The 56,622-nt window shown below is 58.5% G+C and carries 56 protein-coding genes (1 of these 56 only partly in view); 19 read left to right on the top strand and 37 right to left on the bottom strand.

The window, feature by feature from the left end; genetic code table 11:
* On the bottom strand, positions 1 to 280 hold the 5' portion of the coding sequence (locus WX88_RS20320; protein ID WP_052732901.1) for a TonB-dependent receptor. 1,949 nt of this gene lie to the left of the window's left edge; only the first 280 of its 2,229 coding nucleotides appear in the window; the start codon lies at positions 278 to 280; its stop codon lies off the left edge, out of view.
* Positions 281 to 521: 241 nt separating this feature from the next.
* On the opposite strand from WX88_RS20320, the gene WX88_RS20315 reads away from it, so the two are divergent.
* Positions 522 to 1,490, top strand: coding sequence for a quinone oxidoreductase family protein (locus WX88_RS20315; protein WP_046246274.1), 969 nt, complete (start codon positions 522 to 524; stop codon positions 1,488 to 1,490).
* Positions 1,491 to 1,640: 150 nt separating this feature from the next.
* Here WX88_RS20315 and WX88_RS20310 read toward each other — a convergent pair whose 3' ends face one another.
* The 6 genes from WX88_RS20310 to WX88_RS20285 form a co-directional block, all read right to left on the bottom strand.
* Entirely contained in the window at positions 1,641 to 2,408 is a 768-nt protein-coding gene (locus tag WX88_RS20310) for a TatD family hydrolase (RefSeq protein ID WP_046246242.1), read from the bottom strand.
* Positions 2,409 to 2,763: 355 nt separating this feature from the next.
* Positions 2,764 to 3,882, bottom strand: a complete 1,119-nt coding sequence (locus tag WX88_RS20305; protein WP_052732900.1) for a glycosyltransferase — start codon at positions 3,880 to 3,882, stop codon at positions 2,764 to 2,766.
* Entirely contained in the window at positions 3,879 to 4,580 is a 702-nt protein-coding gene (locus tag WX88_RS20300) for a polysaccharide deacetylase family protein (protein ID WP_052732899.1), read from the bottom strand. Before WX88_RS20300 ends, WX88_RS20305 begins: the two co-directional genes overlap by 4 nt.
* Positions 4,581 to 4,585: 5 nt before the next feature.
* Positions 4,586 to 5,131 (bottom strand): hypothetical protein, encoded by a 546-nt coding sequence (locus WX88_RS20295; RefSeq protein WP_046246241.1) that lies wholly within the window; start codon positions 5,129 to 5,131, stop codon positions 4,586 to 4,588.
* A gap of 81 nt (positions 5,132 to 5,212) precedes the next feature.
* Positions 5,213 to 6,355 (bottom strand): glycosyltransferase family 4 protein, encoded by a 1,143-nt coding sequence (locus WX88_RS20290; RefSeq protein ID WP_046246240.1) that lies wholly within the window; start codon positions 6,353 to 6,355, stop codon positions 5,213 to 5,215.
* Positions 6,356 to 6,415: 60 nt separating this feature from the next.
* Positions 6,416 to 7,837, bottom strand: coding sequence for an oligosaccharide flippase family protein (locus WX88_RS20285; RefSeq protein WP_262489853.1), 1,422 nt, complete (start codon positions 7,835 to 7,837; stop codon positions 6,416 to 6,418).
* 785 nt (positions 7,838 to 8,622) lie between these two features.
* Between WX88_RS20285 and WX88_RS20280 the strand changes: the two genes are divergently transcribed.
* Positions 8,623 to 9,690, top strand: coding sequence for a GumC domain-containing protein (locus WX88_RS20280; RefSeq protein ID WP_082116177.1), 1,068 nt, complete (start codon positions 8,623 to 8,625; stop codon positions 9,688 to 9,690).
* Positions 9,691 to 9,698: 8 nt separating this feature from the next.
* Complete coding sequence (locus WX88_RS20275) at positions 9,699 to 11,156, top strand: O-antigen ligase family protein (RefSeq protein WP_156176304.1); 1,458 nt, start codon at positions 9,699 to 9,701, stop codon at positions 11,154 to 11,156.
* A gap of 3 nt (positions 11,157 to 11,159) precedes the next feature.
* Here WX88_RS20275 and WX88_RS20270 read toward each other — a convergent pair whose 3' ends face one another.
* From WX88_RS20270 to WX88_RS20245, 6 genes are all read right to left on the bottom strand, one after another.
* Entirely contained in the window at positions 11,160 to 12,464 is a 1,305-nt protein-coding gene (locus WX88_RS20270; RefSeq protein WP_082116176.1) for a PP2C family protein-serine/threonine phosphatase, read from the bottom strand.
* 48 nt (positions 12,465 to 12,512) lie between these two features.
* The gene (locus tag WX88_RS20265) at positions 12,513 to 13,664 is read right to left on the bottom strand and encodes an ABC transporter permease (RefSeq protein WP_046246236.1); all 1,152 of its coding nucleotides are present in this window, start codon (positions 13,662 to 13,664) and stop codon (positions 12,513 to 12,515) included.
* Positions 13,665 to 13,702: 38 nt separating this feature from the next.
* Positions 13,703 to 13,978 carry a hypothetical protein gene (locus tag WX88_RS20260; RefSeq protein ID WP_052732897.1) on the bottom strand — a complete coding sequence of 92 codons (276 nt, stop codon included), beginning with the start codon at positions 13,976 to 13,978 and terminating at the stop codon, positions 13,703 to 13,705.
* A 43-nt stretch (positions 13,979 to 14,021) separates the two neighbouring features.
* On the bottom strand, positions 14,022 to 14,534 hold the full coding sequence (locus WX88_RS20255; protein WP_046246235.1) for a c-type cytochrome: 513 nt from the start codon (positions 14,532 to 14,534) through the stop codon (positions 14,022 to 14,024).
* Between the two features lie 101 nt (positions 14,535 to 14,635).
* The gene (locus WX88_RS20250; protein WP_052732896.1) at positions 14,636 to 15,664 is read right to left on the bottom strand and encodes a glycosyltransferase; all 1,029 of its coding nucleotides are present in this window, start codon (positions 15,662 to 15,664) and stop codon (positions 14,636 to 14,638) included.
* A gap of 233 nt (positions 15,665 to 15,897) precedes the next feature.
* Positions 15,898 to 16,953 carry a lysylphosphatidylglycerol synthase transmembrane domain-containing protein gene (locus tag WX88_RS20245; protein ID WP_052732895.1) on the bottom strand — a complete coding sequence of 352 codons (1,056 nt, stop codon included), beginning with the start codon at positions 16,951 to 16,953 and terminating at the stop codon, positions 15,898 to 15,900.
* A 126-nt stretch (positions 16,954 to 17,079) separates the two neighbouring features.
* Between WX88_RS20245 and ruvC the strand changes: the two genes are divergently transcribed.
* Positions 17,080 to 17,679: a crossover junction endodeoxyribonuclease RuvC gene (gene ruvC, locus WX88_RS20240; protein WP_046246267.1), complete on the top strand. Its 600-nt coding sequence runs from the start codon at positions 17,080 to 17,082 to the stop codon at positions 17,677 to 17,679.
* A gap of 106 nt (positions 17,680 to 17,785) precedes the next feature.
* Here the strand turns inward: ruvC and WX88_RS20235 are convergent, their stop codons facing one another.
* On the bottom strand, positions 17,786 to 18,583 hold the full coding sequence (locus WX88_RS20235; protein WP_046246234.1) for a PhzF family phenazine biosynthesis protein: 798 nt from the start codon (positions 18,581 to 18,583) through the stop codon (positions 17,786 to 17,788).
* 214 nt (positions 18,584 to 18,797) lie between these two features.
* Between WX88_RS20235 and WX88_RS20230 the strand changes: the two genes are divergently transcribed.
* The gene (locus WX88_RS20230) at positions 18,798 to 19,346 is read left to right on the top strand and encodes an RNA polymerase sigma factor (RefSeq protein ID WP_046246233.1); all 549 of its coding nucleotides are present in this window, start codon (positions 18,798 to 18,800) and stop codon (positions 19,344 to 19,346) included.
* The gene (locus WX88_RS20225) at positions 19,343 to 21,076 is read left to right on the top strand and encodes an outer membrane beta-barrel protein (RefSeq protein ID WP_046246232.1); all 1,734 of its coding nucleotides are present in this window, start codon (positions 19,343 to 19,345) and stop codon (positions 21,074 to 21,076) included. The genes WX88_RS20230 and WX88_RS20225 overlap by 4 nt, the downstream gene beginning before the upstream one ends.
* Before the next feature lie 114 nt (positions 21,077 to 21,190).
* Here the strand turns inward: WX88_RS20225 and WX88_RS20220 are convergent, their stop codons facing one another.
* Positions 21,191 to 22,315, bottom strand: coding sequence for a spore photoproduct lyase family protein (locus WX88_RS20220; RefSeq protein WP_231590755.1), 1,125 nt, complete (start codon positions 22,313 to 22,315; stop codon positions 21,191 to 21,193).
* A 195-nt stretch (positions 22,316 to 22,510) separates the two neighbouring features.
* Between WX88_RS20220 and WX88_RS20215 the strand changes: the two genes are divergently transcribed.
* Positions 22,511 to 23,041 carry a 2'-5' RNA ligase family protein gene (locus WX88_RS20215; RefSeq protein ID WP_046246231.1) on the top strand — a complete coding sequence of 177 codons (531 nt, stop codon included), beginning with the start codon at positions 22,511 to 22,513 and terminating at the stop codon, positions 23,039 to 23,041.
* 45 nt (positions 23,042 to 23,086) lie between these two features.
* Here WX88_RS20215 and WX88_RS20210 read toward each other — a convergent pair whose 3' ends face one another.
* Together WX88_RS20210 and WX88_RS20205 are read right to left on the bottom strand one after the other, a co-directional pair.
* On the bottom strand, positions 23,087 to 23,551 hold the full coding sequence (locus WX88_RS20210) for a BLUF domain-containing protein (protein WP_072053058.1): 465 nt from the start codon (positions 23,549 to 23,551) through the stop codon (positions 23,087 to 23,089).
* A 164-nt stretch (positions 23,552 to 23,715) separates the two neighbouring features.
* Positions 23,716 to 25,266, bottom strand: coding sequence for a glycosyltransferase family 39 protein (locus WX88_RS20205; protein ID WP_046246265.1), 1,551 nt, complete (start codon positions 25,264 to 25,266; stop codon positions 23,716 to 23,718).
* Positions 25,267 to 25,437: 171 nt separating this feature from the next.
* Between WX88_RS20205 and WX88_RS20200 the strand changes: the two genes are divergently transcribed.
* Positions 25,438 to 26,055, top strand: coding sequence for a hypothetical protein (locus WX88_RS20200; protein WP_046246229.1), 618 nt, complete (start codon positions 25,438 to 25,440; stop codon positions 26,053 to 26,055).
* 286 nt (positions 26,056 to 26,341) lie between these two features.
* Here WX88_RS20200 and WX88_RS20195 read toward each other — a convergent pair whose 3' ends face one another.
* Both WX88_RS20195 and WX88_RS20190 read right to left on the bottom strand, forming a co-directional pair.
* Complete coding sequence (locus tag WX88_RS20195) at positions 26,342 to 26,587, bottom strand: hypothetical protein (protein ID WP_046246228.1); 246 nt, start codon at positions 26,585 to 26,587, stop codon at positions 26,342 to 26,344.
* A 177-nt stretch (positions 26,588 to 26,764) separates the two neighbouring features.
* Entirely contained in the window at positions 26,765 to 27,346 is a 582-nt protein-coding gene (locus WX88_RS20190; RefSeq protein WP_046246227.1) for a porin family protein, read from the bottom strand.
* 190 nt (positions 27,347 to 27,536) lie between these two features.
* Between WX88_RS20190 and WX88_RS20185 the strand changes: the two genes are divergently transcribed.
* Positions 27,537 to 28,886 (top strand): YfcC family protein, encoded by a 1,350-nt coding sequence (locus tag WX88_RS20185; RefSeq protein ID WP_046246226.1) that lies wholly within the window; start codon positions 27,537 to 27,539, stop codon positions 28,884 to 28,886.
* Positions 28,887 to 29,213: 327 nt separating this feature from the next.
* On the opposite strand, the gene WX88_RS20180 is transcribed toward WX88_RS20185, so the two are convergent.
* Positions 29,214 to 29,621 carry a DUF6960 family protein gene (locus WX88_RS20180; protein WP_046246225.1) on the bottom strand — a complete coding sequence of 136 codons (408 nt, stop codon included), beginning with the start codon at positions 29,619 to 29,621 and terminating at the stop codon, positions 29,214 to 29,216.
* A gap of 361 nt (positions 29,622 to 29,982) precedes the next feature.
* Here WX88_RS20180 and WX88_RS20175 point away from each other — a divergent pair, with 361 nt between their 5' ends.
* Entirely contained in the window at positions 29,983 to 31,860 is a 1,878-nt protein-coding gene (locus WX88_RS20175) for an alpha-amylase family glycosyl hydrolase (RefSeq protein WP_231590754.1), read from the top strand.
* 126 nt (positions 31,861 to 31,986) lie between these two features.
* On the opposite strand, the gene WX88_RS20170 is transcribed toward WX88_RS20175, so the two are convergent.
* Positions 31,987 to 32,481: a YciE/YciF ferroxidase family protein gene (locus WX88_RS20170; RefSeq protein ID WP_046246224.1), complete on the bottom strand. Its 495-nt coding sequence runs from the start codon at positions 32,479 to 32,481 to the stop codon at positions 31,987 to 31,989.
* 388 nt (positions 32,482 to 32,869) lie between these two features.
* Between WX88_RS20170 and WX88_RS20165 the strand changes: the two genes are divergently transcribed.
* Positions 32,870 to 33,751, top strand: a complete 882-nt coding sequence (locus WX88_RS20165; protein WP_046246223.1) for a YitT family protein — start codon at positions 32,870 to 32,872, stop codon at positions 33,749 to 33,751.
* Between the two features lie 109 nt (positions 33,752 to 33,860).
* Here the strand turns inward: WX88_RS20165 and WX88_RS20160 are convergent, their stop codons facing one another.
* On the bottom strand, positions 33,861 to 34,490 hold the full coding sequence (locus WX88_RS20160; protein WP_046246222.1) for a nitroreductase family protein: 630 nt from the start codon (positions 34,488 to 34,490) through the stop codon (positions 33,861 to 33,863).
* Between the two features lie 186 nt (positions 34,491 to 34,676).
* Between WX88_RS20160 and WX88_RS20155 the strand changes: the two genes are divergently transcribed.
* From WX88_RS20155 to trpS, 7 genes are all read left to right on the top strand, one after another.
* Positions 34,677 to 36,515, top strand: a complete 1,839-nt coding sequence (locus WX88_RS20155) for a glycosyltransferase (RefSeq protein WP_046246221.1) — start codon at positions 34,677 to 34,679, stop codon at positions 36,513 to 36,515.
* 53 nt (positions 36,516 to 36,568) lie between these two features.
* On the top strand, positions 36,569 to 37,444 hold the full coding sequence (locus tag WX88_RS20150) for a DUF4198 domain-containing protein (protein ID WP_052732893.1): 876 nt from the start codon (positions 36,569 to 36,571) through the stop codon (positions 37,442 to 37,444).
* A gap of 70 nt (positions 37,445 to 37,514) precedes the next feature.
* The gene (locus WX88_RS20145; protein ID WP_046246220.1) at positions 37,515 to 37,889 is read left to right on the top strand and encodes an STAS domain-containing protein; all 375 of its coding nucleotides are present in this window, start codon (positions 37,515 to 37,517) and stop codon (positions 37,887 to 37,889) included.
* A 158-nt stretch (positions 37,890 to 38,047) separates the two neighbouring features.
* Positions 38,048 to 38,959: a ribonuclease Z gene (locus tag WX88_RS20140; RefSeq protein ID WP_046246262.1), complete on the top strand. Its 912-nt coding sequence runs from the start codon at positions 38,048 to 38,050 to the stop codon at positions 38,957 to 38,959.
* 125 nt (positions 38,960 to 39,084) lie between these two features.
* Entirely contained in the window at positions 39,085 to 39,831 is a 747-nt protein-coding gene (locus WX88_RS20135) for a queuosine precursor transporter (RefSeq protein ID WP_046246219.1), read from the top strand.
* Positions 39,832 to 39,864: 33 nt separating this feature from the next.
* Positions 39,865 to 40,476 (top strand): hypothetical protein, encoded by a 612-nt coding sequence (locus WX88_RS20130; protein WP_156176302.1) that lies wholly within the window; start codon positions 39,865 to 39,867, stop codon positions 40,474 to 40,476.
* 8 nt (positions 40,477 to 40,484) lie between these two features.
* Positions 40,485 to 41,462, top strand: coding sequence for a tryptophan--tRNA ligase (gene trpS / locus WX88_RS20125; protein WP_046246217.1), 978 nt, complete (start codon positions 40,485 to 40,487; stop codon positions 41,460 to 41,462).
* Positions 41,463 to 41,537: 75 nt separating this feature from the next.
* Here trpS and WX88_RS20120 read toward each other — a convergent pair whose 3' ends face one another.
* From WX88_RS20120 to WX88_RS20100, 5 genes are all read right to left on the bottom strand, one after another.
* A complete protein-coding gene (locus tag WX88_RS20120; protein WP_231590753.1) occupies positions 41,538 to 42,485 on the bottom strand; it encodes a hypothetical protein in 948 nt (315 codons plus the stop codon).
* Positions 42,486 to 42,634: 149 nt separating this feature from the next.
* Complete coding sequence (locus WX88_RS20115; RefSeq protein WP_046246216.1) at positions 42,635 to 43,780, bottom strand: CaiB/BaiF CoA transferase family protein; 1,146 nt, start codon at positions 43,778 to 43,780, stop codon at positions 42,635 to 42,637.
* 63 nt (positions 43,781 to 43,843) lie between these two features.
* Positions 43,844 to 44,512 carry an ATP-binding cassette domain-containing protein gene (locus WX88_RS20110; RefSeq protein WP_197076870.1) on the bottom strand — a complete coding sequence of 223 codons (669 nt, stop codon included), beginning with the start codon at positions 44,510 to 44,512 and terminating at the stop codon, positions 43,844 to 43,846.
* A 20-nt stretch (positions 44,513 to 44,532) separates the two neighbouring features.
* The gene (locus tag WX88_RS20105; protein ID WP_156176301.1) at positions 44,533 to 44,865 is read right to left on the bottom strand and encodes a hypothetical protein; all 333 of its coding nucleotides are present in this window, start codon (positions 44,863 to 44,865) and stop codon (positions 44,533 to 44,535) included.
* Positions 44,866 to 44,908: 43 nt separating this feature from the next.
* Entirely contained in the window at positions 44,909 to 45,649 is a 741-nt protein-coding gene (locus WX88_RS20100; protein WP_046246213.1) for a class I SAM-dependent methyltransferase, read from the bottom strand.
* A 371-nt stretch (positions 45,650 to 46,020) separates the two neighbouring features.
* On the opposite strand from WX88_RS20100, the gene WX88_RS20095 reads away from it, so the two are divergent.
* Positions 46,021 to 47,628, top strand: coding sequence for a DEAD/DEAH box helicase (locus tag WX88_RS20095; protein ID WP_046246260.1), 1,608 nt, complete (start codon positions 46,021 to 46,023; stop codon positions 47,626 to 47,628).
* 155 nt (positions 47,629 to 47,783) lie between these two features.
* On the opposite strand, the gene WX88_RS20090 is transcribed toward WX88_RS20095, so the two are convergent.
* From WX88_RS20090 to WX88_RS28035, 10 genes are all read right to left on the bottom strand, one after another.
* Positions 47,784 to 48,611 carry an SDR family oxidoreductase gene (locus tag WX88_RS20090; protein ID WP_046246212.1) on the bottom strand — a complete coding sequence of 276 codons (828 nt, stop codon included), beginning with the start codon at positions 48,609 to 48,611 and terminating at the stop codon, positions 47,784 to 47,786.
* A 114-nt stretch (positions 48,612 to 48,725) separates the two neighbouring features.
* Entirely contained in the window at positions 48,726 to 49,622 is an 897-nt protein-coding gene (locus WX88_RS20085) for a 1,4-dihydroxy-2-naphthoate polyprenyltransferase (RefSeq protein WP_046246211.1), read from the bottom strand.
* Between the two features lie 161 nt (positions 49,623 to 49,783).
* Positions 49,784 to 50,371, bottom strand: a complete 588-nt coding sequence (locus tag WX88_RS20080; RefSeq protein WP_046246210.1) for a glutathione peroxidase — start codon at positions 50,369 to 50,371, stop codon at positions 49,784 to 49,786.
* Positions 50,372 to 50,531: 160 nt separating this feature from the next.
* Positions 50,532 to 51,113 (bottom strand): LOG family protein, encoded by a 582-nt coding sequence (locus WX88_RS20075; protein ID WP_046246209.1) that lies wholly within the window; start codon positions 51,111 to 51,113, stop codon positions 50,532 to 50,534.
* 152 nt (positions 51,114 to 51,265) lie between these two features.
* Positions 51,266 to 53,059 (bottom strand): arginine--tRNA ligase, encoded by a 1,794-nt coding sequence (gene argS / locus WX88_RS20070; protein WP_046246208.1) that lies wholly within the window; start codon positions 53,057 to 53,059, stop codon positions 51,266 to 51,268.
* Positions 53,060 to 53,228: 169 nt separating this feature from the next.
* Positions 53,229 to 53,426 carry a hypothetical protein gene (locus WX88_RS20065; protein ID WP_046246207.1) on the bottom strand — a complete coding sequence of 66 codons (198 nt, stop codon included), beginning with the start codon at positions 53,424 to 53,426 and terminating at the stop codon, positions 53,229 to 53,231.
* Positions 53,427 to 53,741: 315 nt separating this feature from the next.
* A complete protein-coding gene (locus tag WX88_RS20060; protein ID WP_156176298.1) occupies positions 53,742 to 54,098 on the bottom strand; it encodes a hypothetical protein in 357 nt (118 codons plus the stop codon).
* Positions 54,099 to 54,107: 9 nt separating this feature from the next.
* Entirely contained in the window at positions 54,108 to 54,485 is a 378-nt protein-coding gene (locus WX88_RS20055; RefSeq protein ID WP_156176297.1) for a hypothetical protein, read from the bottom strand.
* Between the two features lie 13 nt (positions 54,486 to 54,498).
* Positions 54,499 to 55,275, bottom strand: coding sequence for a hypothetical protein (locus WX88_RS20050; protein WP_156176296.1), 777 nt, complete (start codon positions 55,273 to 55,275; stop codon positions 54,499 to 54,501).
* Between the two features lie 45 nt (positions 55,276 to 55,320).
* The gene (locus tag WX88_RS28035; RefSeq protein WP_197076869.1) at positions 55,321 to 56,427 is read right to left on the bottom strand and encodes a hypothetical protein; all 1,107 of its coding nucleotides are present in this window, start codon (positions 56,425 to 56,427) and stop codon (positions 55,321 to 55,323) included.
* Positions 56,428 to 56,622 lie beyond the last annotated feature (195 nt).

Below are 56,622 nucleotides of genomic sequence, written 5' to 3'. Positions count from 1 at the left end.
GCACTTCCAGCGGCTCGTAGCCCACGAAGGTGGCCACCAGCGTGAGCGGGCCGGCCGCGTGGTCGGTGCGGAAATCAAACCGGCCCAGCGAGTCGGTGCTGGCCCCGTCGAAAGCCATTTTCAGAAACACATTCACCCCCGGCAGGGGCTGGCCGGCGGCATCGCGCACGGTGCCCGTGAGGCGGGTAGTGGCGGGGGCTGCTTGGGCAGAAGGCGGGGATATTTGAGCAGTAACCGTCAGGGCGGTGAGCAAAAGCAGCAGGAGTAAGAGCAGTTTCATGAGGACCAGCAGTTAAGTACTGGTTCAAAGGTGGCCGCCGGCCCTGCCCATCCTCAATTTTGAGTTGCCGAAGCGTTGAAAGCGGCTGATGAACCACCCAAGTTTCCAGACCTGGCCGGGCGGCGCTGGCGGCCTCAAGCGCTTTGTGCGGCGTAATTCGCCTCACGTTATGCGCTTTCTTACCCCCGTAATTCCCCGGCGCCGACCGAACTTGCGCCGCCTTAACTTCCTCGCCTTATATATGAAAGCGCTTTGTTTTGACTCCTTTGGCGGCCCCGACGTGCTGTACTACGGCGAGGTACCCACCCCAGCCGCTCCGGGCCCGGCCGAGGTGCTGGTGCGTATGCGCGCCATTGGCTTGAATTTCGCCGATGTGTATCGCCGGCAGGGCCACTACCACTTGCTGGGACAGCCACCCTTTATTGCTGGCTACGAGGGGTCGGGCACCATCGAAGCGGTAGGCACCGCCGTACAAACCCTTAAAGTGGGCGACCGAGTGGCCTTCGCCGATGTGCCCTTTGCCAATGCGGAGCTGGTAACTGCCCCGGCCGATAAAATCATTCCGCTGCCCGCCGCCGTGTCGTTTGAGCTCGGCGCCGCCCTGCTGCTACAAGGCCTGACGGCCCACTACCTCAGCCACGACAGCTACCCCGTAAAACCCGGCGATGTGGTGGCCGTGCACGCCGTGGCCGGCGGCGTGGGCCAATTGCTGACCCAGCTAGTGCGCCAGCGCGGCGGCCGGGTGCTGGGCCTTACTTCTTCGCCCGAAAAAGCCGAAGCCGCCCGCCAGCTTGGGGTCGAAGCCGTATTTCTCTACGCCGACGATTGGGTGGCCCAACTGCGGGCCCACACCGCCGATGCCGGCCCCGACGCCATCTACGACAGTGTGGGAAGCACCCTGCCCCAAAGCCTGGAAGCCGTGAAAACCCGCGGCACGGTGGTGTTCTACGGCATGGCCGGTGGCAACCCCGCCTCCGTCGACCCGCGCTACCTAATGGATGCCTCCAAAACCTTAACTGAGGGCGACTTGTGGAACTACCTCGATTCGGCCCCGGAACGCCAGCACCGGGCCGCCAGCCTGTTCGAGCTGGTCGCCGCCGGGCAGTTGCACGTGCACATTGCCCGGCAGTTTGCGTTGGCCGAGGGCGCAGCGGCGCACCGCTACCTCGAAAGTCGGCAGAGCACGGGCAAGATTCTGCTGATTCCTTAAGAGGAACTCGGGTAAGGACTAAGCCAAATTTCAGGCTCTTGGCGCGGGGTAGAGTCACCTACTTGCGTCTGTTGTTAGACGACCGCGCTGCACGAAACGGCGACGCCTACTTGCGTCGCAACCGTGGAGGTTCCCTCCAAATAAAAGCGCTTACAGCTTGAATAACTCCGCGGCGTTGCGGGTAGTCGCTTCGGCTACTTCAGCCACGTCCTTGCCCAGCAGCTCGGCCACGCGGCGCAGCACCAGCGGCAGATAAGCCGGCTCGTTGCGCTTGCCCCGGTGCGGCACGGGGGCTAGGTAGGGGCAGTCCGTTTCGAGCAGCAGGTACTTCAGATCGATGCCCGGCAGCACCTTATCAGCCCCGCCGTTCTTGAAAGTCGCCACGCCCCCAATGCCCAGCAAAAAACCTAGCTTGATGACCCGCTCGGCTTCTTCAGGCGTGCCGGAGAAGCAGTGAAACACCCCGCGCAAGGTGCCATCCTGAGCGGCTTCCACTAGGGCCGCGGTTTCGGCGAAGGCCTCGCGGGTGTGCAGCACAATGGGCAAGTTGTGCTGCTTGGCCAGCTGCAGCTGAATCTTCAGCGCCTCCTGCTGCTCGGCCAGCAGGGTTTTATCCCAGTACAAGTCCAGTCCGGCCTCCCCCACCGCCGCAAAAGGCCGGCGGCCCAGCCAGGTTTCCACCTCATACAAATCTTGCTCAAAGCCCCGCTTGACGGAGCACGGGTGCAGGCCCATCATCGCAAAGCAGGTTTCCGGCGCCTGAGCTTCGAGTTCGAGCATGGTATCAATGCTAGAATGGTCGATGTTGGGCATCACGATGGTGCGCACGTCTGCTTCCTGAGCGCGGCGCAGAGCATCAAGCCGGTCGGCCTTAAATTGTTCGGAGTAGAGGTGAGCGTGGGAATCGGTGATGTGCATAGTGCGGCAAAGGTCGGCGTAAACGATAATTTTCGGCGATGAATCCTCATTTACAAGTTAGAATCGACGTTAAACGTGTAAGTACGTTTTACAACTGATAAATAGCGCCGTTTCGCGCTACGGTATACCGGCCCCAAATGATGACCGAACGACTCGACCGGTGTGGGGACGCAAACAACAAAGTTTGCGCTACGGCCCGTGCCAGCACACCGAGAACGAAACCGTACTAGAGCAGTTTCGGAGTGGGTGTACCGTAATGCGGAATTTTAGTCCGCGCTACAGCGGAATGCTCTTTTACAGATAGTTAAAGTCGAGGTGGTAAATGGCGTGGCACCCAAGCCTGTGGCTTCTCGACTCAATTGTAGCGCCGCCCCTTCCACACCACCGCCCCGCCAAATACCCGAAACCCAATGAGGCTGATGGTCATGGCTACTGTGTATAATTCAAAAGCCGGCAATAGTTGCCACGGCAGCCGCAGCCCGGCGCGGCGGTGTGCGAAATAAGCTAGCGCACCCTGCACCAAAACTTTAACGCCCCACATTCCGAGTGCCTCGCTTGGCCCAGCCACCCACGCCAGCCCGAACAGCGCAGGCCAAAAACCACTGAAGAAGAGCAATTCCAGTCGCAAGCGCAGCGGCAATGACTCCACACCACGCAGCCAGCGGCGGCGCTGTTTCATCAGGGCCGGCCACGTGAGGATGGGCAAGGAATCGGCGCGCGCTTCGGGGCTGAAAATCTGGCGGAAGCCGTAGCCCCGTGCTAGTACGGCTCGGAAAAGGGTAAAATCTTCCGTTACGGAGAAGGGCAACGCTTCATATCCTCCGGTGGCCTCGTAGGCGGTGCGAGTCACGAGCATATTATTACCCATGGCTGTCACTGGCCGGCCTAAATCACTGACGGTCTGAACCATGCTCAGCGAAAGCAACCAGTCGATACCCTGCAACCGGTGAAACAGACGGGGGCCGTGCACTGCCGTCACACCTGTCACGGTACCCACGCCAGGCGCAGCGTGAGCCAGCAGCGCCGTTATCCAAGTGGTAGGCAGGCTGATATCAGCGTCGGTGATGAAGAAAAAATCAGTAGTCGCGTGCCGGGCCAGGTGCGCCAGGACATTGGCCTTGCCCTGTGCCGCACCCAACGTATCAGCAATGGGAATAATCCGGAAGGAGCCCGAGAAGCCCCTCATGGCGGCCTGCGCTACAGCGGCGGTGCTATCGGTACTGGCATCATCACCAACCAGAATTTCCAATAAATCAGTTGGGTAGCTCAGGGCCCGAAGGCTGGCCAGACAGCGGGGCAGAGTGGCGGCTTCGTCGCGGGCGGCAATGAGAATGCTGACGCGCGGCAGCGGGGACGGCAGCGGCCCCGCGGGAATTGCCCCTCGCCGAGTGGCGAAACACCAGGCGATGTAAGCCATACCCAACAGCCAAAGTCCCAGAAAGCTCAGCAAAAAAAACAGCCAGAATCCGCTCACAGCGTCAGAAATTGAAAGCCTTGCTCGGCAAGGTGAGCCAACACCCGCGGCAATACGAAGCGCAGTCGAGCGCTAGCCTTGTGGCTGTCGTGAAACACCAGTACGTCGCCGGGTCGAACGGCGGCCAGCGTTAGCCGCAGGCAGTTTTCCGGACTCAAATCCGGGTCGTAGTCTCGGGTGAGTACAGACCACATAACCACTTGGAAATTCGTTTTCAGCAAGCGCAACAAGGGCCACGTTAGCCGGCCATAGGGAGGACGAAACAGAATCTTTTGCCGCGGTAGTATAGTTGCCGGTGGTTGGTTTTGGCTCGCGTGTTCAAGCTGTAGCCCGTCTAGCTCGGCCTGACAGCGGGCTACCCCCGCTAGGTATCGGAGCCGGGTGGTTGCCCAGGCGCTACGGTGCTGATGAGTATGGTTGCCCAGCCGATGCCCGGCGGCCAACGCGGCACGGGCGATGGCCGGATGACGCTCCAGGTTTTCGCCCACGCAGAAGAAAGTGGCCCGGGCCTGAAAATTAGTCAGTTGCTCCAACACCCAGGGTGTTTCTTCGGGAATGGGCCCATCGTCAAAGGTTAGGTATATAACCGGCGCACCAGCGGGCGTGATGGGCGGGCCAGTCCATTGGCAGCCGGGCAGCAAGGCATGCAGCAACTGGGGCGGGCGGGTGAGCAGAGCCGCTTCGAGCCAGGCACTCATCGGCGTCAGGAGCGCACTACGTGCATAAATGGCACTCCTGTATCTGGCAGAGGACCAAGCAAGGACGCCAATATCTCAAGGAAGGCGCTGGCCGTGCCGGGCTGCCCACCGGCTGGGCCACGGCTCAGATGGCGGTGCACGTCACCAGACCATTCGCCCACCACGGTGGGAGTGCCCGCCGGGCCACTCAGGCCCAATGTAGCTTCGAGGGTGAAGTAACGAGGCCGCGTTTCTTCCGCTTCGGTCTCGGCTGGCTCATCGTCTTCTTCGTATACGAGCGCCGAAAAGTGCGCCTCCATAGTAGCCTGGGGCGACGGCAGGTGAAACAAAGCTGTCGCCCGACCAGCCACCTCGTGCCAGCTCAGACGCAAGCCCTTGGGCGACACTTTCTCGCCAACGGACAGATTTTCACCTGCCTTATCCCACACGTAGAACAGCAGTTCGCGGGCCAGGTAGGGGTCGCTCAACTCGCGGCGCACCGAGGCCGGCCGGCGCCAAGCCAGCTGTGGCAGCAACACATGAGTAAAATTATATGGGTGTGAACGGGCCATAGCGAGCAACAAAAGTAACGCTTCGCTTGAAGAAGAATTCAGAATGAGGAAAGAAGAATTGGCTAATAAGGTCGAGAAGCCTCATTCTTCAATTGCTTTCAGCACGGCCGACCATAGCACCTCCGCACTGCGCGCCCATGAAAACCGGCTCAGGTTCTCGTAGCCGTGCATCACGAGTTGCTGGCGAAGGGCTTCTTCGTGCCACAGTCGGGTAAGGCCGGCGGCAATATTCTCGGCGTCATACGGGTCAACCAAAAGCGCCCCGCTTGCCCCAGCTACCTCCGGCATTGAGCTGAGATTAGATGTCAGTACTGGACATCCGCTGGCTTGGGCCTCTACGATGGGAATACCAAACCCCTCAAAATAAGGCACATATACAGCAGCCCGGGCAGCCGCGTAAAGGGCCGCCAACTCCGTATCAACGACGCGGCCGGTGAACTGCACCGTCGATTGGTGACGCATCTGCTGGTAAGCGTCGAAAATGGGGCCGGCTTTCCAGGCCTTGCGGCCGACAATGAGCAGTTGGACATCCGCCACCGCCGCGCCACCGGCGGCTTTGAAAGAATCAAAAGCCCGCAGCAGATTGCTTAGGTTTTTGCGCGGCTGCAAGGCTCCCACAAACAAAAAATACGGCTGTCCCTTGCTGAACCGGTGCCGTGTTTCCTGCTGGGCAGCTTCGGGCTGGGGATGAAAGAATTCGGCTGGTGCGTTATAGGCTATGCTAATTTTGGCCGGCACAATGCCGTACGTTTTTACGATGTCGGCTTTCGTGGCTTCCGACACGGCTACCAATTGCTGCGAGGCCCGCGCAAAGCGGGGCGAAAAAAAGAGGTAATATTTACGCTGAAGCAGGCCAACGTCGAGCGGAAAGTGCTCGAAAGCCAAATCGTGCAGAACCGTGGCGCGAGGCACGGTGGTATTGAGCGTCGTAAAGCCGTCAAGACTAAGAAAAGCCATCGGCCGGTGCTGCTTAAGCCATAGAGCTACGGCCCCTTCAAACCACGCCACGAACAGAAAAGGATGCCGCGCGGGCGGGTACAGCACATGCGGCACTACATTCGGACCAAACAAATAACGCGGGTCATAGGCCCGGTCGAATAGGAAGTGAAACGTCACCTCCGGATGCTGGGCTACCAGCCGGCTCAACGTCTCGTAGCTGAAGCGGCCGATGCCTTCCAGGTGGCCGCCGGGCAGCAGGAAACGAGTATTGACAGCGATGTGCAAGTACAGATTTAAAGATTCAAGATGAAAAATTAAAAAATATGCGAAGTTCAGTCAGGCGAGTCAGAATATTCTATTTTGCTTAGGAAGAAGTTGGGCAATTTCCTTCTTTTGCACTAAGCCTGTACCAAGCACAATAAGTGCAAAAACTACGGACATTATCCCAATTTCAATCCACCAGTCCAACATTTTATTTAAACTCGACTGAAGTAGGTACCATACCCCACACAATAGCACAAAAGCCAGCAGCAATCGAGCCAGCAAGCGGAAGGGTACGCCCACACTGGTGCGCCGTACCACCAACACCAAGTAGCCTATCGACACAGTCACCGCACAGAGTAGGGTATTGAGCGAGGCCGCTACAGCTCCATAACGAGGTAATAAAAACATATTCAGGCCAATATTTAGGGCAATGCTTAGGGCCACGAGCCAACTCACGGCTCGCTCGTGTGTGGTGCTAGTAAGCAAAGTGCTGTATATAGCGAAAAATGCGTGAACCAACACGTTGAGAAATAAAATCTTTAGGCACAAAGTCATGCGTGCCACCTCAGCGGGGGCACTGTGGCTGAACTGCCAGAACAGCAATTCACCTCGGAACAATACGAAAGCAACGATGAATAACATGGGTAAGGTAACTATACGCTGCCCAAACCAAAGTAACTGGCGCTGGGCCGCAGCATCGTGTGGTGCACTGGCAAATTTGGCAAAAAATAGTGGTAGAACCGTCCAAGCGTACATCATCACAGCATCGACCCAGCGGTAGGCACTAGCGTAATAACCAGCCTCGGTGGGTGAAGCTAAGCGTTCAAGCATCACCATGTCAATGCGCTCATTCACACCGTAAAGCAGGGTCATGAGAGCAAAAGGTAGACTAGCACGCAAGGCAATGCGGGCCACGCGTGCCTCCCAGCGGTACTTCACATGGCCAAACAGGCGCGTCATCAGACCGTAAAAAAGTGTGGTAGTAAAAACCGCCGCACCCAGCCGCGCCCCTACGTAGCGTGGCAGCGTGAGCCCAACCGGAATCATCACTAACACGGCGCCCAGTAACAGGAATTTCTCGACTACTGAGAGCACGGCGTCGGTATTGAACTTCTGGTGAGCTTGCAGAGCGCCGCGCAAAAACTGCCCGTACTGAGCTAGTAGCAGTGCAGTACCTACAATTGCGAGCAGCAGCAGTTCGATGCCACGGTAGCCCAACACCCACCCCACCATCACCATAGCAGCTAGGGCCACGGCGTTGAGGGCACCGCGCAGAGGCAGCAGCGTAGGAAAAGCTTCGGCCATGAAGCTGGGCTCAGCGGCCACACGCTGAACAGAATAGGGTGTGAGGCCTAAATCTGAGAGAGCTGTGACCACCAAAGTGAGAGCGGAAAGTGCTGTAATTAGACCAAATGTGGCGTGTCCGAGCCGGTCCTGCACTAGGTTTTCGACCACTACCCAGCCGGGTTTTACCAGTAGGTTGAGCAGGACGACGAAGCTGATATTGCCAAAAAACCGTTTGATACTGACTAGGGAGTTAAAATCAAAAGTAAAATTTGCGCTTACGTACAGCTTGCAAAGCTACGCATTAGGCTGGGGCAACTAAAGACTAACGGTCCTCTCAGGACCAAGTAATTTTGAGCTTTACCTGCATGTCGCTACTGATTCACTTAGCTCAAATACCCGATTTCTGCCAATTGTGCGGCAAACTTCGTCATCCGTTACCTTTGTTGCTCGTTATCAGTTTACTACTCGTGCTCAGAGAACCGACTGAAGACTTCGAGGAGATAAACGACTTCGGCCTGCATAAGCAAGCCGTGCTGAGCTAACACTCTTGCCCCACGGCATGACTTCACTCGACACCTTCTGTGTGGATGTTACAGCACCTAGACGCAACGGCGTTCGACGCTGACTCCCTAGGCTATAGTCTTGCGCGAACACTAGGTTGCCGAGAACTAATGTTACAGACGCCCAGATGTCATCCTGACCTAAAATGCGTATCGACTGCCCAGCCAACGGGCGTCAAATACGCGTCTTGGTATGCAAAATGGCCACGACCCTGCTGTGGGCTGACGCCAGTTGTGGTAGCTTCAAGATAAAATGCAGGCTAGGCGTTTGAATTGGAATCGCGATTATTTGGATGCCCTTGTATCCTAATTGCTAAATGCGTTTAGTTTGGGAAACTATACAAAGGCTACGATGGGCTATTTTCAGGCTATCTTTGCTCGACAATTTCCCGCTTATTACCTAATTCAATATAAGATTGGGATAAATGGATTTTACTTTTTATGTCTGCACCTTCTTTCTCGCTGATGGGTCTAGGACCCATTATTAACCGCTGGAAACCTTTCGTGGCCGGAGCCGTGGCGCTGACTGCCATCGTGAGTGTGGTAGTGGCCTTGCTGTTGCCTAATGTTTATCGCTCCACAGCTATTTTCATCCCAACCAACCCACAGACTACGGACCCTGACCGCCTTGTAGAAGGAGGCAAACTAGAGCTGGGGGGGCGGGCCGAAGACCTAGACCGCGCAATTACCATCGGTGAATCGCAGCCCGTAGCTGAGTTGATTATCAAAAAATTTGACCTCTATAAGCATTATAAAGCAGGCGAAGCAGGCGATGACGCCGCCGATAACTTTGTCTTAAGTGAATTTAGCGGGAACCTCTCCATTGTACACAACGAGCGGGATGCCATTGAGTTAACGTTCATAGATAAAGATAAAAACCTGGCTGCCCAAGTAGCAAATGCGCTGGTGCAGGTTATCGACTCAGTGAACCAGCAGTTGACTCTAGAGAATCGCCGCCAAGTGCTTACCCTCTACCGCCAGCGCTACAACTACCTCAGTACTAATTATGAACGCAGCCGCCAAGAATTAGTAGGTGCTCGACGCCGCTACGGTATCTTTGGCCTCGAAATGCAAGGCCGTTACATGGTAAAGCAGCTTATTGAAACTGAGGCCGCTCTACGCAAGGCAGAAGCTAGTGGTGGCGATGTAGCTGGCCTCAAGCGTGTTTTGCGTGGCCTTACTCGTACCGACGGAGGCAATCTCATCAATTTGGAAAGCTACGTACGTGGCACCGACTCGCTGAATATGTTCACTACCAGAGTGAACGACCTGCAAGGTCGCCTTATATCGGCTCGTTCGGCCTACGAAACGGCTGAATTGAGTATTAAAGGGAGAATTTCCAGCGTATATCTGGTACAGAAAGCCTATCCGGCAACCAAGAAATTTAAGCCTGTCCGTTCCCTCATCGTCATAGGTTCAGTGCTGTTGGTCTTCGTGTTGTCGGTGGTGTTTATCACCTTGCTAGAACTGTATCGCCATAACCGGTCTAACACCCTTCACCCTGCGTGAATCCACCCGTGAACGTACTGCTGCACCGGCTTCGGCAGTCCTTTGATAGCTCCCAACTCCTCTTCATGGGGTTTGTGCTACTGCTGCTAATCGGCGGCGCAGCCGCAGCCCTGGCGCAAATGCCAGCCTTGTTGCTGCCAGGACTGATGATAATGGTCTTATTAATAGCTTTTGTGGAATGGCGATGGTTATACTACCTATTATTTTTCCTGCTGCCATTTACTCAAGAAGTTACATTGTTGGGGGGGCTGAGCATGGATGTACCCTCCGAGCCACTTATGCTAGTCTTGACAGCTTGCGTAGGTGTGACCCTGGTGTTGCAGACCGGCCGTATACCCCGGCGTGAATGGCTGCATCCGTTGGTTGTAGTTATCAGTCTGATGCTACTTTGGACGGCTATAGACACCCTCTTTTCAGTTGATGCCGTTAAGTCATTAAAGTACTTATTAGCTAAATTTTGGTATATATTCCCCTTCTTGTTAGGCACCTTGCTCATTGTACAACGCCCCAGCAATACTTGGCGCTTTGCCACCGTGTATGCCACAGGTACCTGCCTGAGTGTTCTTTATGTTGCCAGTCGCCACGCTACCAAAGGCTTTAGCTTTGCAGATATTAATTGGGCGCTGCACCCCTTTTTCCGTAATCACGTCATCTACGCGACAATGCTCGCCTTGCTGACGCCGTTTGCCTTGTTATCCATGCAGGCCACCCAGAATGCTGGCGCTCGCTTCGTCTGGCGGATAGCACTGGGCATTTTATTATTCGGTCTGTACACGTCTTATACCCGGGCGTCCTATTTATCATTACCTATCGCTGGCGTGTTTTACGTGGTGATGCGCCTGCGCCTGACAAGGCTGTTACTGCTGACCATAGCTATTGGGACTACTATAACAGTAACTTATTTAGTAAGTGGCGACCGTTTCATGGAATATGCGCCAGATTATGAGCGCACTATTTTTAATGGTCAAAACTTCGAAAAGCATATCGAGGCCACTTACAAAATGCAGGATGTGTCGGGTATGGAGCGCGTGTACCGTTGGGTAGCTGCGGCCCACATGATTGCCGAAAAGCCTTTAGTAGGCAGTGGAGCAGCAACTTTTTATCCTGAATATAAGCGCTATACGATTAAGAGTTTTCGCACTTACGTGAGCGAAAACCCCGAAAAGTCGACTACCCACAATTATTTTCTGCTTCAACTAACCGAACAGGGCATTCCTGGCTTTGTGCTTTTTATCACGCTCATCACCACAGCCCTTCTCCAAGCCGAGAAGCTATATCATCGCTCCAATCATCACCCCGAAGTGCGGCGCATAATACTTGCGGCAGTGCTTTCTCTAGTGATAATTCTTTTTCACCTGACTTTGAACGAATTGGTAGAAGTGGATAAGATTGGACCGGTATTCTTTATCTGCTTGGCCTTACTCATTCGGTCAGAAAGCTGGCTGTCGGGAGATAATAAAGGTTAAGTTTTATTTAAACCGGCAGCTCAAAATTGTCACGTCATCGGCAAACTGCGCATTATGGGCGCTGAAGGCATTGATGCTACGGAGTAGCTCCTGATGCAGCTTAGGTAGCGGCAGGTAGCGGTTCTGTTGTAGCACGCTCAGCACGCCTTCTTCCCCAAACTCGTTGTTATTAGCGTCGAAAACTTCGGTGAGGCCATCGGTATAGAGCAAGAGCAAGGAATGAGGGGGAATCTCAACTTCGCCGACCCGCAGTAAGGGGAGTTCTTCCATAATGCCTAGCATGACGGTGCCATCCTTCAAAGTTTGGATGGAATTGTCGTCGGCTATCAGCAGGGGGTCGTTGTGGCCAGCATTCACGTAATGTAAGTGGCGGGTGCGGCGGTCATAGATACCAAGGAAGGCGGTAATAAACTTTTCGCCGCCGGAATTTCGGAATAGCAAGTGATTGAGTTCCGGAACGATAGTAGCAAGCTCGACACCTTGGCGTAAGAGCGTACGCAGCCCGGCCTGAAAATTTGACATCAGCAGCGAGGCGGGCACGCCCTTGCCACTTACGTCGGCTACGCACAGCAGCAGGCGGTCGGTATCGATTTCGACCACGTCGTAATAGTCGCCCCCGATTTCAGTATGGGGCACGTAGCTGCGTTCGATAGCCAAATGACTGTCGTTAGGCAGTTTGCGCGGAAAAAGCATGGCCTGTACCTCCTGTGCAATTTCAATTTCTTTGCGTACGGCGGCATCAGCTACGCGCTGGGCTTGCAGGCGGCGGTTTTCGACGGCTCCAATAAGAGTGTTAGCCAGCGAGCCGAGGAACGGAATGAGTTGCTGCCGGTCGAAATCGTTGCGCAGCCCACCCACGAATACATACGCAGCCACTCGCTTTTGGCGCAGAATTGGGATGACAAGCTCATAGCGGTCCCAGACAGGGCCTAGATTTAGGTCTTCTACGGCTTGAGGCTGGGTCACACCGCCTTGAATTAGGTGGTCGGAAAGCGTCAGCTTTTCAGCCTCTGCCAGGTCGCAACCCAAGGCAATACGCACTCGAAACCCTTCTTCCTCCCGAGCGAAGAGCAAGAGCTGCACCACGTTGCGCTGGCCTTGCAGGGTAAGGCGCAACATGTGGTAGAGCTCATCGACGGAGTGGTCGCGGGCCGTCATGTCATGCGCGACTCCCAGCACAGTATCTAACTCGAATTGCTTGAGCAGCAGCTGTCGCTTGAGCTGTTTTACTTGCTCATTATGTGCTGCTTGGCTGGCGGAAGGGTCAGCTAAAGACTCGGTAGAGGAAATAGAAGCGGCAGAGGCCATAAAGCCAAGGTAAGCAAGGGAAATGAAAAATGCATGCAGGGCACAAATTTAAGCCGCCACGGGGGTTTTAGGGTCGTAGGCGTCGCGCAGGCCATTACCGAGGAGGTTAAAGCTGAGTACCAGCAACGAAATGGCGGCCCCCGGCAGCAATGTGAGCCACAGCCCGGCCTCGGTGCCGAGTAAGTCGTAGCCTTCCTTCACCATCAGCCCCCAGCTGGGCGCTGGTGGCTGCACGCCCAACCCCAGAAAGCTCAGACCGGCCTCCAACAGAATGGCCGCTGCAAAGTTGCTCGTAGCCAGCACAATGAGCGGACCTCGCATATTGGGCAGCAAGTGTTGAGTAATAAGGCGCGGCGTCGGAATACCCAGCACCCGGCCGGCTTCCACAAAGGTGGCCGAACGCAGGCTGAGCATCTGGCCGCGCACCACCCGGGCCACGTCGACCCACATGGTGAGGCCCACTGCTACAAAGCTGACCCACACGCCTTTGCTATCCAGCGCCAGGGAAATGGCAATGACGAGCATAATGCCGGGAATACTCCACACGACGGTCATCAGACCTAGCAAAACGGAATCGACCCAGCCGCCAAAATAGCCCGCCACGGCCCCTATGGCCATGCCCAAGGCCAACGAAATAAGCACCGCCACCAGCCCAATGCCCAACGAAATACGGGTACCCAGCAGCAAACGACTCAGTTCGTCACGGCCGGCTTTGTCAGTACCCAACCAGTAAGTGCGACTGAGCAGGTGGTTTTGCTGCACGAGGCGCTGTAATTCGGCGCGGGGTCCGGCGTGGCCCACCACCTCGGCTAAGGCCAAGCGACGCATCCGGCCCGCTTCGGCCGAGTGGACACCCAAAGGCTTAAGGATAATAGAATCGCCTACGAATTGATAGCCGCCGATGGGCGTTTCCTGCGCCTCGGGCTCGCGACCGCGCAACCAGATAGTGAAGACATTATCGACGCCCTGACTATTGCGGGCTGAATCGGGCAGTGGCTGGCACAGCAGCAGCACGCGCAAATCGGGCCGTTCTTTTTGAATCTGAACGAAGCCGTGGTTCGCATTGGGCGAATTATCAGGCAACACCCAGTAACCCAGCAGCGCTACCAGCGTGCACAGCGCGATAAAGGTTAAGCCAGCAACAGCCGGCCCGTTTTGCCACAGGCGCTGGCGCACGTAGTAACCCGGGGGCCGGGCCACGGCAGTGGGCGCTATGATCGAAACTGCTGTCGCCAATGCTAGCGGGTGTTGTGCTGCAACAGCCCTTCCTTAGAAGCCAGGTAAGATGCGTCGCGGGCAATGGCTCCGAACGAGGTGGTTTCGTAGGCCAGTTCGGTATCTGGGTCGGGCCAATAGCTCCGAACGAGACCCTGTTCCAGCAAGGCGCGCAGCTGGTTTTCCAGTTCAGGCGCGGGAAGGCCGGTTTTTTGGAGTAATGTGCGAAAGGGGGTGACGAAGTACAACTCGTCGAGGAGGTCAAATTCGGGGTCAGTCACGGAGAAAAGGGGGCGCATGGAGGTCGTTGGGCAAATGTAAGCCCGCTCGGTGGCATTGGTTCTACAGAGCGGCCGTTGCCGTTGGCAGCTCTTCCTGAGAGTGAATGTAGGCAATGATGGAGGTAATTTCCTTATCGGAAAGCGCAAAGGAGGGCATCTGCTGCTTGTTGAACTTGTTGTAAATATTCACGGCGTATTCGTCGCCACTGGCTACCATTTTGCTGGAGTTCTTCACCCAAGGCAGTAGCCAGGAGACAGGCCGGCGCTTGGTGATGCCCGCCAGCGCCGGGCCCACCACTTGCTCGTTCACGGCGTGGCACTGCGCGCAATTGCCTTTAAACAAGGCATCACCAGCCGCAATTTCCGCAGCTTCTGACGCGGACAGTACTGGGCGGGGCAGCCCATTATTCACTAACACGACGGAATCTGTAGCCACGGGCGCTTCCTGTTCAGAACCAGCGTCATTGGCGGCAAAACCAACTAAGTTCCCCGCGCTAAGCAAGGTGAAAGCAAAGAGCACAGCTATTAAAGCCATGCCCACCGAAAGGGCGAAACCAACCGAACTGAAGCGCATGAGTAACCTGGGCTAAGGTGAAATATATATGCGGCAAATTTACCTTCCAAGCCTTGGGAATGGAATTTTATTCGCGCTTTTCCAGCTCCACACAGTTCCGCTTACCGCACCGCCCGGCCCTTCCACTGGTAGCCACCGCGCCAGCCGGCCAACCCCACCGCCAGCGCATACGGCGCGTACAATAGTTGCAGCGGCAGCAGCCCCCACAGCCACTGGCGCCGCCCAAAAAAACCCAGCACTGGATTCAACAACCAGGCATCAGCTCCCAGCTTGAGGGCCCACGCGGCGGCTACCCACGGCCACAGGGCGGGCCAGCGTAACCCCGCGCCTACCCCGACGGCCAGGGCGACGTTGGCACCCAGCACCAACAGGGCCAGGCGACGTGATGCAGCGCTTTGGTAGTGCCGCCACTTGCTAGCCCAGCGCACCCGCTGCCGCAGAAACGCCCGCAAGGTATCCGGCGCTGCCGTGCGCACAATGGCCGCGGCATCGGCCAGAAAATGTACCGAACCGGGGAAGGCGGCGTGAATTTTATGCAATAGGAATTCGTCGTCACCGCTGGCAACGTGAATATTATCGGCATAGCCACCGACGGTCGCAAAGGCTTCGCGCCGGTAGGCCAAGTTGGCGCCGTTGCACATGGTGGGGTGCTGGCGAGCAATGCACGCGCCTCCCACGCCAATAAGGCCCGCAAATTCCAGCCCAACCAGCCAATGCAGGAAAGTAGACGGCCCCGTAAGCAACACCGGGCCACTAATAAAGTTGGCCTGCGAAGCCCGCCGAATCAATGCCGCATAGGCTGCCAGCCAACCTGGCCCCAGGCGGCAGTCGGCATCGGTGCATACCAGCCAGGGGCCCCGAGCAGCTTGCAAGGCGGCGAACAGGGCTGCTTTTTTGCCGGTTTGAGAGGTTGACAACGAGACCAGGCGCAACGCAAAGCTGGTCTCTTGAACTGCGGCGGCTACCAGGGCAGCGGTGGCATCGGTAGAATGGTCGTCTGCGATGAGGACTTCAAACCGAGAAGCTAGCAGCGTTTGGGCAGTCAAATCTTGGAGCAGCTGGGGCAGGTTGGCTGCTTCGTTGCGGGCGGCGATGAGAACGGAGAAGAGCGGGACGGGTGGTGCAGGCACCTCACTCCCTAGTCCCCTCTCCTGCGGAGAGAGGGAATTAATCTCTAGCCCTGAGATAGAACCTTCTGACCGGATTAAACCGAAACTAGAATTAGAACTGCCCCCCCCCACTCCACGGAACAGGGGAGCTAGGGGGGTGAGGTTGCGCGAGGTTCTCCACCCGCCCCGCAGCCACGCCATGAGGCCTGCATAAAGTACGGGGAGGGCCAGCAAGCCGAATCCTATTGCCGTCATCATCGGCCGGCGCGCTTTTCGCGCAGCACTCGCAGGCCCGGCACCAGCAGCAACCCGGCCGCGCTGGGCAGGGCGATGTTGATAATCCAAAGGCTCAGGCTGGCGCTGAGTACCGGCAACGCGGGTTGCCCCAGCAGCCCAAACAGGTGCGTAGCCGACAGCTCCCGCACGCCCACATCGGCCAGTGCATTGAGCGAGGGCACCAGGGATTTCAACAAAAACGTGCCCGCTACGGCCGCCAGCCCCGGCCCGGGCGACGAGGCCACGCCGTAGGCCGTCAGCAGCAGCAGAAACTGCGCGCAGAATACGGCGTAGCGCAGCCCCGAAATAGCTAGTACGGCGTGCAGCGCCCGGGCCGGATAAGTAGGCATGATAGCCAGCGCCGGGCGGAACCGCCGCAACGGCCGCCACAGCCCCAGGGCCGCCAGCAGCAGCCGCGACCGGTACAAGGGCACCAACACCAGCCCGCTAATCAGCCCCGCCGATATCACTACGCCCAGCCCGGCGGCCGGGTAGCCTTTCAAATAAAATGTCAGCAAAAAGTAGAGCAGCCCTGCCACCCCGGCCAGCACGGTGGCCACCAGTTGGCAGTACCGGCCCAGGAACACGGCTCCCAGCGCACTCACCCGGCGGCTTTTCAGCTCAATGATGCGGCCGGCGTAATCGCCCACGCGGTTGGGCGTGGCAAAGCCCAGGGTGAGGCCCACTAGTACCGCCCGCAGGCTGCGCACAAACGTGACGGGCTCCAGGTGCCGAGCCAAACGATGCCATTTCCAGGCCTCCAGACTCCAATTGATGGGTACTAGGGCCAGGGCCAGCAGTACCGGCAGGCGCCCGGCTCCACGGAGCGTAGTAGTGAGTAGCGTGCGCCAGGCCGCAACGGTATCGGGTGCGGCGAAGATGGAATGGTAGAGCAGCCCCAGCGTGAGCAGCGTGACCAGAATCTTCCCCCAGAATACCGCCCGGCCCCATTTGGGCGGGCCAGGACCTTTTCCGGTGGCCGGGTCGGTTACAGACGAAGAAGCCGCCGGCGGGGTACTATTTACTACTGCCAACGGCCGGCCCGCGTCGTAGCTTTGTGAAGGACGCGGGCTTCCCGCTTCCCATTCCTCAGCTTCCTCTTGCCCGCTCCTCTTCGCCCCCGCCCCGCTCCCGCCATCGAGCTGCTGCCCAAGATTATCATGGGCGTCGACCCCGGCACCCAGATTATGGGCTACGCGCTCATTGAGGTGCGCGGCCAACGGGTGGACGTGCTGTGCTACGACGTGGTCAATATGAAGGCGCTGGGGTCGAATCACGCCGTAAAGCTAAAGCGGATTTTCGACCGCATGCTGGAACTCATCGACGAGTACTTGCCCGACGAACTGGCTATTGAGGCGCCGTTTTTTGGTGTTAACGTGCAGAGTATGCTCAAGCTGGGCCGGGCGCAGGGCGTGGCCATTGCCGCCGCCCTTTCGCGCCAGATTCCTTACGTGGAATACGCTCCCACCAAGGTGAAGCAGTCCGTCACCGGCTCGGGCACGGCCACCAAGGAGCAAGTGGCCCACATGCTACGCCAGACCCTGAAGCTGCCGCCCATTGCCGAAGCTTCTACCTTTCTGGATGCTACCGATGCCCTTGCCGTGGCCCTGTGCCACCACTACCAGAAGGGCAACGCAGCCGGGGCCAGCGGTGGCAAAAGCTGGGGGAAATTTCTGGCCGAAAACCCGGAGCGGCTGGCTAGTGGGGCAGCAGCCAAGAAAGGCGCGGGTAGCATAAAGGGGAAAAGCTTAACTAAGTGACGGCACTCAGTCGCCTAGCTCGGTGCCAGATAGTTAATCCGCAGCACGGCAGGCAGCGGGCGAACCAATGGGAATTTTGTTTGCCCGCTGTGCTAAGGGCGGATTGCTAAGCATTGATTTCACCTGTCGAATACGTCACAGCGTAGCCACTGATATCCACCCGGTCGTTATCGCGCAGCTGGCACCACAGGTCACCGCCACGAGGAGAAATCTGGCGGGCGCGCAGCTGATTCTTACCTAATTCGGCGGCCCAGAAAGGGATAAGTGTGCTGTGTGCCGAGCCGGTAACGGGGTCTTCGGGAACGCCTACGCGCGGGGCGAAAAAGCGGGATACGAAGTCAATGTCGCCCTGACCAGGCGCGGTGGCGATGACGCCCACGTAGTCGAGTGCGGCTACGGCGGCCGGGTCGGGGCGCAGGGCGGCTACGTCGGCTTCGGTGGCGAACACGGCCACCAGGTCGCGGGCGGCCAGCACGGCGTGGGGCACCGCGCCAAGAGCCTCGGCCAAGCCAGCGGGCGGCTCGGTTAGTAGTTGAGGCGGGCGAGAGGGGAAATCGAGGGTAAGGCGGCCGTTGCCTGCGCGGGTCACCCGTAGCGCACCGCTCTGACTGTGAAACGTGACGTGCTCAGCGGGGAAACCGAGGTGCGTAAATAGCACGTGGGCCGAAGCCAGAGTGGCGTGACCACACAGGTCAATTTCGACAGTGGGCGTGAACCAGCGAATATCGTATTCAGTCGAGGTGCCAGCGTGGGGCACGATAAAAGCCGTTTCGGCCAAGGCATTTTCGGCCGCGATTTGCTGCATCAGGCGGGCGGGCAGCCAGGTTTGCAGAGGGCACACACCGGCGGGGTTGCCCGCAAAAGGCGTTTGGGTGAAGGCGTCAACGTGGAAATAGCGTATCACGGATGTAGTCGAATTTGTTGGATTTAGCGGACTGTTTCTGGAGCAAGAATACGGAGTTGCTGCTTGATTGGAGCAATCAGACGAAGTACGCGAGGAGGTTAGCTGAAAATATTTTCCAAATAACTTTAGGAGGCACGCAACCGCCCAGCCTGGTCGCCGGTCAAGGCAACAATAAGGCGAGCACTGTACAACTTGCCTTACTAGCAATTTTTCTATGCCGCCACCTGCCGCCCCTGTCGACGAGGCCTTGCTGATGGCGTGTCGGCGCGGCGAAGCGGCGGCGCAGCACCGGCTCTACCAAAAACTCTCTTACCTTCTCATGGGCGTGTGCCTGCGCTACTGCCCCAGCCGGACAGAGGCGGAAGACGCGCTGCAAAACACCTTCGTGAAAATATTCACCCGCCTCGACCAGTACCGCGGGCAAGGACCATTTGAGGCCTGGGCCCGGCGCATTGCCGTTACGACCTCGCTGCATGCCGTGGAGCAGCACCGCCTGCGCCACCCCAGTTCCAGCACCGACCTACCGACGACAGAGCCCTCAGCCCTCGAACACCTGGCGGCCGACGACCTGCTGGCCCTGCTCGCCACGCTGCCGCCGGGCTACCGCAACGTGCTCAATCTGTATGCCGTGGAAGGCTACTCTCACCAGGAAATTGGCGAACTGCTGGGCATCGCCGAGGGCACTTCCAAATCGCAGCTGGCACGTGCCCGCCGACTACTTGAAACCCGCCTGACGGCCCAGCATCACCCGCAACTACCATGACCGACCGCGAACCCGACGACTTGTACGATGCCCTGCGCGACCGTCTGGCTGACTATGGCCAGGAGCCGCCCGCACCGTTGTGGGCCAGTATTCGGGCGCAGTTGCCGCCGCCAGTGGCTCAGCCGCAACTACGGCGCCGACGCGGGGGGCGTGTGGCTTTGCTGGGCCTGCTACTGCTCATCGTTAGTACTGCCAGCTGGCAGTGGTGGCAATTTGCGCACATGGTTGGCTCTAATGCAATCATTGCTACTAATTCAAATTCTGAGAACCAATCTCAACAATCACGCAGCGCTCTCCCATCCGAGCTTGCGTATGATTCCCACTCTGTGGCTGAGACTGGTAATAATTCTATAGCTGGCAGTTCTAATGCCGTTCCGGCTCAGGCTACTTCTCCTGCTGCCAGCAAAGAGAATTTATCGACAGCAGTCACCACTTCGACCCCAAACAACCAAGCAACCATTGGGAAGAGTACCGCGCCAAAAGTGGCTGAAACCATCGGCAAACCCTCAACGACAATTGTAGCCAGTGTCTCACCACGAGGCACCGCTCAGCAAGCTAGAGCTACGGTTGGAGAAAATACAGCAAGCGACTATGCCCGTAACCAGACTGCTCACGTGAGCCACGTCGGCATTAATACTGGAGTTGCTTTGGCAAAAAACAGGCCCGCTGCTTGGCCGGCGACTATTGCTGCTGATGCGGCTGTAAGCGGCCGTAACGCAGGCCTCGCTAAAAATAGCATTTCCTCTGGCCGCGGCCTCACGGCCAGTTCTTCAATTAACTACCCGCAAACCGCTGGGGCCATTGGAGTCAAACAGCAGCCGAACGAGAATGCCAACTTGGGCGGAGCCTCGGCAGCCATTCTGACCCCACCCGGTGGCTTACCTGTAACTACTGCTTCCTCGTCTGATTTGACCTTCGAATCAGGCTTGACGTGGGGCTTGCTTCGGTCTCGAAACGTGGTGCTTCGTCAACTGCCCTGGCCCAGCCCGGCGGTTCGGACTACAGCAGATACTTTCTCCCGGTTGGCTGTAATTGCGCCCCAGCGCTGGTCCGTGCAGGTGTTAGCCGGCCCGGCTCTAACCTACCGCCAGTTGGGCGCAGGCACGGTATCTCCAACTATAACTGCTCCTGCCCTGTATGGCACCGTTACGTCGGTAGCTAAGCAGGAACGGTCCACCATTGGGTTTGGGGCTCAACTGCAGGTGCAACGGGCATTGAATGGCCGTTGGGCCGTGAGCACCGGCCTGGGCTACCATGAGTATGCCACCAGCCTAAGCCTACGCGTTGTTCAACTGCCGGGAAACACTATGCCCACCGTCATTAATCAACCGATAATCACAAGCTCATTTAAGCTGCGCGACACGTACCGCTTTCTCACCGTTCCCATGCGGGTCAGATACCAGTTTGGAGGGGGTGGACCGCGCTTCCGCCTGGGCCTGCTAGCTGGGGCCGACGTGGCGCTGTACCTGGGCGGGGCCACCACCGAGGGCAGCCGCTGCGGCTGCGAAACCCAGTCTTGGGGCCGCACCGGCAGCCCTTACCACCCGCTCAGCCTGGCCGTGAGCCTGGGGGCTGACTTGCGGTATCGTCTCGCACCCCGTTGGGAGCTGCTGGCCCAGCCTACGGCCAGCTATTTCATTACTTCCCTGACCCGCCCGGCTTCCGGGTTCGCGCCGCGCTACCTGTTGGGCGGCAGCACGCTGCTGGGTGTTTCCTACGGGCTGCACTAGTGCTACTACCCTACCAACTCGCTGGGTCATCATCTTGCTCTTGGGCACCAACCAAATGGTTGCTGAATAACGGGGGTGTAAGGAAGCATCCGGTAAATGTAGACGAGCGCAGCGTCAAGTCCAGTACTGCACGGGGGCGTTGGGGAAGCGGCGCTGCCACTCGGCGTAGAACCATGCTTTCATGGCCTGCATTTGCTCAGGCTGGTACACGTATTTGAGGCCGCCAAACTTATTGCGCTTCACAGCGCGGCCCTCCTCGGCGAGGTCGAGGCTGGTGTTGGGGTACCATTGTAGGAGCACGTCTTTGGAGCCGGGCGTGAAGCGGTGCGTGATGAATTCCACGGTCAGGTCACAGTCGAAATCGAGGGCCAGTTGCAGGCGGTCGAGCAGCTCAGTGTAGTGACGCTGCCAGTCGGGAATGGGCATGATGGGCGCCAGCACTACGCCCACCGGGTAGCCCCCGCCCCCACTGCTCACGGGCAGCGCCAGCCGGCGCAGGGCCAGAATCCGGGCCTCGACCGACGCCGTGCCGCCCTCCAGGCGCCGGGCCACGGGCTCGGCATTGAGCGAGAACCGGGCGCGGGTGCGGCCCTGATGCGGCAGGCCCAGCAGCGGGCCAATGTGGTCGTACTTACTCACGAAGCGCAGTTGGGCGCCCTCGCGGGTGCTGAAATGCCGCACCGCTTCGGCCAGGCTGCCGGTGAGGTGCTCGATGCCCAGCACGTCGGTATAACAGCTGGCCTCGAAGCTGACGACGCGGCCGGGCTGCTCGTACGTGGCGGTGTTGGTCAGCAGTTGGGGCAGGTTGGCGAAGGCTTTGACTACGGGCGGGCCGCTGAGCGAGCCGGCCAGGTAGCAGTATTGGCAATGCGCGGGGCAGCCCTCGGCCAGGTTCAGCTGCCAGTCCGCGGAGGGTGGGGTGGGTTGCAGGCGCAAGGCCCCGGCGGGGGCTTTCACTACGGCCAGGGTGTTTTTGGCAGTGCGGTAGGTGGCGCGCACATCGTCGCCCTGCCGCAGGCCGGTGAGGCGGTTGCTTTTCAGCAGCTCTACTTCCAGGTTTTGGGCCGAGACACGGGCCAGCATTTGCTGGCCGAACTCCTCATCTAAGGCATCGGGCGTGAACACCACACGCTGGGGCAGCCATAGCTTGGCCGAATGAGTGCGCGGAGCGGCAGCCGGGGCCGGCTGGTCGGTGAGCAAGGTGTCGGAAAGCGAGACGAGGGAACCGGCAGTGAGCATAAAAACGGATTGGTGACAGATAATTTACCAACGTTTTTCGGCTGAAATTAAGTCCTTTAAAACGGCCTAAATACTCGGTTTCAGCCCTATTTATGCTATAAACACTGCTTTCTCTCTCAACTCCTTGCGTGGCTCCGATGCAGCGGATGCGGGCTATTTTTCGTACCCTTACCCGCTCCGCCTCCGTTTTGCCTCATGTTCTCTTTTGCCGATGCCCCACTCATTCTCACGCTCACGCTGGATGATGCGGCTCATGACTACTTCAACGCCCTGCGCCGCCAGCACTTTCCGCCCAAAATCAACTACCTGGCCGCGCACCTCACTCTGTTCCACCATTTGCCCGGCACCGAGCTAGCGGCCGTGTGTGAGCAGTTGCAGACCTGCTGCCAGACTCAATGCGAGCTGCCGCTGCGGGTAACGGGGCTGCGTTCCCTGGGCCGGGGGGTGGCTTTCACGCTGGAAAATGATGAGCTGCGGAACCTGCACCGCCAACTGCAAACTGCCTTCGCGCCCCACCTCAAGCCCCAGGACCAGCAAAAGTTGCAGCCCCACGTCACCATTCAAAACAAAGTGGACCCTGCCGTGGCCCACCAATTGTTAGGCCAACTGCAATCGGACTTTGGGCCGTTTGGGGCAGTGGGCACCGGACTACACCTGTGGGCCTACCGCAACGGCCCCTGGGAAAGCGTGGCAGAGTTTCCGTTCAAGCGGGGCGGCGTTCGGTAGCAGGGGCAGCTCGCTGAGATTGTGGATGCGGCCGCCCAATTGAGCCTACAAGTCCTTATGGAGCCAACTGGGTGGGGCCGCAGTTGCTTCTGCGACGAACTTAAGGAGCAAATCGGTCAGCATTTCCTGGGTGTCGATGGTGTCGGGCAGCAGGGCAGCCTGCTGTTCCGGCTCGAAGTAACTGGTGAGGCGGGCGAGGGCCGTGGACTGGACGTGGCTAAACTCCATGCTCCAATTGGGAAAAAGGCGCTGGGCCACTGGCGCATACCGCATGGTGGTCAGGTTGGTGTGGCGCGAGTCGTAGCTAATATGCTCGTAGAGCTGCGCCACAATGGCCGGCTCCCCCTCCAGCACCTGCAAAAACTGCTCGCCTGCGTAAAACAAAATACCTGTAACTGCATGACTATAATTATGAATTCGTGCCTGACTCACCAGCCGCCCCAGCTCCTCTTCACCTATGGCTCTGGTCGCGGTGCTGTGGTAAATAATTTGGTGAATCGACGCTTGCATAGACCTACAATTCTTCTGATAGTTACTCCCTGGCCTACTGCATAAACGCCAAAACGCCAAATGAGAGATAATAATACGTATTCGGGAACGATAAACTTACCAACGGCCTGCAACCCGTACTTTATCAGCCATATAAATACGTATTCTGGTACTGCCAGCAAAGCTTACCTAGCGCGGCCTTCCCACGTGGCCAAAGCCGTGCGCCACTCCTGGGTCACGTGGGCGCGCACGGTGCTATTGGGCTCGCGGCCGAGGGTGATGCTGGTGCCCCGCTCGCGGGCATAGGGGTCGGTAATGGCTGCGAAGCGGTGGTAGGTGGCAAAATGCGGGGCCCATTCGTCGTCGGGCTCGTCGTCGACAATGATGAGGGCCTGGCACTGAGCCAGCGATGGAAACCAGAATAAATAACTACCATTAAGGCTATTGGCCGGAGGTAGCGGGCGGTGGCGGTTGTAGTAGTTAATAGCGCTGGCCTGGCCGTAGTTGCCGCAAATAATGAGCGTGTGAGGCCGGATGGAAGCGGGCAGGCTTTGGTAGGCTGCCCAGGTTTTGTCGGCCAACTCGCGCCAACCCAGCATGTCGGCATAGTCCTGAGGCAAGGCGTGGTCACGGCCGTCTTCCCAGCGGTACGCGCCCAGGGAAACGTAGCGGGGCCGCAGGGCAGCCATGGTGGCCGGGCTGTGCACGGGAAACATCAGCGGGAGGAAGGCGGCCAGAAATAACAGTGGCACCGCCACCAGCGCGGGCCGCAGCACGACTGGCCCCCACGAACCCCAGCGCTGCTCAAACCTGGCTAGGCGGGTTTCCCACCATACGGAGCCGAAGGCAAAGAGCACCGGGTAATAGCCTAGGGCATAGTAGCTTTTGCCGTGCAGGGCCGCCAGCACGGCCACGCCCAGCACCGAAACCAACCCCACGACGCGGTAGGGCCGAAAGGCCCGGCCCACCAGCAGCGCCAGCAGCCCCGGCCCCCACACCCAGAGCGCGGGCAGGCACATCAGCAGCTGGTCTTTCACGAAATCAGTCTCTTCGACGTGCACGAGCTGACTTTCACCCAGCAGTGCCATATGGTGCAAAAACGGGATGCCGTGCCGAAGCTGCCACCCCACATTGGGCAGCCACAGCAGCAGCGCCAGCCCTACCGCGCCCCAGCAGTGGTGGCGGAGCAGCAGCCGGCGAGCGGGCGTCAGGACCAGCGCTCCGGCCAGGGCGGCGATAAAAAAGAGCGTGGTGTATTTGTTCAGCAACCCCAGGCCCAGTCCGAGCCCCAGTAAGTAGAGGTAGCGCGGCCGCTCTTTTTGCAGATAACACACCAGCCAATACAGGCAGAATACAAAACCGAACACCTCGAACGAGTTGGGCTGAAATAGGGTATTGAGCCGGGCAAAGGCGCTACCCAGGTAGCAGGTACAGGCTAGGCTCATAGCAAACCAGCCACCGCCAAGCCGGTGCGCCAGCCGCCCCAACAGGTACACGGTGGCGGCGCCCCACAGAAATGGCCAGAACCGCACCCAGCCCTCGCCCCCACCCAGTACTAGCGTGACCCAACCCTGCGCCGCGATGAGCGGCGGCACTTCCAGGTAGCCCCAGGCCAAGTGCCGGCCCTGGTCGAGGTAGAGGTATTCGTCGCGCTGCAAGTCGTAAGCCTGGCTGATGAGCAGGTAGCCCGACACAAACTTTAGCAGGGCGAAGGCGAGCGGCAAGAGGCGTTTCATGCGGGACAAGATAGCACCAATGGTCATGGTATAGCCCTATTTTATAATTCATTTTTAGTATAGCCCCGATGAGGCAGACTCCAAAAACAATCGGCTTGTTTTGAGCTAATCAGCAGCTTAACTTTACCGTTGTATCATTTTCACTGCTTCTGGTCAACTCGCTACTCTTCGATGATTATCTACGGAACCAATGGTGCGCACGTGCACACCACCCCGCTGCCTGGAGTAGCTTGCCCACGTTGCAGCGCACCCGAAGGCATTCAGCTGAGCGTATTCAGCCGCTACGCCCACATCTACTGGATTCCGCTGTTTCCCTACAGCAAGCCCACGGTGGCACAGTGCGGCCATTGCCAACAGGTCTGGGATGAAAAAGCCATGCCCAAGGAAGTGCGCAGCTCGTCGCAAGCACTGAAAAAGCAAACCCGGGCCCCGTTCTGGCATTGGACCGGCATTGGGCTGTTTGTCGCGGCTCTTGGCTGGGGCGCAGCGGTCAGCAGTCAGGACGCTCGCGCCAACGCGGCCTTTCTGGCCGCGCCCCGGGCCGGTGACATCTACACGGTGCGCTCGACGGAGGATACCAAGAATTATTCTTTGCTGAAGGTGGTCAGCGCCAAAGGCAATACCGTGGAGCTGGTGGCCAACGAGTATCAAATCAACAACAGCCACCCTCTTAGCGACCTGAACAGCCCCGAAAAATACAGCAGGAAGCCTTTTTCGCTGACTCAGTTCGAGCTGCAAATTATGCAGAACAAGGGCGAGATTACCGATGTGGACCGGCTGGGGAACTGACCCCGCCCGAACGCCAACGCTTCTTGCAACTCGCTCTCATACTTCCAGCAGTTGGCGCACGAAAATGTTATAGGTGGCTCCAAGGGGAAGATTATACTCGGTGTGTAAACCGAAACCGCGCCGCATTACTTGGGTCGGTTCTTTTTCACCGGATTGAAGCCTTCGTGCGGCTCTTCCCGCCAGTACATCCCTATTCCACGCCTGTGCCCGTAACCTGCATATGAAACACTGGACCAACTGCCGCTGAGCTTGGCCAAAGCAGCGACTGACAGCAGTAGAACAGCTGCTATAAGGTTTCGGGCAGCTTCACCAGCTTCAGGTAGTCGCTCAGGCCGGCGGGCTTCTGAAAGACGTGAATGAACAGGATGTGCTCCTCGCCGTGGCTGCGCCAGGTTTCGGCATAAAAGCCTTCTATGGCGTACAGAGTCAGGTCAAAGCTGTCTTCCTGGCGCTCGGCCAGGCGGTGGCCGTACCGGGCGAGGTGCTCGGCTTGGTGGCGCTGGTGCAGGGCTTTGAAGGCAGTAATCGTCATGGTGGGTAGTGGCGCGCAGCCTTAGCTGCGTGTGACGGGTGTGGCGGGTTCTGACGTTAGGTTGGTTCTAATGCCTGATACTCGCTGTGCTCGTTACACGCAGCTAAGGCTGCGCGCTACTACAAAGTTCATGCTTGTGCCTAGCACTCGCACTACCGGCCCCGTCTTGGATTGGGGTTAATTGGGGAGTAGATACCCTACGTAGAGCTGGAATGCCTGATTACGGGGGCTGTAGGTGCCAGCAGGCAGGTTGTTCGCGTCGCGGTACTCAACGGTGTAGACTTTGGAAATGCCGCCGTTATAGCGCAGTCCCAGGTTTAGGCCGCTTTCGAGCTGATAGCCCAGGCCGGCTGCGTAGCCGGCTTCCACTTTCTTACTGCCCGTGTTGGTTTCGCTAACCAAAAGGCCGAGCTGCGGACCAGCCTCCAGGAAGAAACCTTGGGTGCTCAGTTTCAGCAGAACGGGGACGTCAATGTAGTTGAGGGTTTCTTTAACCGTCGCGCCCAGCAGGTCGTATTGTTGGCCTTTCATGGAGAAAAGCACTTCGGGCTGTATCGCAAGCCGGTCGTTGACGCTCACATTGGCGACGGCGCCGCCGTGAAACCCTGGTTTCAGGTCGCTGCTGCCGGTCAGGGGGGTACCTGACCCAGTGAAGCGGGTGAGGCTGCCGCCGGCTTTGAACCCGTAGCGCACACTTTGGGCGTGAACTCCCGTGCCGAGGGAGCAAATGATCAGCAGTAACGACAACTCGTTTTTCATGACTTTCAGTAATGATGTAGAAGTGGAAATGGTGGCGCAGTAACGCGTAGAAAGGCCCCGAAGTATATCCCGTGGGCCTTAAAGTTGAGCGAAATAGCGCAACGGCCCCGGCAGCGGCAATGCGCCCACTCGGCCGCCGGTAGCCGGGTGGGTTTGCAAACTTTGAGCGGAGCCGCCCTACTTTGCGCTCATGAATTCTTTTCGCTTTCCTCACCCACTGGTGCTACTGGTGGGTTTTATTATCCTGGCGGCGGCGCTGAGCTACGTGCTGCCCGCCGGCCGCTTCGACCGCAAGCAAGACCCCGTGGCCCAGCGCGAAGTAGTGGTGGCCGGCTCCTACCACCGCGTGCCGGCCACGCCGGTGGGGCCGCTCGACATGGTGGTGGATATTCCAAAGGGCCTGGCCGATGCGGCGGGTGTGGTGTTTCTCATCTTCCTGGCCGGGGGGGCTTTTACGGTGGTGGACCAGACTGGCGCCTTGCGCCACGGCGTGGACTGGCTGCTGGTGCGCACTCAGGGCCGCGAAGTGCTGGTGATTCCGCTCATTGGGGTGCTGTTTGCAACCATGGGAGCCCTTGAGAACATGGGCGAAGAGATTATTGCTTTGGTGCCGGTGCTACTGGTGCTGATGCGACGATTGGGATTTCCGCCCCTCACGGCCGTGGCGGCTAGTGCGGGGTCAGCTTTCGTGGGGGCCTCTTTCAGCCCCATCAATCCGTTTCAGGTGGGCATTGCGCAGAAGCTGGCCCAACTGCCGCTGCTCTCGGGTGGCGGCTACCGGATGGCATTTCTGGTGCCGGCGCTGGCGTTTTGGCTGTGGGGCACCATCCGCCACGCGCAGCGCAACCGCGTGGCCATCGCCGTGACGGAGGAGGAATTGACAGCCGACGCGACGGGCTCGGGGCGGCACGGCCTGGTGCTGCTGCTCATGCTGGCGGCGTTCAGCTTTTTTGCCTACGGCGTGGTGCAGCAGGGCTGGGGATTCGAGGAAATGGGGGCGCTGTTTTTCGCGTTGGGCGTGGGGGCGGGCCTGTTGGGGGGCCGGGGCCTCACCGGCACGGCCGATGGCTTCGTGCTGGGCTTTCGGGACATGGCGTTTTCGGCGATGCTCATTGGCTTTGCACGGGCCATTTTTGTGGTATTGGAACAGGGTAACATCGTGGATACCATTGTGCAGGGGCTGGCCACGCCCCTGGCGCACCTGCCCGTAGCCTTTGCCGCGCTGGGCATGATGGCCGTGCAAACGGCACTACATGTGCCCGTACCCAGCGGCAGCGGCCAGGCTACCCTCACCATGCCGCTGCTCACGCCCCTGTCGGACCTCATCGGGCTTTCCCGGCAGGTGATGGTGCTGGCCTTTCAGTACGGCGCCGGGCTTTGCGAGCTGATAACTCCCACCAACGGCACGCTCATGGCCATGCTGGCCGCGACCGGCGTGCGCTTCGAGCAGTGGCTGAAGTTTGTGTGGCCGCTGTATCTGGGGCTGCTCTCGCTGGGCATCGTGGGCGTGGTGGTGGGCATTGTCACGGGCCTGAAGTGAGAAGCGCCGGGGGTGAAGGGCAATTATAGCTTCTTCAGTGCCTGCTTCTAGCCCCTCCCGCCTACCAAAACTAGGTGCATAGACGCGGGAAATATGCTTGGCTCACACTTTTGTCTCCTGATACGAGCCGACATCCATCTTTCTCCGGTAGATATCCTAATGACCATAAAAGATATCCTACTGGAGTCCGCAGATATCCTACTTCCCATGAAAGATATCCTACTTACCTGGTCCGACACGGCACTGACTCCGGCAGATATCCTACTGGAGCCAGCAGATATGCTATTGGCGGCAACCGATTCGGCACTGGGGGTTGATGGAGCCGGGCTAATCGGCTCGCAGCTCGATGGCCTGGAAGATGCGTGGCAGCTTGCGTTTGCGCTCCACAATCTGAAAGGAGGCGGTGTCGGTGGTTTCATCCCAGAACACGTCGGAGACGTGGCCGAAGTGGCGGTACTGGCCCGGTGAGGGGGTTACTTCCTCTACGGCATCGCCGAAACTGAATTTGGGCTTGTGGTAAATTTCCTTGAATAGCTCCGGGCGCACCAGAAACTGTTGCTCGTCGTAACGCAGGGTCAGCCACTCGCCTTCTTCGTCTTCGCCAATCTTCTCGAATAGCTTGCCCACGGGCTCCAACAGTTCGAAGGAGCGGCGGTTGGCGGGGTGAATGTAGCGGAAGCCGTAGTCGGGCGACCAGCCGTAGAGACCAAAAATGACGGGTTTGGGACGGGGCATAAACAGGCAAAAAGCGGGGCAAAGATTACCTGAAAAACCGCAAATAGTGGTTCAAAGTTGCCTCACCCCCTGATCCCCTCTCCGGTGGAGAGGGGGCACCGGTTCGGCACGGAATTGAATTGTTAGGCTCCCCCTCTCCACCGGAGAGGGGGCAGGGGGTGAGGCGCAACCACGGAACGACTTCGCCCTGACACTGAAGCGAGCTACCCAGACTGGGCGTATTTTCTTGTGAGGCAGGCGTAAAGCGACCTGGGCCGGACCGGCTTAGCCAAATTTCGGGCAATTCCGTATTGTCGAGTCACCTACTGCTCAGTACCGGCCGCATTTTCGGCTGCCTGGGCAGCGGATAGCTCATTCTTTCATGTCTAATAGTATTGCTCTCAAGCGCGTGCCGCGCGCCAAATCTGCTTCTAAAGCTTCTTCCACAGCAGTCCCGGTAGTGTCTGGGGTCCACTTGCAGCCCGGCATGGGCGCGGTGCCGCACGCTGCCGGCACCACCTTCCGGGTGTGGGCGCCCAATGCCGAGGCGGTGGCCGTCATCGGCACTTTTAATAAATGGGCGGCCGGGAAAAACCCGCTGCAACCGGAAACCGGCGGCTACTGGGCCATCGACGTGCCCGAGGCCAAACCCGGCGATGAGTACAAGTTTCACATCACCCACCAAGGGCGGGAATTCGACCGCAACGACCCCTACGCCCGGCAGGTGACGAACTCGGCGGGGGCATCGGTGGTGCACGACCCGGCATTTGACTGGGGCGACGACAATTTTCACATGCCGGCCTGGAACGAGCTGGTGATTTACGAGCTGCACGTGGGCACCTTCAACGCGCCCGATGCCGACAGCGTGGGCACCTTCCTGAGCGTGGCCGAAAAGCTGCCCTATCTGCGCGATTTGGGCATCAACTGCATCGAGCTGCTGCCGGCGACGGAGTTTCCGGGCAGCCGTTCGTGGGGATATAACCCCTCGAACCCGTTTGCCCTCGAAAGCGACTACGGCGGGCCAGTGGCCTTTAAGGAGCTGGTGCGGCAGGCCCACCAACACGGCATCGCGGTGGTGCTGGATGTGGTGTACAACCACTTCGGCCCCGGCGACCTCGACCTCTGGCAGTTTGATGGCTGGAGCGAGAACGACGGCGGCGGCATCTATTTTTACAACGACTGGCGCGCCAAAACGCCCTGGGGCGACAACCGCCCCGACTACGGCCGCCCGGAAGTGCGCCAGTACATCCGCGACAATGCCCTGATGTGGCTTCAGGAATACCGCGTGGATGGGCTGCGGGCCGATGCCATTGCCTTCATCCGCAACGTGCACGGCGAGGAGGACCCCGGCGCGGAGCTGCCCGACGGCTGGAGCCTGATGCGCTGGATTAACGAGGAAATCGACCAGACCATGCCCTGGAAAATCACCATCGCGGAGGACATGCGCGGCAACGCCCGCATCACCGACACGGTGGCCAACGGCGGCCAGGGCTTCGACTCGCAGTGGGACAGCTCGTTTGTGTACCCCATCCGCGAGGTGCTGACGACGCCCGAAGATGCCGACCGCAACATGCACGCCGTGGCTGGCGCCCTGACCGAAGGCTACAATGATGACGCTTTCCGCCGCGTCATCTACACCGAAAGCCACGACGAGGTGGCCAACGGCAAGAGCCGCGTGGCCGAGGAAATCATGCCCGGTGGGGCCGACCACTATTTTTCGAAAAAGCGCACTACGCTGGGCGCGGCGCTGGTGCTCACGGCCCCCGGTATCCCGATGCTGTTTCAGGGCCAGGAGTTTCTGGCCGACGGGGCCTTCAACGACACCGAGCCGCTGGAGTGGGCGCACGCCGACCAGCGCGGCGGCCTGGTGCACCTCTACCGCGACCTGATTGCGCTGCGCCGCAATGCCCGCGGCCACACCCGGGGCCTGAGCGGGCAGCATACCCACGTGTTTCACGTGAATGATACCGACAAGCTGGTGGCCTTCGCCCGCTGGGCCGACGGCGCGGGGGGCCCCGGCGACACGACGCTGGTACTGGCCAACTTCGCTCACCGCACCCACGAGGCCTACACCATCGGCTTGCCCGGCCCCGGCCGCTGGCTGGTGCGTTTCAACAGCGACTGGAAGGGCTACGACGGCGAGTTCTCCGACTTTGAGAGCTTCGCCATCGACGCCCAGCCCGGTCCCTACGACGGCTACGACTGGCACGGCAGCATTGGCCTGGCCCCGTACGCCGTGCTGGTTTTGTCACAGGAATAACCTCACCCCCCGATCCCCTCTCCAAAAAAGAGGGGGTCGGGGGGTGAGGTTCTCCATTGAACGATATCATGTAATGAAAAGGCCCGCCATATGGCGGGCCTTTTCATTACACAGGACGCATCAGGCTTACTCAGCCTTGGCGTTGATGTAATTTATAGCCAGTTCGTTGAGCTTGGTGTCGGTAGACTGCTCTTCTTCCAGGGTTGTGCGCAGCAGGTCGGCGGCTTCGGTGTGGCCGAGGCGCTCGGCGAAGTGGGCGGCCGTGCCGTAGCCCGAAATTTCGTAGTGCTCAATGCGCTGGGCGGCGGCAATCAGGGCGGCGTCCATCACCTCTTCGGTGGCGCGTTCCGACATGGTTTCCTGGCCTTCGGCGATGAGGCCGGCCATGGCTTTACAGGTGTGCCCGTCGAGGTCAAGGTCGAGCGCTTCACCGATGCGGTCGAGGCGCTCAATCTGCTTTTCAGTTTCGTGCAGGTGCTTTTCGAAGCTCCGGCGCAGGCGACCATCTTTGGCTCGTTCGGCCATCATGGGCAGCGCCTTCACGAGTTGGGTTTCGGCGCTGTACAAGTCTTTGAGCTGCATTTCGAACAGGTCATCGAGGGTTTCCAATTTGTCGAACATAACGGTAAGAATAAGGAAAGGAATTAGAGGAAAATCAACTGGCCATTATGACCAGAGCTTGTGCTTACGCCCCCTTCCCTACTGCGTTAAGGCCGAGCTTACCCCTATGGAGCCAGGTATTCGTAGGGAAGCGTCGTGGCTAAAATGCGGTTCTGATTCTAAAAATGAATGTTTTAGCTAGTTATTCGGTAGAAATCATATGGCTCACTCGCATAAATCACCCAAGATAAAGTCAGTAATTTCCGCAGTCATTTTCCGTAAAAATTCGGAACTATGGTAAGTGGTCGGGCCCCTGCGATAGGGCAGCTTGCTTGTGGTTACTCCGGGCGTTTTGGTGGCAAGCCCGTACTATTACCATAAACTGCTAATTTCTCATTTCTCCCGACCTATGGTTTCCCCATCTTCCCTCAATCGTCCGGCGTCCGAACTACAAAACGCGGCTTTCATCATTGCCGGGGTGTTTTTGGCAGCATTTGGCTTGAAAGGGTTCTTGCTTTCCAGCCACTTTATTGATGGTGGGGTGACGGGGGTATCCATGCTACTGGCGGCGCTGTTCAAGCTGCCCTTGGCGGCGCTTATTCTGATGATTAACCTGCCATTCGTAGCCTTGGGCTACCGGCAGATGGGCCGACGGTTTGCCGTGCGTAGCGCCCTAGGCATCGGCGGGCTGGCATTGGTGCTGGCCGTCGTGCCCTTTCCCGACGTAACGCCCGACCTGCTCCTGACGGCCATCTTCGGCGGAGTATTCATCGGGGCAGGTATTGGGCTGGCCATGCGCGGCGGAGCCGTACTCGATGGCACCGAAATCGCAGCCCTGCTCGCCAGCCGTCACCTGATGCTGTTTAAAGTCAGCGACATTATTCTGATTCTAAACCTCATCATTTTTGGTGGTGCTGTGTTCGTCCTCGGCACCGAGCCAGCGCTTTACTCCATGCTCACTTACTTCGCCGCTGCCCGCGTGATGGAGTTTGTGCTCAACGGCATCGAGCAGTACACGGGCGTCACCATCGTGTCGGAACACAGCGAGGCCATCCGCCTGGCCATCACCGAAGGCCTGGGGCGCGGCGTCACGCTCTACCAGGGCAAGGCGGGCTTCGGCAAGCGCGGCGACCACCTCCTGGCGCGCGACATCATCTTCACGGTCGTCACCCGTCTGGAGCTGCCGCAGCTGCGGGCCGAAGTCCAGCGCCTCGACCCGCAGGCGTTTATCGTGCAATATGGCATCGACGACGCGCAGGGCGGCATCATCAAGAAGCGGCCGTTGCACTAGCTTTTCAGCTAACAGGTATCATTATAATTAATAGCTGTTCTATCGGACCTTATCTGGCCCAATTGAACGGCTATTAATTGTTCAATGATACCTGATTAGATGGGTCAGGTTATGCGTTCGTTTGGTCGTATTGCTCTTGCGCCAGAGTAGGCCAGTTGCCTTCGAACACAAAGTCGGCCAGCGACTTGCGGGCGCGGGGTGCGGTTTCTTTCTCGCGCAGGGCATCGGGCAGGTTGTTGGGGTCGCCGGGGTAGCCGAGGGTGAACACGGCCACTGGCTCATAGCCGGCCGGGATGCGGAAAGCGGCGCGGAGGCTATCCGGCGAGAAGCCCGCCATCTGGTGTATTTGCAGGCCCAGCTCGGTGGCTTGAATGGCCAGGGTAGCGGTGGCCTGGCCGACATCGTGCCGGGCCCAGGCGTTGGGGTTGTCGTCGTGCGAGAAGCTCAGCTTGGCAATGCTCACGGCCAGCACGGGCGCGTCTTTGGCCCATACCTGGTTGTATTCGCCCAGGCTGGCCAGGATTTTATCATACGCCTCGGCGCTGCTGGTACGGTTGCCCACGAGGTAGCGCCAGGGCTGCTCACCGAAGCAGGACGCGGCCGACGAGGCGGCGGCAAATACCTGGTTCAGCTGGTCGGTAGGAATGGGCTGGGAGGAATACGCGCGTGGGCTGCGGCGCTGGGTCAGAACCGGTAGGATGGGCGTTTCGAGGGCGAGAATGTTGGTGGTATCAGCCATAGAAGGCAAATTAAAAGGTGAGGTACGATGCGCGTAACAACTCCCGCCACACGAAGTTTTAACGCTTGCCTCCTCTCGCATTTCCCAGCCATCAATCGAAAAATATTGTTTGCCGTGGCATCTAAACCCCAACCGGCTTACCTTTCGCCGCGTTCATTTACGAGTCCTTCCGTTTCCCATCCCCTTATGCAGCCTACCCCCCACGCCCCCGATACCCTGTTTCCCGACGCCTTGCTGGTGGAGGTAGCCTGGGAAGTTTGTAATCAAGTGGGCGGCATCTACACTGTTATTCGCTCGAAGGTTCCGGCCACCATGCCGGCCTGGGGCGACCGGTATTGCCTGCTGGGCCCCTACTTTCCCAACCAAGCCCAGGGCGAGTTCGAACCCTTCGAAGAGCTGGCCGTGCACACGGCCCCTGACCCCTTTGCGGCCGCCGTCCGCACCATGCGCGCCGAGGGCTACGACGTACAGCTCGGCACCTGGCTCGTGACGGGGCGCCCCCGCGTGGTGCTCATCAACCCGTTTCAGGCCTACGACCGGCTGGGCCATCTCAAAGGAGAACTTTGGGAGCGCCACGGCATTCCGTCGCCCGACAACGATGACCTCCTGCATCAGGTCATCGCCTTCGGGCATTTGGCTACTATCTTCTTCCAGCACGTGGCGGCCCAGGTGCCACCCCAACAGCGCCTGCTGGGCCACTTCCACGAGTGGATGACCGGCGTGGCCATCCCGGAGCTACGCCGACTGCAAGTGCCCGCGCACTTGCTCTTCACCACCCACGCCACCCTGCTCGGCCGCTACCTGGCCATGAACGACGCCGATTTCTACGACCACCTCATGTGGGTGAACTGGGAGGCGGAAGCCAAGAAATTTAACATCGAACCCGCCGTGCGCATGGAGCGCGCCGCCGCGCACGGCAGCCACGTGTTCACTACCGTGAGCGAACTAACCGTACGCGAGTGCATCTATTTACTGGATAGAATTCCGGACGCCGTGCTGCCCAACGGCCTCAACATCGAGCGGTTCGTGGCCCTGCACGAGTTTCAGGTGATGCACCAGAAGTACAAGGCCCAGATTCACGAATTCGTGATGGCGCACTTCTTCCAGTCCTACGCTTTCGACCTGGATAAGACACTGTACCTCTTTACTTCGGGGCGCTACGAATACCACAACAAGGGCTTTGATTTAACCCTGGAAGCCCTGGCCCGCCTCAACTACCGGCTCCAGCAGAGTGGCCTGGAAGGCCAGGTGGTGATGTTCTTCATCACCAAGCGGCCGTTCACGAGCATCAATCCGCAAGTGCTGGAGCGCCGTGCCATGCTCGATGAGGTGCACGAAACCTGCCGCGCCATCGAGCGCCAAGTCGGCGAGCGGCTGTTCTACGCCGCCGCCGCCAGCCAAGACCATCGGCTGCCCGAGCTGGGTTCGATGGTGGACGACTACTGGAAGCTGCGCTACCGCCGCACCCTGCAAAGCTGGAAAACCAACGCCCTGCCGCCCGTCATCACCCACAACCTGGTGAATGACCAAGACGATGAAATACTGAACTTCATGCGCCGGGCCCAGTTGCTTAACCACAAGCACGACCGGGTGAAAATGGTGTATCATCCTGATTTCGTATCGCCCGCCTCACCCCTGCTGGGCATGGAGTACGGGCAGTTCGTGCGCGGCTGCCACATGGGCGTGTTTCCTTCCTACTACGAGCCCTGGGGCTACACGCCGCTCGAATGCGTGGCCCGCGGCGTACCCGCCATCACCTCCGACTTGTCGGGCTTTGGCGACTACGTGCTCCAAACCATTCCCGACCCCGAGCAAAAAGGCATTTTTGTAGTGCGTCGCCAGGAAAAATCCTTCGACGAATCGGCCGAGGAGCTGACGGACATGCTCTGGCAGTTCGTGCAGCTCAGTCGCCGCGAGCGGATCATGCAGCGCAACGCCGTGGAAAGCTCCTCCGAGCTATTCGACTGGAAAAACCTGCGCGTGCACTACGACCGGGCATACACCCTGGCCTTGGAGCGGAAGTGAGGAACTGGCGTGAGTTTAGCGGAGCGTAACTTGCGCCAGCGTGCTATCTTTTTATGAAGAAATTCTCCCCGCTACTACTCACTTTGCTGGCACTTGCTGGCCTGACAGCAGCTCACGAATTCTGGCTGGAAGCTCCCCGCTTTCGCCTCCAACCGGGCCAGGCGCTGAGCATCCGGCCTCTCATCGGCGAGAATTTCAAAGGCGAATCCTGGACCAATAAAGCCACCAAAGTCCTGCGCCTCGTGCGCTACGGCCCCATTCCAGCCGATTCTACTGACCTCACGCCCGCGCCCGGCTTCGCCGAGACCGACACTTTCCGCACGACCTTCACCTTTGCGCAACCTGGCACCCACGTCGTGTTGCTGCGTTCCACTAACTCCTTCATTGAGCTGCCCGCCGCACAGTTCACCGCCTACTTGCGCGAAGAAGGCCTCGACTATCCGTTGAGGCTGCGCCAGGAGCGCGGTCAGGAAGGAACCGCGGGCCGCGAAACCTACCGCCGCTGCGCCAAAGCCCTAGTGCAAGTAGGCGAAGCCGCCGCCATGCCCGCCGCTACCGATAGCGCTTGTCGACGTATTTACGGCCTGCCGCTGGAGTTGGTGCCCGAGCAAAACCCGTACCGCCTGACCGCCGACAAGGCACTAACCGTACGCGTGCTACGCGCTGGCCAGCCGCTATCCGGGGCCGCTGTACAGGTGTGGCAGCGCCAGCCCGGCGGCCTGCCTACTACACATTTCACCACTCGTTCTAACCAAAACGGCCGTGTGCTGTTACGACTATCAGGACCCGGACCTTACCTGCTGGCCACTGTTGATATGACTGGGGCGCCGGCCAAGCTACGTGACCGTGCCGACTGGCAATCTACCTGGGCTTCGCTAACATTTGCGGGTCCGCCCGCGGCAGCGTTGCGTTCAGCTACAAAACATTAGCCTGCTTCACCCAAAATTTTGGGTTTTTTCTTTACCTTCGTCGTTCTCTTACCCTCCTTGTTTCCGCTGTATGAAGTACACGATTGATAAAAAAGAAAGCTACACCATCATCACTATTGAGGAGAAGAAGCTCGACACCACGGTTGCGCCCGACCTCAAATCGGAATTCGTGAAGCTGAACGCTGAAGGCATTAACAACCTGATTCTTGACCTCACCAACGTGAAGTACACGGATTCGTCGGGCCTCAGCTCCATCCTTATTGCCAACCGGCTGTGTAATTCCACGGGCGGCCTGCTGGTGCTCACCGGCCTGCAAGACCACGTGCTGAAACTCATCACCATCAGCAAGCTGGAGTCGGTGCTGCACATCCTGCCCACGGTAGAAGAAGGCATCGACCGGGTATTTTTGCATGCCATTGAGCGCGACCTGACGGATAAGGAGTAATTTTTTTAGCCTCGGCGGCTGCCTTAATGCGGCACTTGGCGGCTGTTAGCTGTTGGTTTTCGGGCTGACGGCTAGCAGCCTTTTTTTGTTTTTCCGGCACAATGTGGCGCTTCCCCAGTGGCCGCGGCGCCGGGTTCACCCATCATCCGTCATTCGTCTTGACTTTTGAGTTGAAAATTCTGGGCTCGGCCTCAGCTACTCCGGTACTGGCCCGCCACCCCACCGCACAAATGCTCACTGTTGGAGCGTCCAATTATCTGATTGACTGCGGCGAAGGCACGCAATGGCGTATGCTGGAGTACCGTGTGCGGCCTCATCACCTGCGCGCCATTTTCATCTCCCATCTCCACGGCGACCATTATTTCGGACTGTTTGGCTTGTTGGGCACCATGCATTTGCAGGGTCGCACCCAGCCGCTGCACATCATCGGTCCGCCTGGCCTCGACGAGGTGCTGCTCACTCAGGCCCGGGTTTCGGATATGAAGCTGGGCTTTACCATGGATTTCACAATCGTCGATACCGAGGTTCACGCCGTGGTGTACGAAGATGAACAGCTGACGGTGACCTCGCTACCCATGCGCCACCGCGTTCCCTGCGCCGGCTACCTGTTTGCCGAAAAGCCCCGCAGGGCCAATTTGCTGAAGGAAAAACTGCCCGACGGCCTCAGCCCTCAACAGCTGGCCCGCCTGGCCCAGGGTGAGGACCTGGAGCCCGACGAGCAGCAGCCCGGCCTGCGCCATGCCGACGTGGCTGGCCCGCTGCCCACGCCCCGCCGCTACGCCTTCTTTTCCGACACACTCTACACACCCGCACTGGCCGACCTTATTCGCGGCGTGGATTTGCTTTACCACGAAGCCACTTTCCTGGAAGAACTACGCGACCGCGCCGCTCAGACCCACCACAGTACCGCCCGCCAGGCCGCCCAAATCGCGCAGGCTGCCGATGTTAAACACTTGCTGCTGGGTCACTTCTCTAGCCGCTACAAATCTCTGGAGCCGCTGCTGCTCGAAGCCCAGGCAGTGTTTCCGACCGCTGAATTGGCCGCTGAAGGACTAGCCGTGAAGCTGTAGGTTCAAGCTTGAAATCGAGTCTGGCGGCGGGGACTTAAAGAATCTATATCGACTTCGCGGCGATGCGCGAAGCCTGCCCAAATAAAGGCGGCGTCCGGCTCACGTTACAGCCTACGAACTTTCAAATGTTCAATTTCACTCAAAAAAAGCAGCAGCTTTACCTCGTTCTCAGCGGCATTTTCCTGGTGAATGCGCTGCTGGCAGAAATTATCGGCGTTAAGATTTTTTCGGCTGACAAGCTGATGGGGCTGCCCGGTAGCCTGACGGCTGGCGTGCTAATCTGGCCAGTGGTGTTCGTGACCACGGATATCATCAACGAGTATTTTGGCAAGGCTGGTGTGCTGCGTATCAGCTACCTCACCGTGGCGCTGATTCTGTTTGCTTTTGGGGTTATCTACCTCACCACCAAGCTACCGCCGGCTGATTTCTGGCTCGATGTGAATAAGACTGACAACCTCGGTCGGCCCTTCGATATTGATTTTGCCTACCAAAGTATTTTCCGCCAAGGGTTGGGCATTATCACCGGGTCCATCGTGGCGTTTGGAGTGGGCCAGCTGCTGGATGCCACCGTTTTCGCGGCGATTCGCAAGGCTACGGGCGGGCGCTTTATTTGGCTGCGCGCCACGGGTTCTACGCTGATTTCGCAGTTGGTCGATTCGTTCGTCGTGCTGTACGTGGCGTTTCATATGTTCGGTAACTGGACAATGGCCCAGGTGCTTTCGGTAGCCAATACCAACTACTGGTACAAATTCGCGGCGGCCATCCTGCTTACGCCGGTGCTGTACCTGTCCCATTACTTGATTGATAAATACCTAGGCAAAGAAGACACCATCGAATTGCAAGAAGAAGCCGTGAAAAACGTTAGTGCGTGATGTAGCCGCGATATAGCCTGGCTCTTCTAACTTATGCGTTTATCGAAAATGGTGCTGGCATCGGCAAGTCTGCTGCTACCTAGCTTAGCCCGAGCCCAATTCAACCTTGCCCCTGGCACCTACCGGCTTGCGAATGGCGCGAAGGGTAACGCTTCGCTGAAATTAGTCTTGGCCGAAGGTGGTAGCCCAACCATGGTAGTGGAAGTAAAAAATGGTAAGGAGCGCACGTTTCGCAGCAGTGAGATAACCAATTTTATCATTGAAAACCATCAGTTTATACAGGTAAGCAACTTTCGCTTCCGTAGCGGAGCCGACGCAGGCTTTAATGACCCCACCTTTTTGGAAGTTCTGGAAATGGGGCCGGTTGAGTTATTCTACTATTACTATCAGGTTGAAATGGGCCCTAATTTTAAAGCCCACGTCAAGCTGCCGGTGCTGCGCAAGCTCGGCACCAATACGTTCTTTGCCTACAGCCCCAGCCGCACCCCGGGCTTCGACCAAAAACTAGCGCCCAGTACCTTCGTGGCCGCGTTGTTTCCGGCTGACCCAGTGCTGCAACGGCAAATTGCCACCAATACCATCAGCCGGGCCCAACTGGCTACCGCCGTGCACGCCTACAACCAAGGCGTGCGCTTAACTCCTTAATTCACCTTATGTCCCGCATTCTCACCGGCATCCAGAGCACCGGCCGCCCCCATCTTGGCAACTTGCTCGGGGCCATCCTGCCCGCCATCGAGCTATCGAAAAACCCGACCAACGACTCGCTGTATTTCATTGCTGACCTGCACTCGCTCACGACCGTGCGCGACCCCAACCTGCTGCGTCAGAATACCTACGCCGTGGCCGCCGCCTGGTTAGCTTGTGGTTTCGATACCGAGAAAAACCTGTTCTATCGGCAGTCTGACGTGCCGCAGGTAACTGAGCTGACCTGGTACCTGAGCTGCTTCACGCCCTACCCGATGCTAGCCAACGCGCACTCCTTCAAGGACAAATCAGACCGATTATCCGACGTCAACGCAGGCCTATTCACCTACCCGGTATTGATGGCGGCCGACATTCTGCTATATGACGCCGAATTTGTACCCGTGGGGAAAGACCAGATTCAGCACCTCGAAATTGCCCGGGACATTGCCCACGCCTTCAACAGCCGTTACGGCGATGCGCTGGTGCCCCCACAGGCCCGCGTCGATGCCGAGCTGATGACCATTCCCGGCACCGATGGCCAGAAAATGAGCAAGAGCTATGGCAACATCATTGATGTCTTCGCCCCTGAAAAAGAGCTGCTGAAAGCCGTTAAGACCATTATTTCGGATAGCACGCCGCTGGAAGAGCCCAAAAACCCAGACACCGACGTCACTTTCAAGATCTACTCACTGCTGGCCACGGCCGACGAAACGGCCACCATGCGCCAGAACTACCTGGCCGGCGGCTACGGCTATGGTCACGCCAAAAAGGAGCTGTATGAATTGATTCTCCGCCGGTTTGCCGCAGAGCGCGAGCAGTTCAACTTCTACCTAAACAACCTTCCCGAACTCGATGCCAAGCTAGCCGACGGTGCCCGCCGCGCCAAGGAATACGGTACCGGCGTGCTGAACCGAGTACGCCAGAAGGTAGGCTACGGACAACTTTAGGTCGCCGGGCATAGTAGTTGTCGGCTGTCAGTTGCCAGATAAACGACTCACTGACAGCCGACGACCACAACCCGACTAGTACTGCTGCTCGTGCGAAAAGCTGAAGCCTACTTTGCTGCCGCGGCTGACTTGCTGGTTCTCCAGCTTCTGTTTGACGCTAATTTTCTGAATTTCGGGTAGAGGCGGGGCAATCAGGTCATTATTCACGGCCGCAATCATGGCGCTTTCTACAAAAAGGCGCATCATCTCGGGGGTTATCAGGTTGTCCGACATGTCGTTGTCGGGTAATTCCAACTGTTGCACGCCTTCGAGGAAGTAATGATTGTCGATGTTGACCAGCAGGCGGCCAACCAGGTAGCCGGGGTCGTTTAGGCGCTGATACTTAATGCTGTCGGCCATGAAGTTATAGGCCATGATGTGGCCGAAAAACCGACGCCGGAAGTCCTCCGCCACATAGGCGCTGGCCATGGGCCCATAGTCGTCGGGGAAGGTGACAATGTTGGAGTGCATGATGAACACCAGCAAGTCGCCCGAAAACTTGATGTGAAACTCCATGTCGTTGATGGGCCGGTACTCAATCACCACGCTCGAATCGAAGGGCGTGAGCTTGCGGCTAAGTTCCACTACCAGCTCCTGCGACACCAGCCGGAGGCAATCGAAAGCCATCTGCGTGCTGCGGAAAATGGCTTGCTTGGCCGTTGATTTCTGCTTGAGGCCATCAAAAATCTGGTCGAGGCGGTCGGCTGGGGCCTCGGTGGGCGAGCCGGCTTCGGCGGTCGGCTCGTTGTTGGTGGCGGTGGCCCCGCTGTGATTGGTTTCGGGCGCGGGCGTGATGGCAGCTGGCGCATCGGTCGCAACCACCTTGCTGGACTTACCAGCCTTACTCGCTTTTGCGGCTTTCTTTTTGGCAGGAGCCGGGGCGCTAACGAGCGCGGAGAATTCGTCGGAAGAGGGAGCAACAGGTGTTTCAACAGTGGTGAGCTGCTCGGGCTCCGTGTTTTTTTTGGTGGTTGACTTAGCCATTCGATAAGGAAATAGCGCCCCAGAAAGTAGCGGCGGGTAGGAACACAACGAAGATAAGCGCAACAACAGACGTATTTGCGCCCTCCCGATTACAAAGCTGAACGTACGAAAAGTCCCGGAAGTCTGGTTCCAGCCGGAGCGAAGGAGCATCAGCCGCTCTCATTTTCGGAGGTTGAGCCTAGCCCCGGCGGCGCACTCAGCCGCGTCACTACGGGCCACTCAGGGCTACGAAAGGCCACTGTGCGCAACCCCGCACGGATGTTGCCAGCGGCGGGCAACAGCATGGGTTGGGCCGCCGGCTGCGCCAACGCCTCCCCCACCGAGCGCACGGCGCCGGCCGGCACCGCCCGGCGCTCCAGCTCAATGAGCAGCTCGTCCCCGTCCACGGCGGCAATGCGTTCGGCAAGTAGGGCTTCCAGCTCGGCCCGGTGCGCTACCCGGGAGGCATTGACTTGAAAACGAGGGTCATTTGCCCACTCCATTCGGCCCAGAGCGACGCACAGGTGCCGGAACTGGCCATCCGAACCCACGGCCAATACCAGTTGGCGGCCGTCGGCGGCGCGGTACAGCGTGCCGTAGGGCACGATGCTGGGGTGGCCCGAGCCGAGAGGCTGTGGGTCGTGCCCTGTAACTAGGTAGGTGGCGGCCTGGTTGGCCAGAGCCGACAAAGCGCTGGCCAGCAAACTGACTTGCACCAACGCCCCGCGTCCGGTTCTTTCCCGCTTAAACAACGCGGTGAGCAGGCCTTCCTTTAGCTGGTGTGCGGCCAATAAATCGACCATGGCGACGGGCATCTTCTGGGGCGGCTGGCCAGGGCCAGCGGCATTGAGGTGCATGAAACCAGCCTCCGCCTGGAGTACGGCATCGTAGCCGGCGCGGGCATTGTCGGGGCCGTAGCCCGTGAGGTGGCCGTAAATCAGGCGCGGATTTCCCTTGGCTAAAGTGGCGTAGTCGGCACGTAGCTTCTCGGCATCGCCGGGCTTGTAGCTGGCCAGAATTATATCGGCCGTGGCGGCCAACTGGTGCAGTACAGCTTGGCCAGCGGTAGTGGTCAGGTCCAGCACCATGGACTTTTTGCCCCAGTTGGAAGTGGCGAAATAGGCTGAAACCGAGGTAATAGAAGCAGTCTCCGTTTCGGCCCTGGTTTTCCAGGTGCGGGTGATGTCACCGGCGGGGCTTTCGATTTTTAAAACCTCGGCGCCCAACTCCGCAAAAAACTGCCCGACCTGCGGGCCGGCCAGCACGGAAGCAAGTTCAAGGATGCGGAGATTATGAAAAGGAAGCGGCTCAGGCATAATTGGTTTCACAAGCTAAACGCAGTACTGATTTCGCTTGACGGATGGACTCTAGGACAGGCCTTAAGTGGCCAAATAGCCATAGTCGCACAATTCCGCCCGCGGGTCGGCTCCCAGTTTCAGCAAACGACCTTGATGCAGCAAATAAACCACATCGCACAGGGCCAGCACCTCGGCATAGCGATGGTCACTAAGCAGCAGGCCCTTGCGCGGTTTCACCCGCTGCATCTCATCGGCCAGTGTTTCGAGATGCAGGGGCATCACGCCCGTAAATGGCTCATCGAACAACGAAAACGCTGTGTCGGCGTGGAGTAGTAGCAGCACTTGCAGCAAGCGGGCCGTGCCACCCGACAACTCGCCGGGACGACACCTAAATTGTCCGCGCAACTCTGGGAAGTTGGCGGTAGCGGCTTCCCAATCTACCCGCAGCAGCCGGGCCACCTGCCCCAGCGACAGGTTAGTGGGCAACAAGGAAGCTTGCGGCAGGTAGTTGACCAGCCCCGGCGTTTGAAAAGCCGGCACCACCCGATGGCCGTTCACCCGCACGGAGGCATCGGGCACGGTGCGGGCGCCGAACACGGTTTGCAGCAGGCTCGACTTACCGCTGCCGTTGCGGCCCAACAGGCCGGTTATCTGGCCGGTTTGCACGCGCAGGTAGATGTCGGCCAGCACCTGCCGCGAGCCAAACGATAACCGGATGCCGTCGGCTTCCAGCAAGTGGGGCTCAGTCACACAAAATCTGCTTGGTAAAGTCATGAATACAAACGCTGAAGCCCAACGGTCAGCCCGAGAAATAACAGCCCATCCAGCACTCCCACGCCAACCCACAGACGCCGCCGCGATACCCCGAGGTTATAGTAGAGCCAATATTGGTTGGGCCGCATCTGCTCCGACAAGTACCACACCACCGGGCTTGTAATCAGCTTGATAAGCAGCAGCGCGGGCAGCAGGCCATCGGCCCAGCCTTCGTAGAGCGCGGGCAGTAGGACGAACCCCAACAGCAGCGCCGTAATGCCCAGCATGAACGGCGCTACGTTGCCGTAAAACAAGCCTACCGCTCGCACCCAGGTAATGATAATCGCCATCAAATTCAAGCTATTGAGCGGTACCAACGCAGTCGGGGCGCAATTATTCTATCCGACCCACCCGGGCAAATACCGGGAAGCTCACCTCCTGCTCGCCTTCCCGCCACCACTGCGTTATTTCGGCCGCAATAAGCTGCACCGGGTCCTCACCTCGCTCCTTTTGGTAACGCACTACGCTCGACCACGTGCACAGGTATTGGAAAAACCTCTCGGCTGACCACTGCCGCCGCACCGCGAAATGCGCCCGCTGCACGTCGGCGAAGGGAAATGGGATGCGTGCGTACTCATCATCAATGTGCCAGCGGTTGACATCCCAATACGGGCCTATCGTCTCGCGGTAGAAATGCTGGATGAGCGGGTCTATTTCCGGACTCACCTGCACCAGGCCGTAGCCCCATTCGGCCAACACCGCGCCCGGTCGGGCTACCCGACGCACTTCCTGATGGTAGGCTTTGGGCTCAAACCAGTGCGCGGCCTGGGCCACGGTGATAAGGTCGAAGCGCTGGCTGGGGAAGGGTGTCTGCTCGGCGCGGGCGTGCTGGTAATGAATATTTGAGCGTGGGGTGGCTTGCGCCAATTGGGTTTCGCTCAGGTCGGTGGCGTTGACCCGCACGAAGTGGTCAGCCAGCACAACGGCTACCTGGCCGTTGCCGGTGGCACAGTCCCAGGCTCGTTCGCGGCAGGCTACCTGCGGCAGCAGCCATTCGTAGAGCGCGGCCGGATAGTCGATGCGGTAACGTGCGTATTCGGCGGCCTGGGCGGAAAAACGGTCGAGAGCAGACATGAATGGGGGAGATAGTGCGTTGTAAAGCCCGTCCTGCCGAGCGGAGCCGAGGTATCTCGCGTGCGGCAGTAACTCAATCATTCAACAACGCGCAACGATGCGAGCGAGATGCCTCGGCTCCGCTCGGCAGGACGGGCTTTCGGTATGATGCGCCAATGGCTTCGCTTGGCATGACGTGCTACTTAGTAAAAGTCACCTCATTTCAACACTAATTGGTTAGAAACCTCCGCCCTGTCCATAGTATATTTACCACAAATCAAGCGGTTTGCTGGCCAATGCATCAAGGTCAGCCTTTTACAACTCTCATTAGCTGAACCTTGACGTTTCACGAATTCAATCTCCACGACGACCTTCTGGCCGGGGTGGATGCCATGAACTACCAGCAGGCCACCCCTATTCAGGAGCAAGCCATTCCCAAAATTATCGAAGGCAAAGACTTGATTGCCTGCGCACAAACTGGCACTGGCAAAACCGCCGCCTACTTGCTGCCGCTACTCGATAAGATTTCGCACGACAAGCACGGCCACACCACCACCCTTATTTTGGTGCCCACCCGCGAGCTGGCCACCCAGATTGACGAGCAGGTAATGGGCTTCGGCTACTATGTCGAGGCCAGCAGCATCGCCATCTACGGCGGTGGCAAATCCGAGAACTGGGAACAGCAAAAGCGCGCCCTCACCAGCGGCGCCGACATTATCATTGCCACGCCGGGCCGCCTCATTGCCCACCTGCAAATGGGCTATGTGAAGTTCGACAAAATCAAGTACTTGGTACTGGATGAGGCCGATAAGATGATGGACATGGGCTTTTCGGACGACATCCTGAACATCGTGCGCCAGCTGCCCAAAGACCGGCAGACGCTGCTGTTCTCGGCCACCATGCCTAATAAAATCCGCGACTTCTCGCAGCAGATTCTCAAGAATCCCGAGGAGATTCGCCTGGCGGTGTCGAAGCCCGCTGCCGGCATCGACCAGCAGCTGTATATGGCCTTCGACCGCCAGAAGATCTACGTGCTGGAGCACATCATCAAAACTCAGGATGTGCAGAGTATGGTGCTCTTCACTAGCCAGAAAGCGGCCGTCGCTGGCATCGTAAAGTCCATCAACAAGCTCGGCTACGAGGCCCGCGGCATCAGCTCCGACCGCACCCAGGAGGAGCGCGAGGAAATCATGCGCGCCTTCAAAAACAAGCAATTTCCCATCCTGGTGGCTACCGACGTACTCAGCCGCGGTATCGATATCGATTCACTGAGCCACGTGGTGAACTATGACATTCCGCGCGCCGCCGAGGATTACGTACACCGCATTGGTCGTACCGCCCGAGCTGCCACCAAGGGCACGGCCATCACCTTCGTCTCCGATCAGGACCAGGACCGGGTGGTGAAAATCGAAAAGCTCATCGAGCGCGATTTGGAAAAGCGCGCCATCACCGAGGAGTTGGGCCTGGGTCCGGCCCCGGAGTTTGACCCTAAGCGCTTCGCTGGTCTCGGCGGCAAAGTTGGGGGCCGCCCTGCCCGTGGCGGCCACGGCGGCGGGGGCCGGAGCGCTGGCGCTGGTAGGGGCTCCCGCGAGGGCAGTACGCGCCGCGAAGGTGGCGGCGGACGCGAGAGTAGCCGTGATGGTGGCCGCCCGCCCCGTCGCGACGCGCCCGACCCCAAAGACCCCAAGTATCTGGAGCGCATGGCTAACGCGAAAAATGCCCTCGCGGCCCTCGATGCGGGCCAGGCGCCAACTGTGCCTTACCAGCGCCCCCCGCGTGAGCCGCGCCCCGAAGGCGAAGCCCGACCACCCCGCCCCGCCCGCGAGCCGCGTCCCGAAGGCGAATCGAAAGATGGAGCTAGCCAAGCGCAATCCTCCAACCCCGAGGGCGAGCGGCGAGGGAACCGCGGCGGCCGTAACCGTCGGCGCGGCCCGCGGCCCGAAGGCTCGCCCGGACCTGCCAGTGGCGAAAGTGCCGAGCCCAGCGCAGGAGCAGAATAATTGAACGTCATGCTGAGCGTAGCCGAAGCATCTCTACCACGCAGCCTAATCCTCTCAACTAGATTGTTCCTGCGGTAGAGATGCTTCAGCTCCGCTCAGCATGACGTTCTCTTTCACTATCTATATCAAATAGTGCATCTAATAAAACCGACTGATTATGCTAGCCCAAAGCTTTGCTGCGTCGTGCTCAGGTATTCCTCGTCGGTCATCTGGGCTTTGGCAGTAAGAATCTGCTGCGCATCAGCTCCGGCGATGTACCGGAACTGGGGCGAGCCGTCGGTGGCAGCGGTGTAGATAACTTCGGCAATTTGCTCGGCAGTAGACTGTTTGTCGGCGCTCATGCGGCTGCTGAAAGCCTCTAGCACGGTGCGCACCTGGCCCACGTAGGGGTTGTCGTCGTCGGTAGGGTCAACGGTCATTTGCAGCGAACGGGTGGCAAAATCTGTGGCTACGGCACCGGGCGCCACTACTTTGACCTGGATGCCAAATGGGGCCAGCTCAAACCACAAGGATTCTGAAAAGCCGTCGAGCCCAAACTTGGTGGCGTGGTACAGCGAATTCATCGGAAACGCCGTGCGCCCACCCACTGAGGTAATGTTGATGATGACACCAGACTTCTGGCTGCGGAGCAGCGGCAGCACCGCCCGCGTCACGGCAAACACCCCGAACACGTTGGTGGCGAACTGCGTCTGAATCTGCGCATCGGTGGCGGTTTCGAACGGCCCCACCAAACCGTAGCCAGCATTATTGATGAGCACGTCGAGGCCACCAAAATCATGGTGGGCCTGCTGCACGACGCGGGTGACGGCCTCCCCGTCGGTTACGTCGAGAGCGTAGACGCGGACGGTGGGTAAGTCGTCGAATTTCGCATCGGCGGGGTTGCGCATGGTGGCAGCTACCTGCCAGCCGTGTTGGGCAAAAAGGCGCACGGCAGCGGCGCCAATGCCAGTAGAGGTACCGGTAATGAAAACGGTTTGGGCCATAAAAAAAGCTTGGAAAGTTGGGACTACGTTGTCGCCTATTTGACGAGCTAGCTCGCAAAATACTTTAGCCTCAATATTACCAAAACCGCTGCCTGCTCTACTGTCCTTTCTCCCTTACCCCACCACCTGCCCTACCCCGAACAGCACCGTAAAGACTAGCGTGCTTAGAGCCATATGCTTCAGCAATGGGTCAATTTGCATGGAATCCTGCCGCTGCCATACCTGGATGGCGTTGAACGCAAACAAGGGCGTGGCCAGCGCAAACAGCCACTGCCAGGGCGAGTGGTAGGTAAGGGCCACGAACACCGTGGCGCAGCCCAGGCCCAGCAGCAGCAGTAGCCAGTGGTAGCGCCGGGCATGAATAGCGCCCAGCCGCACCGGAATGGTGATTTTGCCAGCTAGCACGTCGGAATTGATATCGCGGATGTTGTTCACATTCAGCACCGCCGTGGCAAAGCAGCCCAGCGCCGTCGCGGGCAGTAGCACTTGCAGCGGCAACGCCCGCGCCTGTAGGAAATACGTGCCACACACCCCCACTAGTCCGAAAAACAGAAATACCGAAATATCGCCCAGGCCCGCGTAGCCATAGGGTTTCGAACCGGCCGTGTAGTTCACCGCTGCCCAGATGGCCGCCAGCCCCAACGCCAGGAACCCCAGGAACAAGCCCAAGCCGGCCGCGCCCAAAGCTACCCACAGGAGTACCAATCCGCTCACCAGGGCCAGCAGGGCACAGATAAACATGCCTTGCTTCATCTGAGCGGGGGTGATGGCGCCGCTTTGCACGGCCCGCTGCGGGCCCTGGCGGTGCACGCTATCGGCCCCGTTTTGGGAGTCGCCATAGTCGTTGGCGAGGTTGCTGAGGACTTGCAGCAGGATGGTAGTGAGGGCGGCCAACCCCACTATCAGAACATTAAAATGGCCCGTGGCGGCGGCCAGGAAGCCACCCGTAAGGATGCTGGCCAAGGCCAGCGGCAACGTACGCGGACGAAATGCGGAAATCCAGGGAGACATAGGGAAATGGGTGAACGAACATGAAATCAGAACGTCATGCTGAGCGTAGTCGAAGCATCTCTACCGCAGAAGTAATCCAGTTGAGAGGATTAGGTTGCGTGGTAGAGATGCTTCGGCTACGCTCAGCATGACGTTCAATTATACCATATAATGGTCAAAAACTATTTCGTGATATCGGCCACCAGTTCGGGGCTCAGGGGCGTCACTTTGGAGTTATAGAACTTCACCACATGGCCTTTTTCATCGACCAGGTATTTGCAGAAATTCCAGCTTGGGGCATCACTCACCGCGCCGTTTTTGGTCTTATCAGCCAGGTATTTGTAGAGCGGGGTCGCGTCATCACCTTTCACCGAAACCGTCTCGAACAGCGGGAAGGTTACGCCGAAATTCTTCTCGCAGAAAGAGGCTACTTCCGCGTTGGAGGCCAGCTCTTGGTTGAAGCTATTGGAAGGGAAGCCGAGCACGACCACTTTCTCGCTATATTTCTTAGACAGCTCCTCCAACTCCTTGTACTGCGGGGTGAAGCCGCACTTGGAAGCCGTATTCACAATCAGCAGCTTTTTGCCCTTGTATTTACTCAGGCTCACGTCTTTGCCATCAATGGACTTCACGGTGAAATCGTACACGGAAGCGGGCGCGGCGGTGGTTTCAGCGGGAGTGGTCATGGCGGTGGGAGCGGCTGGTTTAGCGGCGATAAATGCGGCGGCCGTGGCAACGGTAGCCAGCGTGAGGGTGATGGTTTTTTTCATGAGGTGAAGATAAGGACTATGCAGTTGAACGTGTAACCACACGAAGGTCAGCAGGGTTTTGTAGGGCGAAGCCTTTGCTTCGCCTCGTTGGGACAGCAGCTTAGTTAGGAACTCGCAGATAGTGCAAATTGCGCGCCCCAGACGCAGCAAAGGCTGCGTCCTACGTGGTGGGGGGGGTTAGCCACTTCTCTAGTTGCACAGGCTTGTAGGTGGCCAGTTGTTCCAGCAATTCCTCTGGGTCGGGCGATTGCAGGAGCTGGGCGCGGTTTTCGGGTCGCAGCAGCAGGTCGTCGCGCATGCGGTCGAGGGCCAGCAGTAGGTGGTCATAGTAGCCGGCCACATTCAGCAGGGCCACGGGCTTTTGGTGCAGGCCAAGCTGGCCCCAGGTCAGGACTTCAAACAACTCTTCGAGCGTGCCGTAGCCGCCGGGCATGGCAATAAAGGCATCGGCGCGGTCGGCCATCAGCAGCTTGCGCTCGTGCATGGAGCCCACCACATGCAACTCAGTGCAGCCCAGGTGAGCCAGCTCTTTGTTGGCCAGAAAATCAGGAATGACGCCGATGACGTTGCCGCCGTGGGCCAATACCGCGTCGGCAATGGTGCCCATCAGGCCGACGCGCCCGCCGCCGTATACCAGCGTCAGGTCGCGCGCCACCAGGGCCGCGCCCAAGGCTTGCGCCTGTTCAATGTAAAGTGGATTGGCCCCGGAGCTGGAGCCACAGTAAACGGCAACGCTTTTCATACTTCTAGAACAATGTAGAGACACGACACTCCGCGTCTCGTCGTTAGCTTCGGTTGCTGATGTTATTTTTTCAAGCAGTACAGTGCTGCTGTTCAACGGTAAGTTGTTCAACGAGGGGACGCGAAGCGCCGCGTCTCTACATCGCTCTGGAATTACATGCGCTCAGGCACCTTAATACCCAACAGGCCCAGCGACGCTTTAATCTGCTCGCCGACGCGGGCTGAAAGGGCCACCCGCAGACTGCGTTTAGTGGCGTCGGTTTCCTGGAAAATGGAGACTTCGGCGTAGAAGCGGTTGTAGGCTTTGGCTAGGTCGTAGGCGTACTGCGCGATGACGGCGGGCGAGAGGTTGCGGGCGGCATCAGCTACCACGGCGGGGTAGCGGGCCAGTTCCTGCACCAGTTCGCGCTCGGTACCATCGAGGCTGGCGATGCCGCTCCAATCGGCGGCCTCGCTGATGCATAGCTCGGCCGCTTTGCGGCGGATGGCCGCGATACGAGCGTGCGAGTACTGAATAAATGGTCCCGTGTGGCCTTCCAGGCTCACCGACTCTTCGGGGTTGAAGAGCATGCGCTTCTTGGGGTCAACTTTCAGTAAATAGTATTTTAGGGCACCGAGGCCGAGCAGATGGTACAGCTCTTCCAGTTCGGCATCGGTCAGGCCTTCGGTTTTGCCTTTTTCGAGGGTGGCGGCTTTGGCGGCGGCTACCACGTCGCGCACCAGCTCGTCGGCGTCGACCACGGTGCCCTCGCGCGATTTCATCTTGCCCGAGGGCAAATCCACCATGCCGTAGCTGAGGTGATGGATGGCCTCGGCGTAGGGCTTGCCCAGCTTTTTGAGCGTGGCTTGCAGCACCTGCATGTGGTAGTTCTGCTCATCGGCGATGACGTAGATGCTGCTATCGTAGCCGAAATCCTGGTACTTCAGCTCGGCCGTGCCCAGGTCCTGGGTGATGTAGACGCTGGTGCCGTCGGCGCGGAGCAGAAGCTTTTCGTCGAGGCCCTCGGCCTGCAAATCAACCCACACCGAGCCGTTTTCCTTTTTGAAAAACACGCCCTTGGCGAGGCCTTCTTCCACCCGCTCTTTGCCTAGCAGGTAAGTTTCGGATTCGTAGTAAAACTTGTCGAAATCGACACCAATCTCGTGGTACGTCTCATCAAATCCCTCGTATACCCAGCCGTTCATCGTGCGCCAGAGGCTCACCACGTCCTCGTCGCCGGCTTCCCAGAGTTGCAGCATCTGCTGGGCCTCGGTCATGAGCGGGGCGCTTTTTTTGGCAATGTCGGAGGCCACGCCTTCGGCTTCGAGCTGCTTGATTTCCTCGCGGTAATGTTTCTCAAACAACACGTAGTACTTGCCGGCGAGGTGGTCGCCCTTCATACCGGCGCTCTGCGGGGTTTCGCCGTGGCCGAAGTGCTGGTAGGCAATCATCGACTTGCAGATGTGGATGCCGCGGTCGTTCACCAAGTTGGCTTTGGTGACGGTGGCGCCGGTGGCTTTCAGAATCTCAGCCACGGAGTAGCCCAGGAAGTTATTGCGCAAGTGGCCCAGGTGCAGGGGCTTGTTGGTGTTGGGTGAGGAGTATTCGACTACCACGCGCTGCGGGCCGTCGGTGGCGACGGGCGCGGTAGCGGGCTGCGCGCGCAGCTGCCCGAACACGGTCAGCCACTCGGCATCGGCAATTTCGAGGTTGAGGAAGCCTTTTACCACGTTGTAGCCGCTCACGCGGGGCTCGTGGGCTTTCAGCCACTCGCCCAGAGCCTGGCCGATTTGCTCCGGCCCCTTGCCAAAGGCTTTGGTGAGCGGGAACGTGACGAGGGTGAAACTGCCGGCAAACTCCTTGCGCGTGGGTTGGAGCGTGAGGCTGGCGGCGGGGATTTCAAGGCCGAATACTGCCGTGGCGGCAGCTTGCAGGGCGGTTTTGAGGGAGTTTTCTAACTGTTGCACGAGGCAAAGGTACGGGCTAGGGGCGGCCGTTACAGTAGCGCGAACTTTGTAGTTCGCGTCCCCGTGCCGTTAAAAGTCGTTCAGACACGCGAACTACAAAGTTCGCGCTACTGCCCTCCCGACCCCGCCGGACGAATAGCCCACCGAAGCTTGCTGCAATGGTGCGCCGCTAGGCTTTGCCACCCGCCAGAAACCGGCTGATGGCGCGCACATAGCCTTCGGCAAAAAACGTTTCGGTCAGTTTTTCCTGCGCGCCCAGGTGGCCGCAGTCAATTGCGAGCAACTGGCGGCGCTGCGTGCGGCGGGCCGCCTTCACCACGGCGACCGAATCGGCCAAAGGAGTATTCTTATCCTGGGTACCCGCCACAAGCAGCCACGGGCAACGCACCTGGGCAGCTATGCCGGGATAGGCGGCCGCCTCGGGAGGCAGCGTAACGGTCTTGTTGTTGGCTAGCTTTTGGTGGGCGACAACGCCCGGCAGATTGCCCGGGTACCCTTCAGTAATCAGATTAAAAAAGCCCCGCCAGCAACTGGCGGGGCTTTATATTTCTCCCACGGCTTAGGCGGTGGGCTTGGTGACCGAACCGGCTGCCGCCCGTCTCATTACGTCTTCTGTGGCAGTATGAAAAAATCCTACCAGCTACGGCGGGGTTTTAATCAATACGCCAACGATGGAGAGGCTTTATCCGAGGAAGAGTTTCAACTTCCCAGAAGTCAGTTCGTCGGGATTGATGGCCTCTAATTCAACAATCAAATTGGTGATACGACGCGTGATGTACTCGTAGTATTCGTGGTCAGGGGTGTAGTAACGAGGGAATGCGGATTGGAGCTGGCGGAGTTCATCTAGGACTTCGGGGAGGTTCTCGGGGTCGAAGTCAATACCGACGTTCATAATCGGTAACCACGCATACCCCTCTTTTTCGATTACGGGCAACCAATAGCTGAGGAAAATTTCCTCGGTTGAGACAGGTGATAAACGCCCATCGTCCTCCTCTGGTGAGTCTGCGTTGGGGTAATCAAACATTAAAGCAACTGACATACTAAATTCTTACCCCAAGAAGAGTTCCAGTTTCCCGGAAGCCAACTCGTCGGGATTGACAGCCTCTAATTCGGCAATCAAAGTGGCAAGACGGCTGGTGATGTACTCGTATTTTTCGTGGTCGGGGGTGTAGTAACGAGGGAACGCGGCTTGGAGCTGACGGAGTTCGTCTAGGACTTCGGGCAGATTCTCCGTGTCCAAGTCCAAGCCCAAGCCCATAAGTGGTAGCCACATGTACCCCTCTTGTTCAACAACTGGTTTCCAGTATTTGATGAAAGTTTCCTCCCCCGATACTGGCACCAGCCAACCACGCGTCATCAATTGTTCTGGGATATCTAAACGTGGAACCAGTTGGCCTGGGTATCTAAACATTAAAGCGACTGACATATTCGTTGGATGATTAATTTTTGCCGTATTGAGCGGTGAATTCCCAAGTGGGGTTCTCTGTCCGAAGTCGCCTCATTGCTTCCTCCGTTGCAGCACGAAGCTCGGGTGTGTCGACATCGATTCGAAAATGCAGCCGGCGAAACCCTCGGATTCGTTCGATGTCTGGGGCTGGCTGAGGATAGGTATATTGAGTAATTTTAAGGGCTTGAATGCGTGAGGTTGTTTTATAGTGAATGTGCTTATCGGCCCAGTCTGCGGCGGTTTGTGAAGGCAAGCCAGTTTTGGGATTAACTACCCGAAGGCCCTCAGCGGTTTTATCCTCAATGAATATCTTCTCCTTCAGATTCACGCCATCGAATTCACCAACCGCCTCCTTGCGCAAACCCGCCAAGTGAATATTTTGGTAATCCGGCACAATAGCCCTCAAGTGGGCCTCGCGTAGCTGCTCGTCCAGCTTATCCAAGTGGATGCCCCGGACCTTAGCCAGCAGAGCCAGGTACTCGGCCTGTTCCGCTTGGGTGAGCTTGCCCAGCTTTTGCAACCGTTCCAGCTCGGCTAGACGCAGCGCGTCCTTGGGCACCACGGGCGGGTGCTGCGGAATGCCAGGGGCGTGGGCGGCTTGCGGCAACAATAACAAGCCCGCCAGCATCGCCGGAAAGCTGACCCCGGCTTCGAGCACGCGTAACATCTCCGAGCCGAGCCGCGTCCAGACCGATTCCTCAACCAGTACCTCAACGAGTTTTGGCAGTACCGGAACAAGTGGAACCGCGTAGTACGCAAAAAATCCCACCGGCTAGGGTGGGATTTTACTTACCGAGCCAACGAGTACCGGACTTTAGCCCAAGAAAAGCTCCAATTTTCCAGATGCCAAGTCGTCGGGATTAATAGCCTCCAACTCGGCAATCAGTCCGGCGATGCGGCGTGTGATATATTCGTATTCTTTGTCATCTAGGGTGTAGTAGCGCGGGAATGCTGCTTGGAGTTGGCGTAGCTCATCCAGAACCTCAGAGAGGTTCTCGGGGTCCAAATCGATACCTACAGCCATAACATGTAACCAAGGATATCCTTCTTTTTCGATAACAGGATACCAGTACTCGTAGAAAGTTTCCTCGCCTGAAACAGGCAATAAACGCCGCTCTGGTGCCAACTCTCCGGTGCTGGGGCGGGGAACCAAGTGGCCTGGGTATTTGAACATTAAAGCAACTGACATACTCGCTGAATGATTATTGTTATTTGCCGTATTGAGCTGTAAATTCCTAATTGCGTCCTCTGTAGCCGCCCGTACTTCAGGAGTGTCAGCATCGATGCGAAAATGTAAACGGCGAACCCCCCGGATTTGCTCAATATCTGGGGCTGGCTGCGGGTAAGTATATTGAGCTCTTTTAAGACCGTCAATGCGGCCACTTGTTTTATTATAAATGTGCTTATCGGCCCACTCGGCAGCGGTCTGTGAACGTAGGCCTGTTTTGGGGTTCACTATCAGCAGTCCCATAGCGCTTTTGTCCTCAATAAATATCTTCTCCTTCATATTTACACCATCAAATTCGCCAACCGACTCCCGACGCAACCCCGCCAGTTCAATGTTCTTGTAATCTGGTACCAGTGCCCTCAAGTGCGCCTCGCGTAGCTGCTCATCCAGCCTCTCCCAATGGATGCCCCGCACCTTAGCCAGCAGGGCCAAATACTCGGCCTGTTCTGCTTTCGTGAGCTTGCCCAGCTTTTGCAACCGTTCCAGCTCGGCCAGACGCAGCGCGTCCTTGGGCACCACGGGCGGGTGCTGCGGAATGCCAGGGGCGTGGGCGGCTTGCGGCAACAATAACAAGCCCGCCAGCATCGCCGGAAAGCTGACCCCGGCTTCGAGCACGCGTAACACCCCCGCCCCCAGCCGTGTCCAAACGGTTTCCTCCACCAGTGCCTCCACTACCTTGGGCAGCACGGGCACTGGCTTCGGGACGGGCGTGGGCACCGGCCGGGGCGTCGGAATCATGGGCGGCACGTTCAGATAGGCGTTCGGGCCCCGGCCCAGCCTTCCAGCAGGTTGTGGTCAGGCACGTCGGCCGTCGCATGTAAGAGGCCCCGCACCACTTTGGCTACCACCCGGCCCCGCTCATTGGTGGCCTGGGTCGCCTCGTACCGG

This window comes from Hymenobacter terrenus (assembly GCF_000972495.1).
In the GTDB taxonomy this organism is placed as follows: Bacteria; Bacteroidota; Bacteroidia; order Cytophagales; family Hymenobacteraceae; genus Hymenobacter; species Hymenobacter terrenus.
This window is presented reverse-complemented; position numbering and strand designations above follow the sequence as displayed.

Excerpts from the sequence above, each read along its gene's own strand:
- ruvC (WP_046246267.1), top strand. The coding sequence starts at position 17,080 with ATGGGCGTCGACCCCGGCACCCAGATTATGGGCTACGCGCTCATTGAG.
- WX88_RS20280 (WP_082116177.1), top strand. The coding sequence starts at position 8,623 with ATGTCTGCACCTTCTTTCTCGCTGATGGGTCTAGGACCCATTATTAAC.
- WX88_RS20195 (WP_046246228.1), bottom strand. The coding sequence starts at position 26,587 with ATGACGATTACTGCCTTCAAAGCCCTGCACCAGCGCCACCAAGCCGAG.
- WX88_RS20200 (WP_046246229.1), top strand. The coding sequence starts at position 25,438 with ATGATTATCTACGGAACCAATGGTGCGCACGTGCACACCACCCCGCTG.
- WX88_RS20105 (WP_156176301.1), bottom strand. The coding sequence starts at position 44,865 with ATGGCGATTATCATTACCTGGGTGCGAGCGGTAGGCTTGTTTTACGGC.
- WX88_RS20170 (WP_046246224.1), bottom strand. The coding sequence starts at position 32,481 with ATGTTCGACAAATTGGAAACCCTCGATGACCTGTTCGAAATGCAGCTC.
- WX88_RS20055 (WP_156176297.1), bottom strand. The coding sequence starts at position 54,485 with ATGTCAGTCGCTTTAATGTTTAGATACCCAGGCCAACTGGTTCCACGT.
- WX88_RS20205 (WP_046246265.1), bottom strand. The coding sequence starts at position 25,266 with ATGAAACGCCTCTTGCCGCTCGCCTTCGCCCTGCTAAAGTTTGTGTCG.
- WX88_RS20255 (WP_046246235.1), bottom strand. The coding sequence starts at position 14,534 with ATGCGCTTCAGTTCGGTTGGTTTCGCCCTTTCGGTGGGCATGGCTTTA.
- WX88_RS20210 (WP_072053058.1), bottom strand. The coding sequence starts at position 23,551 with ATGCAAGCGTCGATTCACCAAATTATTTACCACAGCACCGCGACCAGA.
- WX88_RS20260 (WP_052732897.1), bottom strand. The coding sequence starts at position 13,978 with ATGCGCCCCCTTTTCTCCGTGACTGACCCCGAATTTGACCTCCTCGAC.
- WX88_RS20310 (WP_046246242.1), bottom strand. The coding sequence starts at position 2,408 with ATGCACATCACCGATTCCCACGCTCACCTCTACTCCGAACAATTTAAG.
- WX88_RS20220 (WP_231590755.1), bottom strand. The coding sequence starts at position 22,315 with ATGCTCACTGCCGGTTCCCTCGTCTCGCTTTCCGACACCTTGCTCACC.
- WX88_RS20080 (WP_046246210.1), bottom strand. The coding sequence starts at position 50,371 with ATGAAAAAAACCATCACCCTCACGCTGGCTACCGTTGCCACGGCCGCC.
- WX88_RS20090 (WP_046246212.1), bottom strand. The coding sequence starts at position 48,611 with ATGGCCCAAACCGTTTTCATTACCGGTACCTCTACTGGCATTGGCGCC.
- WX88_RS20175 (WP_231590754.1), top strand. The coding sequence starts at position 29,983 with ATGTCTAATAGTATTGCTCTCAAGCGCGTGCCGCGCGCCAAATCTGCT.
- WX88_RS20100 (WP_046246213.1), bottom strand. The coding sequence starts at position 45,649 with ATGTCTGCTCTCGACCGTTTTTCCGCCCAGGCCGCCGAATACGCACGT.
- WX88_RS20145 (WP_046246220.1), top strand. The coding sequence starts at position 37,515 with ATGAAGTACACGATTGATAAAAAAGAAAGCTACACCATCATCACTATT.
- WX88_RS20075 (WP_046246209.1), bottom strand. The coding sequence starts at position 51,113 with ATGAAAAGCGTTGCCGTTTACTGTGGCTCCAGCTCCGGGGCCAATCCA.
- WX88_RS20230 (WP_046246233.1), top strand. The coding sequence starts at position 18,798 with ATGCCGCCACCTGCCGCCCCTGTCGACGAGGCCTTGCTGATGGCGTGT.
- WX88_RS20270 (WP_082116176.1), bottom strand. The coding sequence starts at position 12,464 with ATGGCCTCTGCCGCTTCTATTTCCTCTACCGAGTCTTTAGCTGACCCT.
- trpS (WP_046246217.1), top strand. The coding sequence starts at position 40,485 with ATGTCCCGCATTCTCACCGGCATCCAGAGCACCGGCCGCCCCCATCTT.
- WX88_RS20300 (WP_052732899.1), bottom strand. The coding sequence starts at position 4,580 with ATGAGTGCCTGGCTCGAAGCGGCTCTGCTCACCCGCCCGCCCCAGTTG.
- WX88_RS20130 (WP_156176302.1), top strand. The coding sequence starts at position 39,865 with ATGCGTTTATCGAAAATGGTGCTGGCATCGGCAAGTCTGCTGCTACCT.
- WX88_RS20095 (WP_046246260.1), top strand. The coding sequence starts at position 46,021 with ATGAACTACCAGCAGGCCACCCCTATTCAGGAGCAAGCCATTCCCAAA.
- WX88_RS20295 (WP_046246241.1), bottom strand. The coding sequence starts at position 5,131 with ATGGCCCGTTCACACCCATATAATTTTACTCATGTGTTGCTGCCACAG.
- WX88_RS20215 (WP_046246231.1), top strand. The coding sequence starts at position 22,511 with ATGTTCTCTTTTGCCGATGCCCCACTCATTCTCACGCTCACGCTGGAT.
- WX88_RS20190 (WP_046246227.1), bottom strand. The coding sequence starts at position 27,346 with ATGAAAAACGAGTTGTCGTTACTGCTGATCATTTGCTCCCTCGGCACG.
- WX88_RS20315 (WP_046246274.1), top strand. The coding sequence starts at position 522 with ATGAAAGCGCTTTGTTTTGACTCCTTTGGCGGCCCCGACGTGCTGTAC.
- WX88_RS20085 (WP_046246211.1), bottom strand. The coding sequence starts at position 49,622 with ATGTCTCCCTGGATTTCCGCATTTCGTCCGCGTACGTTGCCGCTGGCC.
- WX88_RS20155 (WP_046246221.1), top strand. The coding sequence starts at position 34,677 with ATGCAGCCTACCCCCCACGCCCCCGATACCCTGTTTCCCGACGCCTTG.
- WX88_RS20135 (WP_046246219.1), top strand. The coding sequence starts at position 39,085 with ATGTTCAATTTCACTCAAAAAAAGCAGCAGCTTTACCTCGTTCTCAGC.
- WX88_RS20165 (WP_046246223.1), top strand. The coding sequence starts at position 32,870 with ATGGTTTCCCCATCTTCCCTCAATCGTCCGGCGTCCGAACTACAAAAC.
- WX88_RS20160 (WP_046246222.1), bottom strand. The coding sequence starts at position 34,490 with ATGGCTGATACCACCAACATTCTCGCCCTCGAAACGCCCATCCTACCG.
- WX88_RS20150 (WP_052732893.1), top strand. The coding sequence starts at position 36,569 with ATGAAGAAATTCTCCCCGCTACTACTCACTTTGCTGGCACTTGCTGGC.
- WX88_RS20120 (WP_231590753.1), bottom strand. The coding sequence starts at position 42,485 with ATGGCTAAGTCAACCACCAAAAAAAACACGGAGCCCGAGCAGCTCACC.
- WX88_RS20060 (WP_156176298.1), bottom strand. The coding sequence starts at position 54,098 with ATGTCAGTTGCTTTAATGTTTGATTACCCCAACGCAGACTCACCAGAG.
- WX88_RS20225 (WP_046246232.1), top strand. The coding sequence starts at position 19,343 with ATGACCGACCGCGAACCCGACGACTTGTACGATGCCCTGCGCGACCGT.
- WX88_RS20185 (WP_046246226.1), top strand. The coding sequence starts at position 27,537 with ATGAATTCTTTTCGCTTTCCTCACCCACTGGTGCTACTGGTGGGTTTT.
- WX88_RS20115 (WP_046246216.1), bottom strand. The coding sequence starts at position 43,780 with ATGCCTGAGCCGCTTCCTTTTCATAATCTCCGCATCCTTGAACTTGCT.
- WX88_RS20180 (WP_046246225.1), bottom strand. The coding sequence starts at position 29,621 with ATGCCCCGTCCCAAACCCGTCATTTTTGGTCTCTACGGCTGGTCGCCC.